General features: G+C 38.2%; 57 protein-coding genes. 6 read left to right on the forward strand and 51 right to left on the reverse strand.

Annotation, left to right across the window (positions count from 1 at the left end; all coding sequences use genetic code 11):
• Positions 1–164 precede the first annotated feature (164 nt).
• From hemG to KKW16_RS08470, 6 genes are all read right to left on the reverse strand, one after another.
• A complete protein-coding gene (hemG, locus tag KKW16_RS08445) occupies positions 165–680 on the reverse strand; it encodes a menaquinone-dependent protoporphyrinogen IX dehydrogenase (protein WP_048952558.1) in 516 nt (171 codons plus the stop codon).
• The gene (locus KKW16_RS08450; RefSeq protein ID WP_048952557.1) at positions 680–2,143 is read right to left on the reverse strand and encodes a TrkH family potassium uptake protein; all 1,464 of its coding nucleotides are present in this window, start codon (positions 2,141–2,143) and stop codon (positions 680–682) included. The genes hemG and KKW16_RS08450 overlap by 1 nt, the downstream gene beginning before the upstream one ends.
• Before the next feature lie 10 nt (positions 2,144–2,153).
• Complete coding sequence (locus tag KKW16_RS08455) at positions 2,154–2,765, reverse strand: YigZ family protein (protein WP_048952556.1); 612 nt, start codon at positions 2,763–2,765, stop codon at positions 2,154–2,156.
• 112 nt (positions 2,766–2,877) lie between these two features.
• Positions 2,878–3,351 carry a PM0630 family protein gene (locus KKW16_RS08460; protein WP_226385931.1) on the reverse strand — a complete coding sequence of 158 codons (474 nt, stop codon included), beginning with the start codon at positions 3,349–3,351 and terminating at the stop codon, positions 2,878–2,880.
• Positions 3,352–3,421: 70 nt separating this feature from the next.
• The gene (locus KKW16_RS08465; protein WP_048952554.1) at positions 3,422–4,831 is read right to left on the reverse strand and encodes a multicopper oxidase domain-containing protein; all 1,410 of its coding nucleotides are present in this window, start codon (positions 4,829–4,831) and stop codon (positions 3,422–3,424) included.
• A 1-nt stretch (position 4,832) separates the two neighbouring features.
• Positions 4,833–5,555, reverse strand: coding sequence for a 1-acylglycerol-3-phosphate O-acyltransferase (locus KKW16_RS08470; RefSeq protein WP_048952553.1), 723 nt, complete (start codon positions 5,553–5,555; stop codon positions 4,833–4,835).
• 127 nt (positions 5,556–5,682) lie between these two features.
• Here KKW16_RS08470 and lpxH point away from each other — a divergent pair, with 127 nt between their 5' ends.
• The gene (lpxH, locus tag KKW16_RS08475; protein WP_048952552.1) at positions 5,683–6,393 is read left to right on the forward strand and encodes a UDP-2,3-diacylglucosamine diphosphatase; all 711 of its coding nucleotides are present in this window, start codon (positions 5,683–5,685) and stop codon (positions 6,391–6,393) included.
• A gap of 139 nt (positions 6,394–6,532) precedes the next feature.
• Here lpxH and rplQ read toward each other — a convergent pair whose 3' ends face one another.
• The 31 genes from rplQ to ftsY form a co-directional block, all read right to left on the reverse strand.
• Positions 6,533–6,919, reverse strand: a complete 387-nt coding sequence (gene rplQ, locus KKW16_RS08480) for a 50S ribosomal protein L17 (RefSeq protein WP_048952551.1) — start codon at positions 6,917–6,919, stop codon at positions 6,533–6,535.
• A 40-nt stretch (positions 6,920–6,959) separates the two neighbouring features.
• The gene (locus tag KKW16_RS08485; protein ID WP_005625865.1) at positions 6,960–7,949 is read right to left on the reverse strand and encodes a DNA-directed RNA polymerase subunit alpha; all 990 of its coding nucleotides are present in this window, start codon (positions 7,947–7,949) and stop codon (positions 6,960–6,962) included.
• A gap of 31 nt (positions 7,950–7,980) precedes the next feature.
• Complete coding sequence (gene rpsD / locus KKW16_RS08490; protein WP_048952550.1) at positions 7,981–8,601, reverse strand: 30S ribosomal protein S4; 621 nt, start codon at positions 8,599–8,601, stop codon at positions 7,981–7,983.
• 29 nt (positions 8,602–8,630) lie between these two features.
• Positions 8,631–9,020, reverse strand: a complete 390-nt coding sequence (gene rpsK / locus KKW16_RS08495; RefSeq protein ID WP_005543603.1) for a 30S ribosomal protein S11 — start codon at positions 9,018–9,020, stop codon at positions 8,631–8,633.
• A gap of 16 nt (positions 9,021–9,036) precedes the next feature.
• The gene (gene rpsM / locus KKW16_RS08500) at positions 9,037–9,393 is read right to left on the reverse strand and encodes a 30S ribosomal protein S13 (protein WP_005625867.1); all 357 of its coding nucleotides are present in this window, start codon (positions 9,391–9,393) and stop codon (positions 9,037–9,039) included.
• A gap of 141 nt (positions 9,394–9,534) precedes the next feature.
• On the reverse strand, positions 9,535–9,648 hold the full coding sequence (gene rpmJ / locus KKW16_RS08505) for a 50S ribosomal protein L36 (protein ID WP_005625868.1): 114 nt from the start codon (positions 9,646–9,648) through the stop codon (positions 9,535–9,537).
• A 28-nt stretch (positions 9,649–9,676) separates the two neighbouring features.
• Positions 9,677–11,002 carry a preprotein translocase subunit SecY gene (gene secY / locus KKW16_RS08510; RefSeq protein ID WP_005625869.1) on the reverse strand — a complete coding sequence of 442 codons (1,326 nt, stop codon included), beginning with the start codon at positions 11,000–11,002 and terminating at the stop codon, positions 9,677–9,679.
• A gap of 7 nt (positions 11,003–11,009) precedes the next feature.
• Entirely contained in the window at positions 11,010–11,444 is a 435-nt protein-coding gene (gene rplO / locus KKW16_RS08515; RefSeq protein ID WP_048952549.1) for a 50S ribosomal protein L15, read from the reverse strand.
• 3 nt (positions 11,445–11,447) lie between these two features.
• Positions 11,448–11,627 carry a 50S ribosomal protein L30 gene (rpmD, locus tag KKW16_RS08520; protein WP_005543631.1) on the reverse strand — a complete coding sequence of 60 codons (180 nt, stop codon included), beginning with the start codon at positions 11,625–11,627 and terminating at the stop codon, positions 11,448–11,450.
• Positions 11,628–11,633: 6 nt separating this feature from the next.
• Positions 11,634–12,134 (reverse strand): 30S ribosomal protein S5, encoded by a 501-nt coding sequence (gene rpsE, locus KKW16_RS08525; protein WP_005625871.1) that lies wholly within the window; start codon positions 12,132–12,134, stop codon positions 11,634–11,636.
• A gap of 14 nt (positions 12,135–12,148) precedes the next feature.
• Positions 12,149–12,502, reverse strand: coding sequence for a 50S ribosomal protein L18 (rplR, locus tag KKW16_RS08530; RefSeq protein ID WP_005625873.1), 354 nt, complete (start codon positions 12,500–12,502; stop codon positions 12,149–12,151).
• Between the two features lie 13 nt (positions 12,503–12,515).
• Positions 12,516–13,049 carry a 50S ribosomal protein L6 gene (gene rplF / locus KKW16_RS08535; RefSeq protein ID WP_215768188.1) on the reverse strand — a complete coding sequence of 178 codons (534 nt, stop codon included), beginning with the start codon at positions 13,047–13,049 and terminating at the stop codon, positions 12,516–12,518.
• Positions 13,050–13,064: 15 nt separating this feature from the next.
• Entirely contained in the window at positions 13,065–13,457 is a 393-nt protein-coding gene (rpsH, locus tag KKW16_RS08540; RefSeq protein WP_005625877.1) for a 30S ribosomal protein S8, read from the reverse strand.
• 36 nt (positions 13,458–13,493) lie between these two features.
• Positions 13,494–13,799: a 30S ribosomal protein S14 gene (gene rpsN / locus KKW16_RS08545; protein WP_005625879.1), complete on the reverse strand. Its 306-nt coding sequence runs from the start codon at positions 13,797–13,799 to the stop codon at positions 13,494–13,496.
• An 11-nt stretch (positions 13,800–13,810) separates the two neighbouring features.
• Positions 13,811–14,350, reverse strand: coding sequence for a 50S ribosomal protein L5 (gene rplE / locus KKW16_RS08550; RefSeq protein WP_005625881.1), 540 nt, complete (start codon positions 14,348–14,350; stop codon positions 13,811–13,813).
• A gap of 17 nt (positions 14,351–14,367) precedes the next feature.
• Positions 14,368–14,679 carry a 50S ribosomal protein L24 gene (gene rplX / locus KKW16_RS08555; RefSeq protein WP_048952548.1) on the reverse strand — a complete coding sequence of 104 codons (312 nt, stop codon included), beginning with the start codon at positions 14,677–14,679 and terminating at the stop codon, positions 14,368–14,370.
• Between the two features lie 10 nt (positions 14,680–14,689).
• Positions 14,690–15,061, reverse strand: a complete 372-nt coding sequence (rplN, locus tag KKW16_RS08560; RefSeq protein ID WP_005548786.1) for a 50S ribosomal protein L14 — start codon at positions 15,059–15,061, stop codon at positions 14,690–14,692.
• A gap of 232 nt (positions 15,062–15,293) precedes the next feature.
• Positions 15,294–15,551: a 30S ribosomal protein S17 gene (gene rpsQ / locus KKW16_RS08565; protein WP_005625886.1), complete on the reverse strand. Its 258-nt coding sequence runs from the start codon at positions 15,549–15,551 to the stop codon at positions 15,294–15,296.
• The gene (rpmC, locus tag KKW16_RS08570) at positions 15,551–15,742 is read right to left on the reverse strand and encodes a 50S ribosomal protein L29 (protein WP_005625888.1); all 192 of its coding nucleotides are present in this window, start codon (positions 15,740–15,742) and stop codon (positions 15,551–15,553) included. Before rpmC ends, rpsQ begins: the two co-directional genes overlap by 1 nt.
• Positions 15,742–16,152 carry a 50S ribosomal protein L16 gene (rplP, locus tag KKW16_RS08575; protein ID WP_005625890.1) on the reverse strand — a complete coding sequence of 137 codons (411 nt, stop codon included), beginning with the start codon at positions 16,150–16,152 and terminating at the stop codon, positions 15,742–15,744. The genes rpmC and rplP overlap by 1 nt, the downstream gene beginning before the upstream one ends.
• Positions 16,153–16,165: 13 nt before the next feature.
• Entirely contained in the window at positions 16,166–16,873 is a 708-nt protein-coding gene (gene rpsC, locus KKW16_RS08580) for a 30S ribosomal protein S3 (protein WP_005625894.1), read from the reverse strand.
• 17 nt (positions 16,874–16,890) lie between these two features.
• Complete coding sequence (gene rplV / locus KKW16_RS08585) at positions 16,891–17,223, reverse strand: 50S ribosomal protein L22 (RefSeq protein ID WP_005625897.1); 333 nt, start codon at positions 17,221–17,223, stop codon at positions 16,891–16,893.
• Between the two features lie 11 nt (positions 17,224–17,234).
• Positions 17,235–17,510, reverse strand: coding sequence for a 30S ribosomal protein S19 (gene rpsS, locus KKW16_RS08590; protein WP_005539416.1), 276 nt, complete (start codon positions 17,508–17,510; stop codon positions 17,235–17,237).
• 25 nt (positions 17,511–17,535) lie between these two features.
• A complete protein-coding gene (rplB, locus tag KKW16_RS08595; protein ID WP_005625898.1) occupies positions 17,536–18,357 on the reverse strand; it encodes a 50S ribosomal protein L2 in 822 nt (273 codons plus the stop codon).
• Positions 18,358–18,374: 17 nt separating this feature from the next.
• Complete coding sequence (rplW, locus tag KKW16_RS08600; protein ID WP_005625900.1) at positions 18,375–18,674, reverse strand: 50S ribosomal protein L23; 300 nt, start codon at positions 18,672–18,674, stop codon at positions 18,375–18,377.
• On the reverse strand, positions 18,671–19,273 hold the full coding sequence (gene rplD / locus KKW16_RS08605; RefSeq protein ID WP_005625901.1) for a 50S ribosomal protein L4: 603 nt from the start codon (positions 19,271–19,273) through the stop codon (positions 18,671–18,673). The genes rplW and rplD overlap by 4 nt, the downstream gene beginning before the upstream one ends.
• A gap of 15 nt (positions 19,274–19,288) precedes the next feature.
• The gene (gene rplC, locus KKW16_RS08610) at positions 19,289–19,915 is read right to left on the reverse strand and encodes a 50S ribosomal protein L3 (protein ID WP_215768189.1); all 627 of its coding nucleotides are present in this window, start codon (positions 19,913–19,915) and stop codon (positions 19,289–19,291) included.
• Between the two features lie 16 nt (positions 19,916–19,931).
• Positions 19,932–20,243, reverse strand: a complete 312-nt coding sequence (rpsJ, locus tag KKW16_RS08615) for a 30S ribosomal protein S10 (RefSeq protein WP_001181005.1) — start codon at positions 20,241–20,243, stop codon at positions 19,932–19,934.
• A gap of 316 nt (positions 20,244–20,559) precedes the next feature.
• The gene (gene ftsX, locus KKW16_RS08620; RefSeq protein WP_048952547.1) at positions 20,560–21,492 is read right to left on the reverse strand and encodes a permease-like cell division protein FtsX; all 933 of its coding nucleotides are present in this window, start codon (positions 21,490–21,492) and stop codon (positions 20,560–20,562) included.
• Between the two features lie 9 nt (positions 21,493–21,501).
• On the reverse strand, positions 21,502–22,158 hold the full coding sequence (gene ftsE / locus KKW16_RS08625) for a cell division ATP-binding protein FtsE (protein ID WP_005635730.1): 657 nt from the start codon (positions 22,156–22,158) through the stop codon (positions 21,502–21,504).
• A gap of 18 nt (positions 22,159–22,176) precedes the next feature.
• Positions 22,177–23,523: a signal recognition particle-docking protein FtsY gene (gene ftsY / locus KKW16_RS08630; protein ID WP_165818760.1), complete on the reverse strand. Its 1,347-nt coding sequence runs from the start codon at positions 23,521–23,523 to the stop codon at positions 22,177–22,179.
• 96 nt (positions 23,524–23,619) lie between these two features.
• On the opposite strand from ftsY, the gene rsmD reads away from it, so the two are divergent.
• Together rsmD and trmL are read left to right on the forward strand one after the other, a co-directional pair.
• Entirely contained in the window at positions 23,620–24,201 is a 582-nt protein-coding gene (gene rsmD, locus KKW16_RS08635) for a 16S rRNA (guanine(966)-N(2))-methyltransferase RsmD (protein WP_048952545.1), read from the forward strand.
• Between the two features lie 10 nt (positions 24,202–24,211).
• Entirely contained in the window at positions 24,212–24,694 is a 483-nt protein-coding gene (gene trmL, locus KKW16_RS08640; RefSeq protein WP_048952544.1) for a tRNA (uridine(34)/cytosine(34)/5-carboxymethylaminomethyluridine(34)-2'-O)-methyltransferase TrmL, read from the forward strand.
• A 52-nt stretch (positions 24,695–24,746) separates the two neighbouring features.
• Here the strand turns inward: trmL and ygfZ are convergent, their stop codons facing one another.
• Together ygfZ and KKW16_RS08650 are read right to left on the reverse strand one after the other, a co-directional pair.
• Positions 24,747–25,586, reverse strand: coding sequence for a CAF17-like 4Fe-4S cluster assembly/insertion protein YgfZ (gene ygfZ, locus KKW16_RS08645; protein WP_111407992.1), 840 nt, complete (start codon positions 25,584–25,586; stop codon positions 24,747–24,749).
• Positions 25,587–25,595: 9 nt separating this feature from the next.
• Positions 25,596–26,459, reverse strand: coding sequence for a YicC/YloC family endoribonuclease (locus tag KKW16_RS08650; protein ID WP_046939605.1), 864 nt, complete (start codon positions 26,457–26,459; stop codon positions 25,596–25,598).
• A gap of 184 nt (positions 26,460–26,643) precedes the next feature.
• Between KKW16_RS08650 and KKW16_RS08655 the strand changes: the two genes are divergently transcribed.
• Positions 26,644–27,846: an aromatic amino acid transporter gene (locus KKW16_RS08655; RefSeq protein ID WP_215768190.1), complete on the forward strand. Its 1,203-nt coding sequence runs from the start codon at positions 26,644–26,646 to the stop codon at positions 27,844–27,846.
• Positions 27,847–28,074: 228 nt separating this feature from the next.
• Here the strand turns inward: KKW16_RS08655 and KKW16_RS08660 are convergent, their stop codons facing one another.
• Positions 28,075–28,485, reverse strand: coding sequence for a helix-turn-helix domain-containing protein (locus tag KKW16_RS08660; RefSeq protein ID WP_048952540.1), 411 nt, complete (start codon positions 28,483–28,485; stop codon positions 28,075–28,077).
• Between the two features lie 131 nt (positions 28,486–28,616).
• Between KKW16_RS08660 and KKW16_RS08665 the strand changes: the two genes are divergently transcribed.
• A complete protein-coding gene (locus tag KKW16_RS08665; protein WP_215768191.1) occupies positions 28,617–30,146 on the forward strand; it encodes a factor H binding protein domain-containing protein in 1,530 nt (509 codons plus the stop codon).
• A gap of 116 nt (positions 30,147–30,262) precedes the next feature.
• Here the strand turns inward: KKW16_RS08665 and KKW16_RS08670 are convergent, their stop codons facing one another.
• Together KKW16_RS08670 and KKW16_RS08675 are read right to left on the reverse strand one after the other, a co-directional pair.
• Positions 30,263–30,553 carry a type II toxin-antitoxin system RelE/ParE family toxin gene (locus KKW16_RS08670; RefSeq protein ID WP_048953175.1) on the reverse strand — a complete coding sequence of 97 codons (291 nt, stop codon included), beginning with the start codon at positions 30,551–30,553 and terminating at the stop codon, positions 30,263–30,265.
• On the reverse strand, positions 30,553–30,840 hold the full coding sequence (locus tag KKW16_RS08675; RefSeq protein ID WP_048953174.1) for a type II toxin-antitoxin system RelB/DinJ family antitoxin: 288 nt from the start codon (positions 30,838–30,840) through the stop codon (positions 30,553–30,555). The genes KKW16_RS08670 and KKW16_RS08675 overlap by 1 nt, the downstream gene beginning before the upstream one ends.
• A 92-nt stretch (positions 30,841–30,932) precedes the next feature.
• Between KKW16_RS08675 and KKW16_RS08680 the strand changes: the two genes are divergently transcribed.
• Complete coding sequence (locus tag KKW16_RS08680; protein WP_048953173.1) at positions 30,933–32,357, forward strand: surface lipoprotein assembly modifier; 1,425 nt, start codon at positions 30,933–30,935, stop codon at positions 32,355–32,357.
• Positions 32,358–32,484: 127 nt separating this feature from the next.
• Here the strand turns inward: KKW16_RS08680 and KKW16_RS08685 are convergent, their stop codons facing one another.
• The 9 genes from KKW16_RS08685 to KKW16_RS08725 form a co-directional block, all read right to left on the reverse strand.
• The gene (locus KKW16_RS08685; protein ID WP_048953172.1) at positions 32,485–33,036 is read right to left on the reverse strand and encodes a TIGR00645 family protein; all 552 of its coding nucleotides are present in this window, start codon (positions 33,034–33,036) and stop codon (positions 32,485–32,487) included.
• 109 nt (positions 33,037–33,145) lie between these two features.
• The gene (locus KKW16_RS08690; RefSeq protein WP_215768192.1) at positions 33,146–34,150 is read right to left on the reverse strand and encodes a substrate-binding domain-containing protein; all 1,005 of its coding nucleotides are present in this window, start codon (positions 34,148–34,150) and stop codon (positions 33,146–33,148) included.
• Positions 34,151–34,176: 26 nt separating this feature from the next.
• Entirely contained in the window at positions 34,177–35,097 is a 921-nt protein-coding gene (gene rbsK, locus KKW16_RS08695) for a ribokinase (RefSeq protein ID WP_111407997.1), read from the reverse strand.
• Positions 35,098–35,232: 135 nt separating this feature from the next.
• Entirely contained in the window at positions 35,233–36,111 is an 879-nt protein-coding gene (gene rbsB / locus KKW16_RS08700; protein WP_111407998.1) for a ribose ABC transporter substrate-binding protein RbsB, read from the reverse strand.
• Between the two features lie 19 nt (positions 36,112–36,130).
• The gene (gene rbsC / locus KKW16_RS08705) at positions 36,131–37,099 is read right to left on the reverse strand and encodes a ribose ABC transporter permease (RefSeq protein ID WP_204713592.1); all 969 of its coding nucleotides are present in this window, start codon (positions 37,097–37,099) and stop codon (positions 36,131–36,133) included.
• A 15-nt stretch (positions 37,100–37,114) separates the two neighbouring features.
• On the reverse strand, positions 37,115–38,596 hold the full coding sequence (rbsA, locus tag KKW16_RS08710) for a ribose ABC transporter ATP-binding protein RbsA (RefSeq protein ID WP_204713593.1): 1,482 nt from the start codon (positions 38,594–38,596) through the stop codon (positions 37,115–37,117).
• A gap of 13 nt (positions 38,597–38,609) precedes the next feature.
• A complete protein-coding gene (gene rbsD, locus KKW16_RS08715) occupies positions 38,610–39,029 on the reverse strand; it encodes a D-ribose pyranase (protein ID WP_009499624.1) in 420 nt (139 codons plus the stop codon).
• 183 nt (positions 39,030–39,212) lie between these two features.
• Complete coding sequence (locus tag KKW16_RS08720; RefSeq protein WP_111408001.1) at positions 39,213–40,787, reverse strand: DNA recombination protein RmuC; 1,575 nt, start codon at positions 40,785–40,787, stop codon at positions 39,213–39,215.
• 128 nt (positions 40,788–40,915) lie between these two features.
• A partial coding sequence (locus KKW16_RS08725; RefSeq protein ID WP_215768193.1) for a YadA family autotransporter adhesin occupies positions 40,916–42,924 on the reverse strand: 2,009 nt, incomplete at its 5' end.

Genomic DNA, 42,924 nt, shown 5'->3' on the forward strand with positions numbered 1-42,924 from the left:
ACAACGACGCACTTGGAAACTTAAAGACTTCACGACAGTGCGTCGTTGTGTGCGGTGCATTATAGAGATTTTCAAAACCCTTGCAAGTACTTTTTTGTAAAAATATTTAAAAAAATGATCTTTTGATTAAACCTCAATCAATTTATATAAATTTTTCTCCAAAGCTAAACGCCCATTTCATTAATTTGATTAGCGAATTTCTTCACTTTATCCCAATTTGTATATTCGATCTCTTTCTTAGGATCTGTCTCGCCACCAGTAATTTTCATAATAATCTGAATCATAACACGATCAATCCATCTGTATCGTGGATAAAAGAGTGCACCTGCAAATACTGCGGCTAATTTAGGTTTCCATTCTGTACGTTGTAAAAATTTACGTACATAAGTATTACTTTCTGGATTATCTTTGCCTTCTTTACGAGCAGTTAAATTAACCCCAAAAAAAACCGCACTTTTTTGTTCAAGTTGATAACGATTGCTTTCAACAAAGCGATAAAGCGCTTTATTAAAGTGCCCATATCGTATAGATGCACCAACTATTACACGATCAAAAGACTCAATCGTATAATTTTCCATTAATGCATCTACATAAACCTCTCCATCAATATATCTAGATAAAAAATCAGCAATTTTTTTCGTCTGTCCATCATGGCTTGAATATAATATTAACGTTTTCATTAGTTTTTCCAAAAAGTAGGTGTAAATAAAGCGAGAAGAGTAAAAATTTCAAGTCGCCCACATACCATTGCGATAATTAAAATCCACTTAGCACTATCGGGTATACTCACCATATTACTATTTACTTCCCCTAGTGCAGGTCCTAAATTATTTAGGGTTGCCAATACGGCATTAAAGGCATTAAAAGGGTCAACACCACAAGCAACGACACCAAGTAAACAGATAATAAACACTAGAAGATAAGCTGAAAAGAATGCCCAAATACTACCAATCACTCTTTCATCTAACACATTTCTTCCCCACTTGATGGGATAAACTAAATTAGGGTGAACAACACGTTTAAGTTCTCGTTTCCCTTGTAAATACAGTACAAGTATACGCGCAACACGTAAACCACCACCGACAGAACCAGCACAACCGCCCATAAATGAAGCCAATATTAAAAGAACAGGTACAAAAGAAGGCCAAACAGTGAAATCAGAAGTTGTATAGCCCGTTGTCGTTGAAATAGATACCGTCTGGAACAATACTTGCTCAAAATCTTTCCATGATGAAGTAAAATAATTATGACTCCACATCACTAATGTACAGATTATTACTAGTATAGTCTGGATACTTATAAAAAAACGAAATTCAGGGTCACGTAGATAAATCTTAAAAAAATTCTCATGGCCAATGGTCGAAAACGCACGAAAGTGTAATCCAAAATTACAGGCGGAAATCAGTAAAAATAATACGGTGATCAAATTAACTAATGGACTATTGAAATAGCCGATACTCGCATCATGAGTTGAAAAGCCACCGATTGAAACAGTAGAAAAGCTATGAGTTATAGCATCAAAAACTCCCATCCCAGCCAACCAATATGCTAATGCACAAAAAACAGTTAAAGAAATATAAATCACCCAAAGAACTTTTGCTGTTTCAGTAATCCTTGGTCTAATTTTTTGTTCTTTCATTGGCCCCGACATTTCAGCTCTATAAAGTTGCATCCCCCCCACACCTAATAATGGAATGATAGCTATTGCGAGTACAATAATTCCCATTCCACCAAGCCATTGCAAAAATTGACGATAAAATAACATCGCTTTTGGAAGGTTATCCAATCCTCTCATCACTGTTGCACCAGTTGTCGTTAATCCAGAAAAGGCTTCAAATGCTGCTGAAGCAACTGTTAAATTTAGTACATCAAATAATAAAAATGGTAACGTCGCTAAACCACCTAGAACAAACCAAAATGCGACAACAATTAAAAAACCATCACGAGAACGCAATTCTTGTTTGTAGTGATGGCAAGGCCACCAGAGCAGTACGCCAACAGTCAAGCTAAAAGTAAATGCCTGTATGAAAGCTTTTCCGCCTCCATCACCATAAATCAATGCAATGAATGCCGGAATAAGCATCGTTCCGGAAAAACAGATAATCAGGATACCAATAATTCGTATTATAGATAAAATATGCACAGTTATTCGCCTATTCAATTGATTTAATCACTAGTTTTCCCATTGATTTATCTCTCAATTCTCTAACAAAAGATTCAACCGTTTGTTTACTAATACCCAATGTTAAAAATACTTGGGACTGAAAATTTTGAGCTAATATTTCTACTTCATACTTATCACAAAGTAACTGTACTAGACTCAATTGACTATAATGACAATCTAAACCAAAAAGGGAACGTTCTACTCTTATTTCTGTTTCTAATAATTTCAATGCTTGCTGTACTCCATTACTATAGGCTCTAACTAATCCTCCTGTACCTAACAAAATTCCACCATAATAACGTACCACTATAGCGCTAATTTCACCAATATTACTACCTTGAAGAACACTAAGCATTGGTTTACCCGCCGAACCTGATGGTTCGCCGTCATCAGAAAAAGCACATTGTAAAGAATCTACTGGATTTCCCATTACCGCAGCCCAACAATGATGGCGCGCTGCTCTATGCTCTCGTTTAATCTCTTCCAAAAAAGCTTTAGCTTCAGCGATCCCTGTAGTCCTCTGTAAATAAGTGATAAAACGGCTTTTCTTAATTTCTTCTTCAAAAATAACCGAACTTTTAGGAACAAGATACGCAAACATATTATTTTTGTTCATTTTTGATTACATCGGTCGTCACTAAAACAAGTAATTTATCAAATACGATATATTCACAATAATAAAAAAACCCAGTAAAACCTGGGTTATCATCTAATTATTTCACAACCGTAAATGTTAAAGGACCATATTCCATCTCTCCTAACTTAATAAAGATAGTATATTTACCTCGAGGATCTTTTTGATCAAAACTCCAACAATTTATTACTAATTTCCCATCGTTTAAGGAATCGCGCTGACTCGTTATTGTATGTGTTTTTTTATCTTCAGATGAAGTTACCATTCCTATATCTGATGAAATATAAAAATTTGCTTTAGCTGGAGATGTAAAAATCTCTGTGGCTTGAACTTTCTTTCCAAATGAGCCATTTATTCGCCAGCATAATTGTTGTTTTTTAGAAGAACGTGAAATTTCTAATTTATCCAATAAAACTGGCAGTTTACTTGATACATCATAAACACCTAAATAAAGACGAGATTGTTGTTCTTGAGCATTTGGTGTTTCAGAAAGAGCCACCTGAGCACTTAGACTTGCTGATAATGCAGCAATAATTAAAGCTTTTTTCATCATTATACCCCTCTTAATAGAGGTACTGATTATACAAAAAATCGCACAAAAATCTACCGCACTTTCATTTCACTTACTGAACAACCATAACACCAATACATCCCATATCAGCTAACATTAAATTCGATACACCAAATAAAAATGGGTAATTATTTGAAGAAACCTGATCAAACCGAACTAATATATGTGTTTTTCCTTTTACCCAAACAGTATCTTTCCAGGCTAACTCATCCGCTTGATAAATATGATCATCCTGACTTTCTACGACAAATTTTGCCCCCTGAATAGTAAACCCCACAGGTAAATTAGCATTTAAAATCCAACGCTCTACCGTACCTTTTCGAACCACTACATCAATTCTTCTAGGATCAAAACGTCTTTGATTAATTAGCCCATTCGTCACATCAATATTGAACTCACGAATTTGCGCTATAGGTTGAACTAACATTTCTGGTGCATCTGTATCAAAAGTAAGATTTAATGTCTTGCTAAAAACTGTAGCTTCACCTTGTGCTCGTAACTCAATAACTGTATTATCCAGTAAATCATCACCACTGCTAAAAATATTTTTTATCTTATCTAACACGTCTCGTTTTTTACCATCAATCAATGAAACAGAATCAACCTCACTCATATTAATAAGTACTTCAACTCGTTCTCCTGGAGCAAGAATCACAGACTGAATACTTTTTGCCTTAGGTAAAAACCCCAGATCCTTAGCAATCAATAGCATACTCTGCTCATTATCTAGACGTAAATCATAAGCTCGCGCTAAAGATGCATTTAATAATCGTAAACGAACCCAACCACGAACAACATTTAAATAGGGTGCTTCTATACCGTTAACTAATAAACGATTTCCAACAAAATTTGGTTGATTTTGCTTAAAAAGTTGAAGGCCATTACTATTAAATGACATATCCTGTAAAATCAAAGGGATATCATCTACACCATATTTATGAGGAATATTCGCCTGAATACTTTGCTCATCTTCAACTAACCACATTCCTACAAGCCCTCGGTATGTTTGATAAGCCGAATTCGCTAATATAGAAGAACGGTACCAACACGTTGCCGCAGCTTGCTCAATCGGTACTATCGGAGCCCAAGTCTCGTCTTTTTTTAATACCCGAGCAGCACCTCCAAAAAGCTCCCCTGAAGCCTGCAACCCTTGAATGGACAAAGCTATCGATTGCGGCAAATTATTATGGTAATTTAGTTTGGCAAAATTAGTTGATTTGATTTTTATCGTTGGCCCCAAATAATTGCCATTGAATCCCCATGCTGTTACATTATGCTTTCCATCTAATTCATAATTAACTTCCTGCATAGTAAGCACTATTGGACGTCCTCGACGAACTTCTATCAAAGGTGGAACAATTAATTTATCACGTACAGCAGCCCATAATGGCATTGGTAAACTAAAAAGTGCAGCTGAAATAGTAGTATTTTTTAATAATTGACGACGAGAGAAAGTTTGCATTTTAATTCCTTTTCGCAATTTCCATATCTAGTTCAGCAATGCGTTTCTCCATCAAATCATGACAATAAGTAGCAAGATCACGCACATTATCTTTGTTGTAACCTGAAACATCAATAGGATCTAACATTTCACAAATCACTATTCCATTATTCCAACGATTTAAATTAATTTTATTGTGTGTTGTTGAACAAACAACTGGAATAATTGGTACCCCCGCAGAAATTGCTGCATGAAACGCCCCTGTCTTAAAAGGCAATAACCCACGGCCTCGACTACGAGTACCCTCTGGAAACATCCAAATAGACAAATTGTCTTCATTAATCCGGTGAGCAAGTTGCGCCATAGTACTATGAGCTTTAGTCCGATTCTCACGATCTAAAAATATATTACCTGTAATCCAATATAGGATCCCAAAAAAAGGAATCCAAATTAAACTTTTCTTACCAACACTCACAGTTCTCGGACGAACCATATAAGATATCGTCACCATATCATAATTATTTTGATGATTGCCAATATAAATAGCTGGACTTAATTTATTGATAGAATTTGGAAAACGATATTCTACTTTCAAACCAAACAACGGATGTAAGCGCCCAAACCAACGAGCCATAATCCCTACATTACTCGGATTTTTAAACCTAATAAATGAATAAACTGTACCCAATACACAAATCAGAATACAACAAACTGTAACAATAAAAATTCTAAGCAGTTTTAACATATCTTGATCCTATTTAATTTTTTAATTCACATCTATAGTTAATAAACTAAAATATAGTTATATTTTTCAAATTATAACAAATTAAGTTATAGTTTACGTCTATCTAGAAGAGATTAATGGAATATTTATGAAACATTCTTATTTTATTTCTGATTTGCATTTAAGTGAAACAAAACCTGAATTAACCGCACTTTTTATAAGCTTTATACAAAACATCGAACCAGAAACTGAACAAGTTTATATATTAGGTGATTTATTCGATTTCTGGGTTGGTGATGATGAACAGTCCCCACTAATTATAAAAATAAAGAACCTACTAAAATCCTTGCATGATAAAGGAGTGCAATGTTATTTCCAACATGGAAATCGCGATTTTCTTATTGGAGAGCGTTTTTCAAAAGAAACGGGAGTTGAATTATTACCAGAATACAAGCTCATCAATCTTTACGGAAAAAATATCTTACTATGTCATGGTGATAGCCTTTGTATTGATGACACTGCCTATCAGAAATTTCGTAACAAAGTTAATAATAAGTGGCTACAACGAACATTTCTATGTTTACCATTAAAACTTCGAATAAAAATTGCTGAAAAAATCCGCTCTAAAAGTAATCAAGATAAACAAAAAAAATCAGTAAAAATCATGGATGTAAATAAAACATTCACTATACAAAAAATGCAGGAGTTTAATGTGGATTTGCTAATTCACGGACATACCCATAGAGAAAATATTCATAAAGAAGAGGGAATGACTAGAATTGTGCTGGGAGACTGGCGCAAGGAATATGCATCTATCTTAGAGTTAAGAGAAGATTCTCTCATTCATTTTAAGAAATAATAATCATGGACTATTAAATAATTTTCTAAAAATCCATAAAAACATATTAGAAACTAACGCTCTTCTACTTTATATCATTAATTCTCTAAATATATAAAAAAACCCACTATAAAGTGGGTTTTTCTTAAAATATCAACTACTATTCCGCAGATGCTGCATCAACAACTTCTGGGCGGTCAACTAGCTCAATATATGCCATTGGAGCATTATCACCTGCACGGAAACCACATTTCAAGATGCGAGTGTAGCCACCTGCACGTTGAGCAAAACGTGGACCTAATTCATTGAATAATTTTGCAACAGTTTCAACGTTGCGAGTACGAGCGAATGCTAAACGACGGTTTGCAACGCTATCTACTTTTGCTAATGTAATTAACGGTTCAACTACACGGCGTAATTCTTTAGCTTTAGGCAAAGTAGTCTTAATGATTTCATGACTAACTAAAGCACTTGCTAAGTTACGAAACATCGCTTGGCGATGGCTGCTATTACGGTTTAGTTGACGACCACTCTTACGATGGCGCATGATCTTATCCTTCTCAGAAAAATCTTAACCTATGACCAAACTAGTCTTCAGCAATACTTGCTGGTGGCCAATTTTCAAGGCGCATACCAAGTGACAAGCCACGTGAAGCGAGCACATCCTTAATTTCAGTAAGAGATTTCTTACCAAGATTAGGTGTTTTTAATAATTCAACTTCTGTACGTTGTACTAAATCACCGATATAATGAATTGTTTCTGCTTTCAAACAGTTAGCAGAACGAACTGTCAACTCTAAATCATCTACAGGACGTAATAAAATCGGATCAAATTCCGGTTTTTCTTCCTTAATTTCAGGTTGACGAACATCACGCAAATCAACGAATGCATCGAGTTGCTCTGCTAAGATTGTTGCAGCACGACGAATTGCTTCTTCAGGCTCAAGCGTACCATTAGTTTCTAACTCAATAACAAGTTTATCTAGATCAGTACGTTGTTCAACACGAGCTGCTTCAACATTATATGCAATGCGATCAACTGGGCTATAACAAGCGTCAACAAGTAAGCGGCCAATTGGACGCTCCTCTGCTTGACTATGAGTGCGAGCTGAAGCTGGAACATATCCTCTACCACGCTGAACTCGAATACGCATACTGATTGATGCATTTTCGTCAGTTAAGTGACAGATTACATGATTCGGATTCACAATTTCAACATCACCATCATGGGTGATATCCGCTGCAACAACAGGGCCAATTCCAGATTTATTTAGTGTCAGAATAACATCATCTTTATTCTGTACTTTAACCGCTAGACCTTTAAGGTTTAAAAGAACTTCAAGAATATCCTCTTGAACACCTTCCTTACTACTATATTCGTGCAATACGCCATCAATTTCCACTTCAGTTACAGCACAACCTGGCATTGAAGACAGAAGGATACGACGTAATGCATTACCTAGAGTATGGCCAAAACCACGCTCTAACGGCTCTAAGATCACTTTAGCATGAGTTGAACTAATTTGTTCAATATCTACTAAACGTGGTTTTAAAAATTCTGTAACAGAACCCTGCATTTTATCCTCTCTTTGCTTTTAAGCTTAACTATTATTTAGAGTAAAGCTCAACGATCAGATGTTCGTTAATATCTGCTGATAAATCAGAACGCTCAGGAACACGTTTGAACACACCTTCCATTTTTGCAGAATCAACTTCTAACCATGTTGGTTTTTCTCTTTGTTCTGCTAATTCTAATGATGCTTTAATACGTGCTTGTTTTTTAGATTTCTCACGAACAGCAACAACATCATTTACAGAAACTTGGAGAGATGGAATGTTAACAACACGACCATTTACAACAATCGCTTTATGGCTCACTAATTGGCGAGCTTCTGCACGAGTTGCAGCAAATCCCATGCGATAAACAACGTTATCCAATCTACCTTCTAATAACACTAATAAATTTTCACCAGTGTTACCTTTTAAACGGTTTGCTTCTTTATAGTAGTTACGGAATTGACGTTCTAAAATACCATAGATACGACGAACTTTTTGTTTTTCACGTAATTGACTACCATAGTCAGACAAACGCGGTTTACGAGCACCATGTTGACCAGGTGCTGTATCAATTTTACATTTTGAATCAATCGCACGCACGCCTGATTTAAGAAATAAATCAGTACCTTCACGACGGCTGAGCTTGAGTTTTGGACCCAAATATCTTGCCATTTTCTTTCTCCAACTATCCTATATACGTCTTAAACGCGACGTTTTTTCGGTGGACGACAACCGTTATGAGGAATCGGAGTCACATCAGTAATATTCGTGATACGGAAACCCGCTGCGTTTAACGCGCGAATTGTAGATTCACGACCTGGACCCGGACCTTTAACCATAACTTCCAAGTTCTTTAAGCCGAATTCTTTAACAATTTCAGCACAACGTTCAGCAGCAACTTGCGCAGCGAACGGGGTAGATTTACGAGAACCACGGAAACCTGAACCACCTGCAGTCGCCCATGCTAGAGCGTTACCTTGACGGTCAGTAATAGTAACGATTGTATTATTGAAAGATGCGTGAATATGTGCTACGCCATCTACGACTTGTTTTTTTACACGTTTACGTGCACGAACTGGTGTTTTAGCCATTCTTTATTTACCCCGACTATTTTTTGATCGGCTTACGTGGACCCTTACGGGTACGCGCATTAGTTTTAGTACGTTGACCACGTACCGGTAAACTACGACGGTGACGTAAACCACGATAACAACCTAAATCTAAAAGACGTTTGATGTTTAGTGTTACTTCACGACGTAAATCACCTTCAACGGTAAATTTACCAACTTCGTCACGCAGTTTGTCAATCTGCTCTTCAGACAATTCTCTGATCTTAACATCTTCAGCAATACCCGCTGCAGCACAAATAGCTTTTGAACGAGTCTTACCAATACCGTAAATTGCAGTTAAAGCGATTACAGCGTGTTTGTGATCAGGAATGTTAATGCCTGCAATACGGGCCACTATGCACTCCTATTATTTTAACTAATTTGGTATTCTGATCTTGAAAAGCCCGTTTTCAGGATACTCAAACAGAATACCAAGGACATAAATGAGTTGAGCAGTATAACTGCTCAACTGGTTCTTTGCAAGAAAAAATATGAATTAACCTTGACGTTGTTTATGCTTAGGATCGCTGCACAATACACGTACAACACCTTCACGTTTAACAATTTTACAGTTACGACACATTTTCTTTACGGAAGCACGAACTTTCATTGCTTATCCTTTTCTACTAAATGAACAATTATTGTCCAAAACCTTTAAGGTTTGCTTTTTTCAACGCAGACTCATATTGAGACGACATTAAGTGACTCTGAACCTGCACGATGAAATCCATAATTACAACGACTACAATTAAAAGAGATGTTCCACCGAAGTAAAATTTAACATCCCAAGCCGATGTCATAATATAAGGAACTAAACACACAAACGTTACATAAAGACCGCCAATCAGTGTAAGACGAGTCATAACTTTATCAATATAACGAGAGGTTTGTTCCCCTGGTCTAATTCCTGGAATAAATGCACCAGATTTTTTTAGATTATCTGCTGTATCTCGCGGATTATACTGCATTGCAGTGTAAAAGAAGCTAAAGAAAATAATTGCTACAGCATAAACAAGTAAATAAAGAGGCTGACCAGGATTCAACAACATAGATAAGTTATTTAACCACTCAAACTTATCATTTTGTCCAAACCATTGAGTTAAGGTAGCTGGAAATAAAATAATACTTGAGGCAAAAATTGCCGGCATTACGTTTGCCATATTTACTTTCAATGGTAAATGTGTCGAATGACCACCTAAAATTTGACGACCTTGTTGACGCTTTGCATATTCAACGCGAATTCTGCGCTGTCCTCTTTCAACAAAAACAACGAAATAAGTTACTGCAAATACAATAGCTGCGATCAGAAGAAGCACTAATGGATGCATCTGTCCTTGACGAGCCTGCTCAATAGTTTGAAGTATAGCTGATGGTAAACCAGCTACGATACCGCCAAAAACAAGAATTGAAATACCGTTACCAATACCTCTTTCAGTAATTTGTTCACCTAACCACATGAGGAACATAGTTCCAGTTACTAAGCTAACAACTGAAGTGAAGTAAAAGCCAAATCCAACATTTGGCACTAAGCCAGGTAACATATTTGGTAAACCTGTTGAAATAGCTACTGCCTGAATGGTCGCAAAAACAACTGTCGCATACCGAGTATACTTAGAAATTTTACGTTGACCAGCAGCACCTTCTTTCTTTAATTCTGCTAAAGCAGGAGAAACCGTTGCAAGCAACTGAATTACAATAGATGCCGAGATATACGGCATAATACCTAATGCTAAGATAGATGCACGGCTTAATGCACCACCAGAGAACATGTTAAACATGTCAATGATGGTGCCTTTTTGTTGTTCAACTAATTGAGCTAGCACAGCCGCATCAATACCAGGAACCGGAATGAAAGAACCAATTCGGTAAACGATAAGCGCACCTAAAACGAAAAGTAATCGGCTTTTTAATTCACCTTTACCGCTATTAGTACTTCTTGCTTGATAACCTGGTTGTTTAGCCATTTGCTAATTATTCCTCAACTGAACCGCCAGCAGCTTCAATTGCTGCTTTTGCACCCTTAGTTACACGCAAACCACGAACTGTTACTGCAGATTTCACTTCACCCGCTAAAACTACTTTAGCGAATTGGATATCTTTAGTTAAGATATTTGCTGCTTTTAATGTTTCTAAGGTTACTACATTACCTTCAACTTTGGTTAACTCATTCAAACGAACTTCTGCAGTTACTGCAGCCTTCATTGAAGTAAAACCAAATTTTGGTAAACGACGGTATAACGGCATTTGACCACCTTCGAAACCGCGACGAACACCGCCACCAGTACGAGATTTTTGACCTTTATGACCACGGCCACCAGTCTTGCCTAAACCTGAACCAATACCACGACCGAGGCGTTTAACGCTATGCTTTGCACCTTCAGCCGGAGATAGAGTATTTAAACGCATCTCTTACTCCTCCACTTTAACCATGTATGAAACTTGGTTAATCATACCACGTACTGCAGGCGTATCAATTAACTCAACAGTGTGGTGCATATGGCGAAGACCAAGACCACGCAAGGTAGCTTTATGCTTCGGTAAACGAGCAATTGAGCTACGAACTTGTGTTACTTTAATAGTTTTAGCCATTATTCATTACCCCAAGATTTCATCAACAGTTTTACCGCGTTTTGCAGCAACCATTTCTGGTGATTTCATGTTTGCTAATGCATCAATAGTTGCACGAACAACGTTAATTGGGTTGGTAGAACCATACGCTTTAGAAAGAACGTTACGTACACCTGCAACTTCCAATACTGCACGCATTGCACCACCAGCGATGATACCTGTACCTTCGCTTGCTGGTTGCATAAATACACGTGAACCAGTATGAACACCTTTAACTGGATGCTGTAATGTACCTTCATTCAAAGCAACGTTAATCATATTACGACGTGCTTTTTCCATTGCTTTTTGGATCGCTGCTGGAACTTCGCGTGCTTTACCATAACCAAAACCTACTCGGCCATTACCATCGCCCACCACAGTTAATGCAGTGAAACTCATAATACGACCACCTTTTACAGTTTTTGATACACGGTTTACTGCGATTAGCTTCTCTTGCAGTTCACCAACTTGTTTTTCGATGTTTGACATCTCAATTTACCTCATTAGAACTGTAGACCAGCTTCACGTGCAGCGTCCGCTAAAGTTTGGACACGACCATGATATTTAAAACCGGAACGATCAAAAGCAACAGCTTGAACGCCTTTTGCTAATGCGCGTTCTGCAACAGCTTTACCTACTGCAGCAGCAGCATCTTTATTACCGGTGTATTTTACTTGCTCACGAATTGCTTTCTCAACAGTTGAAGCAGCGGCAAGCACTTCTGAACCGTTTGGTGCAATAACTTGTGCATAAATATGACGTGGAGTGCGGTGAATAACTAAACGAGTTACACCTTGCTCTCTCATCATATGACGAGCACGAGCTGCACGACGGATACGAGCTGATTTCTTATCCATAGTGTTACCTTAATTATTTCTTCTTAGCCTCTTTGATACGTACCACTTCATCAGCGTAACGTACCCCTTTACCTTTATAAGGTTCAGGACGGCGATAAGCACGAATATCTGCTGCAACTTGACCGATCAACTGTTTGTCTGCACCTTTCAACACGATTTCGGTTTGAGATGGACATTCTGCAGTAATACCTGCCGGCAAAGTGTGCTCTACTGGGTGAGAATAGCCTAAACTTAATGCAATTGCATTGCCTTTAAGTTGAGCTCTGTAACCTACACCCACCAATACTAATTTTTTAGTGAAACCTTCAGTAACACCGATAACCATAGCATTAACTAATGCACGAGCAGTACCCGATTGAGCATTTGCTTCAACAAAACCTTCACGTGGAGTGAACGTAAATAGTCCGTTATCTTGTTTTACTTCAACTGATTCATGAATTGTGCGAGATAACTCGCCATTTTTACCTTTTACTGTTAATAGCTGACCGTCGAGTTTAACTTCAACGCCGGCAGGAATATTAACAGGTGCCTTTGCAACACGAGACATTTTCCTACCTCTCTATTAAGCTACATAACAGATGATCTCACCGCCTAAACCTGCTTGACGAGCAGCGCGGTCAGTCATAACACCTTTAGATGTAGAAATAACTGCAACACCTAAACCGCCCATAACTTTTGGTAATTCATCTTTACGTTTGTAAATACGAAGACCAGGACGACTTACACGTTGGATGCTTTCTACAACTGGTTTGCCTTGGAAATATTTTAAAGTAATTTCCAATTCAGGTTTAGCACCTTCTAAAACTTTTACGCTTTCGATATAACCTTCAGCAGCTAATACGTTGGCAATTGCCACTTTTAGCTTGGAAGAAGGCATATTGATTGCAACTTTGTTCGCAGCTTGACCGTTACGAATACGGGTCAGCATATCTGCGATTGGATCTTGCATACTCATTGTACTTTTTCTCCGATTCCAAAATAAAGTGGTATATTACCAGCTCGCTTTTTTAAGGCCTGGGATTTCACCGCGCATTGCAGCTTCACGAACCTTAATTCGGCTTAAACCAAACTTACGTAAAACGCCATGAGGACGTCCAGTTTGGCGGCAACGGTTACGTTGACGAGATGGGCTAGAATCACGTGGTAAAGTTTGTAACTTTAACACTGCATCCCAACGATCTTCATCAGAGGCATTGACATCAGAAATGATTTTCTTTAATTCAACACGTTTTGCGTAGAATTTTTCAGCCAATTTAACGCGTTTTACATCGCGTGCTTTCATTGATTGTTTAGCCATTATAACCTGCCTTATTTACGGAATGGGAAATTAAAGGCAGCAAGTAGTGCTTGACCTTCTTCATCATTCTTAGCAGTAGTTGTGATAGTGATATCTAAACCACGTACACGATCTACTTTATCGTAATCGATTTCAGGGAAGATGATTTGTTCACGCACACCCATGCTATAGTTACCACGACCATCGAATGATTTCGCGCTTAAACCGCGGAAGTCACGAATACGTGGAACAGCAATTGTAATTAAACGTTCAAAGAACTCCCACATACGCTCACCGCGTAGTGTTACTTTACAACCGATTGGATATCCCTGACGGATTTTAAAGCCAGCAACAGATTTACGAGCTTTAGTTACTAAAGGTTTTTGACCGCTGATTGCTGCTAAGTCCGCTACTGCGTTGTCTAGCAATTTTTTGTCGGTCAATGCTTCACCCACACCCATATTCAGGGTAATCTTTTCGATTCGTGGGACTTGCATGACAGATTTGTAGCCGAATTTATTTTTTAATTCGCTTACTACTTGATCTCTGTAGTAATCATGCAGTTTCGCCATCGCATTACTCCAGTTTGTTAGATAATTTCATTGTTAGATTTGAAGAAACGTACTTTTTTGCCGTCTTCGAATCTAAAACCTACACGGTCAGCTTTATTTGTTTTAGGATTGAAAATCGCAACATTTGAAACGTCAATTGCAGCTTCTTTTTTCACTAAACCACCAGCTTTTCCTAATGCAGGAACTGGTTTTTCATGTTTAGTAATAATGTTGATACCTTCAACAAACACTTTACCGTTTGGTAACACTTTAGTTACCTTGCCACGTTTGCCCTTATCTTTACCAGTAAGAACAATTACTTCATCATTTTGACGGATTTTAGCAGCCATTACATTCCCCTTACAGTACTTCTGGAGCTAAAGAAATGATCTTCATGAATTTCTCAGAACGAAGTTCACGAGTCACTGGTCCAAAAATACGAGTACCGATTGGTTGCTCAGTGTTATTATTTAAAATTACACAAGCGTTACCATCGAAACGAATAACTGAGCCATCTGGGCGACGAACACCCTTCTTGGTGCGCACAACAACTGCTTTTAATACATCACCTTTTTTTACTTTACCGCGTGGAATTGCTTCTTTTACAGTAATTTTGATGATGTCACCAATCGCAGCATAACGACGGTGCGATCCACCTAGAACCTTGATACACATTACGCTGCGAGCGCCTGAATTATCAGCAACATCCAGCATAGTCTGTTCTTGGATCATATTAGTGCTCCGTTAAGATTAAAAAAACACCCTTTCGGGACGAACCTATCCGCACTACTCGGATAGAACGGCGGATAGGTAGCGGATTTTATCAAAAGAAAAAGAGAAAGGCAATGATAATTTACCTTTATCCTCTAAACCCATTTACTAAAAGTGCGGTTGAAATTTACAATACTTAAATGTAAAAAAGCCAATGGAATTAACCATTGGCCTTTTATTGTTACATTGTGAATTAAGCGATTACCGCTTTCTCAACAACACGAACTAAAGTCCAAGATTTGGTTTTTGATAGAGGGCGACATTCGCGAATCTCTACAGTATCACCAACTTTGGCTTCATTGTTCTCATCGTGTACGTGTAATTTAGTTGTACGACGGATAAATTTACCATATAAAGGGTGTTTTACCTTACGTTCAATAGCAACAACGAAAGATTTTTCCATTTTGTCGCTAACAACTTTACCTTGTACGCTACGAATTTTATCAGTCATTACTCACCCGCCTTTTCGGTTAATACAGTTTTTACACGTGCAATATCACGACGCACTTGTTTAGCCTGATGGGTTTGTTGAAGCTGACCGGTGGCTGTCTGCATACGCAACTTGAATTGTTCACCTAAAAGGTTTACTAATTCAGCATTCAGCTCTTCAACACTTTTTGTACGTAAATCTTGAGCTTTCATTACATCACCGTCTTAGTTACGAAAGTGGTCTTAACTGGCAATTTAGCAGCTGCTAATGCAAATGCGTTTCTTGCTACTTCTTCAGACACACCATCCATTTCATAAAGCACTTTACCCGGTTGGATTAAGGCTACCCAGTACTCAACGTTACCTTTACCTTTACCCATACGGACTTCTAATGGTTTTTCAGTAATTGGTTTATCTGGGAATACACGAATCCAGATTTTACCTTGACGTTTTACTGCACGTGACATTGCACGACGTGCCGCTTCGATTTGACGAGCGGTTAAACGACAACGACCAACTGCTTTTAAACCGTAAGTACCGAAGCTAACTTCAGTACCGCCCGCGATACCACGGTTGCGGCCTTTGTGAACTTTACGGAATTTTGTACGTTTTGGTTGCAACATTTAGCGTTTCTCCTTACTTACGACCTTTACCGCGAGGAGCCTTTTTAGGCTTGTCGGCAGGTTGTTGTTCTGATTGCGCAACGGCAGCCATTCCACCAAGAATTTCACCTTTGAAGATCCATACTTTAACGCCGATTACGCCGTAAGTTGTATGAGCTTCTGCAGTGTTATAATCGATGTCCGCACGAAGAGTATGTAGAGGTACACGACCTTCACGATACCATTCTGAACGTGCGATTTCTGCACCACCTAAACGACCACTAACCTCAACTTTGATACCTTTAGCACCTAAACGCATTGCGCTTTGTACCGCACGTTTCATTGCACGACGGAACATTACGCGACGTTCTAATTGAGAAGCGATGCTATCTGCAACTAATTTCGCATCTAATTCAGGTTTTTTCACTTCAGCAATGTTGATTTGAGCAGGAACACCAGCGATTTTAGACACTGCGTTACGTAATTTTTCAACATCTTCGCCTTTTTTACCGATTACGATACCAGGACGAGCTGTGTGAATAGTTACACGAATACTTTTAGCTGGACGCTCAATAGTAATACGTGAAACTGAAGCATTTGCTAATTCTTTATTTAAGAATTTGCGTACTTTGAAATCGCCTTCAAGATTGTCAGCGAAGTCTTGTGTATTCGCGAACCAAGTAGAGCTCCAAGGTTTAACAATACCTAGGCGAATACCATGTGGATGTACTTTTTGACCCATTGCTATTCCTCTACTTATTAACGATCTGACACAACCACAGTAATGTGGCTAGTACGTTTTAAAATACGATCTGCACGACCTTTAGCACGTGGCATAACACGTTTCATGCTAGGACCTTCATCAACGAAGATTTTAGCAACTTTAAGATCATCGATATCTGCACCGTCATTGTGCTCTGCGTTTGCAATAGCTGACTCTAAAACTTTCTTCACTAAAGCTGCTGCTTTTTTGTTAGTGAAAGTTAAGATTTCTAATGCTTGCGCAACTTTTTTACCACGAATTAAATCGGCAACTAAGCGAGCTTTTTGGGCAGAAGTGCGAGCGTAACGATGTTTTGCGATAGTTTCCATCTATTTACCTCTTATTTCTTAGCTTTCTTATCTGCCGCGTGACCGCGGTATGTACGAGTCGGTGCAAATTCACCAAGCTTATGACCGATCATTTCATCAGATACATAAACAGGAACGTGCTGACGACCATTATGGACTGCGATGGTCAATCCGATCATTGATGGAATGATCATTGAACGACGGGACCAAGTTTTGATTGGTTTTTTATCCCCGCTTTCCACCGCCTTCTCTACCTTCTTCAACAAGTGTAGGTCAAGGAAAGGACCCTTCTTGAGAGAACGTGGCATGGCTAATCCTCTTTAATTTAATCTATTATTTGCCACGACGACGTACGATATATTTATCAGTACGTTTGTTGTGACGAGTTTTCTTACCTTTGGTTTGAACGCCCCAAGGAGTTACTGGGTGTTTACCAAAGTTACGACCTTCACCACCACCATGTGGGTGATCTACTGGGTTCATTGCAGTACCACGAACTGTAGGGCGAATACCTCTCCAGCGGTTAGCACCAGCTTTACCCAATACGCGAAGCATATGTTCTGAGTTACCAACTTCACCGATTGTTGCAACACATTCAGCTAATACTTTACGCATTTCGCCAGAACGTAAACGTAAAGTTACATAGTTGCCTTCACGTGCGATGATTTGTACATAAGCACCAGCAGAACGAGCGATTTGACCGCCTTTACCTGGTTTTAATTCAACGTTATGTACTGTTGAACCAACTGGGATATTACGCATTGGTAATGAGTTACCCACTTTAATTGGTGAGTTTACGCCAGCTTGGATTTGATCGCCTACTGACAGACCTTTAGGTGCTAAGATATAACGGCGTTCACCATCTTTATAAAGCACTAAAGCAATGTTAGCAGAACGGTTTGGATCATATTCTAAACGCTCAACAACCGCTGGGATGTCTAACTTGTTACGTTTGAAATCGATTAAACGGTAGTGTTGTTTGTGACCGCCACCAATGTGACGAGTAGTAATACGACCATAGTTGTTACGACCACCAGTTTTAGACTTAGTATCTAGAAGAGGTGCGTAAGGTTTACCCTTGTGTAATTCAGGGTTCACGATTTTAACAACGTGACGACGACCAGCGGAGGTCGGCTTACATTTAACGATAGCCATTCTCTAATTTCCTCCGATTACTCTGCACTGTCCACGAAGTCCAAGTTTTGGCCTTCGGCTAAAGTTACATAAGCTTTTTTCCAGTCGCTGCGACGACCCATTTTGCTACCACGGCGTTTAGTTTTACCTTTAACAACCACGGTACGAACAGAGTCAACTTTTACTTCAAATAATTGAGCAACAGCAGCAGCAATTTCAGCTTTGTTCGCATCTAAAGCAACTTTAAGTACAACAGTGTTAGATTTTTCAGCATTGTTAGTTGCTTTTTCAGAGATGTGCGGTGCACGTAGCACGCTTAGCAAACGTTCTTGACTCATGCTAGGATCTCCTCAATTTGTTTCACAGCGTCAACAGTAACAATCACTTTATCGAAAGCGATTAAGCTAACTGGATCGATACCTTGAACATCACGTACATCAACTTTGTATAAGTTACGTGCTGCTAAGAATAGATTTTCATCTAAACTTGCTGTGATAATTAATGCATCTTCAACTGCTAAATCTTTTAATTTTTGTACTAAAACTTTAGTTTTTGGTGCATCTAATTCGAATTTTTCAACAACAACCAAACGGTCTTGACGAACTAATTCAGAAAGAATGCTTTTGATAGCACCACGGTACATTTTCTTGTTCACTTTTTGGCTGTGATCTTGTGGTTTAGCCGCGAAGGTTATACCACCAGAACGCCAGATTGGTGATTTGATATCACCAGCACGAGCACGACCTGTACCTTTTTGACGCCAAGGTTTTTTACCTGAACCAGACACTTCAGCACGAGTTTTTTGCGCACGAGTACCTTGACGCGCACCTGCTGCATAAGCAACAACAACTTGGTGGATCAACGCTTCGTTAAACTCACGTCCGAAGGTAGTTTCAGAAACAGTTAGTGCGTTTGCACCTACAACTTGTAATTCCATCTCTATCTCCTAGACTTATGCTTTAACTGCTGGCTTAACGATAACATCGCCATTGATAGCACCAGGTACAGAACCTTTTACTAATAGCAATTTACGCTCAGCATCTACACGAACAACTTCAAGTGATTGAACAGTTACACGTTCAGCACCTAAATGTCCTGCCATTTTTTTACCTTTAAACACACGACCTGGAGTTTGGTTTTGACCAATAGAACCAAGTACACGATGTGATAAAGAGTTACCATGAGTCGCATCTTGAGTACGGAAGTTCCAACGTTTAACACCACCTTGGAAACCTTTACCTTTAGAAGTACCGGTAACATCTACTTTTTTAACATCTGCAAAGATGTCAACATTGATTTCTTGACCTAAAGTGAATTCTTCACCTTCAGTACGAAATTCCCATAAACCGCGACCAGCTTCAACACCTGCTTTCACGAAATGGCCTGCTTCAGGTTTAGTTACACGATTCGCTTTTTTAGAACCAGTAGTAACTTGAACTGCAGTATAGCCATCGTTTTCAAGAGTTTTAACTTGAGCTACGCGGTTGGCTTCGATTTCGATAACGGTAACTGGTACAGAAACACCGTCTTCATTGAAGATACGGGTCATACCAACTTTACGACCGACTAAACCAATCATTGTAATAACCTCTTAATTAACCTAGGCTGATCTGCACGTCCACGCCGGCAGCCAAATCTAAACGCATTAATGCATCAACAGTTTTTTCTGTTGGCTCTACGATATCTACTAAACGTTTGTGAGTACGAATTTCGTATTGGTCACGTGCGTCTTTGTTTACGTGTGGAGAAATCAACACGGTGAAACGCTCTTTACGAGTTGGTAAAGGAATTGGACCACGAACTTGTGCACCAGTACGTTTAGCTGTTTCTACGATCTCCGCAGTAGATTGATCGATCAAACGGTGATCGAAAGCTTTTAAGCGGATACGGATTCTTTGGTTCTGCATTAGACCAGAGCTCCAATAAAATTTAGCTAATAAAAAACTAACACCAATCACAATTCTAACTTCAAAATAGAAAAGGAGGTGCAAGTTACCTGTTATATAGTCTCCAAATCGGAAACATTGTTTAGCGTGACATATCGTCATGCACGTTTAATAAATGATTACATTAAACGGCTTTCACATTGAAAGCCTGCAAATACTACACAAAAGTTAAACAAATTGCAAGGGATTTATTCAAAGCAAATAAAAAGTGCGGTCATTTATCACCATATTTTCTCATCGAACACTTAGAAAAATCACCGCACTTCACATATTAAAATTAATGATGGTTATCTAATAGCGTAATATGTCGTTTTGCTACAATCCACGCACCAACATATCCCATAATTAAACAGCACACTAATAAGAATACAAATTCGCCAACGCCTAATCCATTCAAACTGAATTGAACGGCAAAAATATCCGTTACATATTTCACTGCAGAAGTAAAATAGCTGATAATAAAGCTACTAAAAATTGCTGCAACTAACCCGCCTAACACCGCATAAATCATCCCTGTATAAAGATAAGGACGAAGAATAAATTGATCTGTTGCACCAAGCAATTTCATCACATCAATACTTGATCGGCTACTGTACACATCAGAGCGAATGCTGTTACCAATAACCAAAAATACCGCTATCGTCATTAATACAGTACAGAAAATTGCCACATGGGCAATTAACCAAGAAAGTGCGGTTAATTTTTCCATCCAGTCGTTATCCAAGCGAACTTCTTGTACCCCTTTAATTTTAGTTAAATTGGTACGTAACTCATCACGTTTTTCTGAAACATTAAAGTCGCTCGTTGGTTTTACCATAACGACCGCAGGTAATGGATTATCATCTAGAATTTCTAATTCTTCACCAAAGCCAGACCAGCTTTTAAATTCCTTTAAACTTTCTTGGCGAGAGACATAATTCAGTGATTCCACTCCATCTTGTTGACGGATTTTCTCTACCACTAAATTCGCATCTTCTTCACTTAAATTCTTATGAAGATAAATCGTCAATTCACTTTCAGGATAAAATTGAGTGGTTGCTAAATGTAAATTTTTCCACATTAAATAGCTCACGGTTGGGATTGTCAGAGATACAGCAATCACCAAAATCGTGAGCAGCGTGCCAAATTTACGTTGCCATAAATCCGTCCATACTGCACGCAAAGTATAGGCTATTTGAACAAAAAAGGATGCATCCGTTGGTCGGCTCATGATTATTCCTTAATAACGTAAATAACCTTGTTCAAGTACAAGACAAGGTTTTGGTTTTTGTTGAATTAAATTAATGTCGTGAGTAGCAATTAACACGGTCATTCCGAGGCGATTAAATTCTTCAAACAAATTAAAAATGCCTAAAGAAAGTTCATCGTCTAAATTACCCGTTGGTTCATCCGCTAGTAAGAGTTGAGGTTTATGCACAATCGCACGTGCAATATCAACGCGTTGCTGCTCCCCTCCAGAAATTTGTGGTGGCAAATAGTGCGCTTTATTACGCAACCCTACACGATCTAAAGATGCCATCGCACGTGTATGCGCATCTTTTGGATGCATACCTGCAATAATCAATGGCAATGCCACATTTTCCACCACCGTACGATCTGTTAATAAACGATAATCTTGGTGAACCATACCAATTTGGCGACGCAAAAATGGAATTTCATATTTTGACAAGCGAGTAATATCGTGTCCGTTAAACCAAATTTGACCCGCGTTGGCTTTTTCCATCCCCATAATAAGCTTGAGTAATGTACTTTTCCCTGCGCCTGAATGCCCAACTAAGTAAGTCATACTTCCCACTGGAAGATGAAAATTCAAGCCTTGTAACGCGGGCTGCGTTGCACCATGATAGGCTTTAGAAACATTTGAGAACTTAATCACAATTTTTCCTTATTCTTTTTATTCTTCTTCATGAACGAATAATGCCTCAATAAATTCTTTGGCATTAAACTCACGTAAATCTTCAATTTTCTCACCTACACCGATATAGCGAATAGGCAACTTAAACTGATCGGCTATGGCAAAAATCACGCCGCCTTTTGCCGTGCCATCTAATTTAGTTAGAGAGATCCCTGTTAAACCGACAGCCTCATTAAATAACTTCGCTTGGCTAACAGCATTTTGTCCTGTCCCAGCATCCAGCGTAAGCATAATTTCATGTGGAGCAGTTTCATCATATTTTTTCATAACACGAACAATTTTTTTCAGTTCGTCCATTAAGTTATTTTTATTTTGTAGACGACCCGCTGTATCCGCAATAAGAATATCAATATTACGTGCAGCCGCTGATTGCATCGCATCAAAAATCACCGATGCAGAATCAGAGCCAGTGCTTTGCGCAACAACTGGAATGTGATTGCGTTCTCCCCAAACTTGAAGCTGCTCAACAGCCGCCGCACGGAAAGTATCGCCCGCCGCAAGCATCACCGATTTTCCTTCAGCCTGAAATTTACGTGCAAGCTTACCAATTGTCGTCGTTTTACCTACGCCATTTACGCCCACCATTAAAATAACATAAGGTTTCTTCGTAGTATCAATCACAAGAGGCTGTGCCACTGGCTCAAGAATATCCGCCATTTCTGCTTTTAATTGTTGATATAAAAGCTCAGCATCTTGTAATTCTTTGTGACTTGCATGTTCAGTCAAATTTTTGATGATTTTACTTGTTGTCGGCACGCCAATATCCGCAATCAAAAGTTGTTCTTCTAATTCTTCAAACAACTCGTCATCAATTTTCTTTCCTAAGAAAAAACTACGAAAACCTGCGCCAATATTTTGTTTGGTTTTCAGTAATCCCTTAACTAAACGACTAAAAAAGCCCCCTTCACTTGGCTTTTCGCGAGTTTCAATTTCAACAACAGGCTGAAGCTCATCTTTAATATCTTCAACAATTTCAGATTCAACCACGGCTTCTGTAACCGGAAGATCATCTTCTAAATTTTTTAATTCGATGATTTCTTCGACTGGCTCAAATTCGGTTGAAATTTCCTGTATTTTTTCTTCTTCAACTATTTCATTCGTCTCAATACTTTCAGCTAAAAACGGCTTAGAATCCACCGCACTTTCTACTGCCTCTAATTCAGACGGTTCTTCAACTAAATCATGAGTTTCAAGTTTTTCAATAGATGGCTCGATATCTTTAATCTTTTCTTCTTCAATTGTCGGCTCAATTTTAGGTTCATCTTGCTTTTTATTACGCCCAAATAACGACGCCCAAAATCCGCCTTTTTTATTTTCTTCAGCCATAAAATGCTCTCTTAACTGTAATCCGATAAAAATGTCGTTTATTCTAGCAAAAAATCGTCTAAACTAAGCACAATTTTCAATAAAAATCGAATCTTTATGAAAAAAATACAAACGCCAAATGCAAAGGGCGAGGTTCGCATTATTGCTGGGCTATGGCGAGGGCGAAAACTTCCAGTATTAAATTCAGAAGGCTTACGCCCGACTGGCGATAGAGTGAAAGAAACGCTTTTTAATTGGTTAATGCCTTATATCCATCAGTCTGAATGTTTAGATGGCTTTGCGGGAAGTGGTTCATTAGGTTTTGAAGCACTTTCTCGCCAAGCGAAAAAGGTGACTTTTTTAGAATTAGATAAAACCGTCGCCAATCAATTAAAAAAGAATTTGCAAACGCTCAAATGCTCATCAGAACAGGCTACAGTGATTAATCAAAGTAGTTTGGATTTTCTAAAACAGCCACAAAATCAACCGCACTTTGATATCGTGTTTTTAGATCCACCCTTTCATTTTAATTTGGCAGAACAAGCAATTAATTTGCTTTGTGAAAATAATTGGCTAAAACCCAATGCGTTAATTTACGTAGAAACAGAGAAAGATAAACCACTCATCACACCTCAAAACTGGACGTTATTGAAAGAAAAAACGACAGGAATGGTGAGTTATCGTTTATATCAAAATTAGAGAAAAAATTATGTTAGATATTGTTTTATACGAACCAGAAATTCCCCAAAATACGGGCAATATTATCCGCCTTTGCGCCAATACAGGATTTCGCTTGCACTTAATTGAACCGCTAGGTTTCACTTGGGATGATAAACGCTTACGCCGCTCAGGTTTGGATTATCACGAATTTGCGGAAATCAAACGCCACAAGACTTTTGAAGCCTTTTTAGAAAGCGAAAAACCCAAACGTCTCTTTGCACTTACAACAAAAGGCAGTCCAGCACATAGCCAAGTGAAGTTTGAACTTGGTGATTATTTAATGTTTGGCCCAGAAACTCGTGGTATTCCAATGTCAATTTTAAATGAAATGCCGATGGAACAAAAAATCCGTATTCCAATGACAGCCAATAGTCGCAGTATGAACTTGTCTAATTCAGTCGCAGTAACGGTTTATGAAGCTTGGCGACAATTAGGCTATGAAGGCGCAATCAATTTACCTGAAGCCAAATAAAAAAATAGGTGACCGATAAAATCAACTCGATCACCTGTTTTTTTAAACTGCCTTATTCACCCAGTGAGTAAGGCAATACGACATACTCTAGCGCTACCCCATTTAGTAAGCGAAATTTTTGTTGAGCTGTCGTGTCGTTATTCATCACAACTTGCAACCATAAAACACCATCTAAATTAACCGCACTTGTAATCGTGCCGGTTTTTCGCCAATTAGATTCAATCTGCATTTCGATTTCACTGCCAATTTCCACTTCCTGCTGGGTTTGAGCTTTAAAGACAAACATTGAGCGTTTATTCGCACCACGATATTTCGCACGAGCTACGGTTTCTTGCCCAATATAGCAACCTTTAGTAAAAGAAATGGCTTGCTCAATTACCTGTAAATTTAGCGCTTGTGGGATAAATTCATTTTGCGTTTGTGAGCTTAAATTTGGCAATCCCGATTGAATATCGGCTACATCCCAAATTTTTTCATCGCCACTAAAATTCACTGGCAATTCGGTTTCATTCAATAAAATTGAACGTTGTCCATCAATTTCCAAGGAAAATTGCGGTGTAATTTTTCCACATTTTTCACCTATCACGCCAATGATTTGCCAATCACGTAAATCAAAACTCACTTTGGAAAATACCGCATATTTTTTCAAGGCATCTAGCCCACTTGGCAAAAGATCTTTCTTAACGAGTAAAAAGAATTGTTCACTACTTATTTTAAACAAACGGTAAATTGCATTCATTTTACCTTTTGGATCACAGTGAGCAGTAAGTGTTGTTGCTCCACTTGCTAATCGCATAACATCCGTCGTTAACTGCCCTTGCAAATATTTTTCTGCATCCACACCATGTGCCTCAATCAGTTGATATTGAGTAAGAGAAATAAATTGAGACATTCTACTTTCCTATTCTAAATTCTGAATTTGCTCACGCATTTGTTCGATAAGCACTTTTAGCTCAACCGCAGAAGCCGTGATATCGGCATTAATGGATTTGGACGCAAGGGTATTGGATTCACGATTCAATTCTTGCATCATAAAATCTAATTTACGACCAACTGCACCGCCTTTTTTCAAAATATTCGTGGTTTCTTTCACGTGCATTTGCAGGCGGTCAAGCTCTTCCGCTACATCAACACGTTGAGCCAATAAAATCATTTCTTGTTCCACACGTTGCGGATCAAGATTAATTTGAGCATCTTCAAAACGCTGCAATAAACGTTCACGCTGCCATTGTAAAACTGCCGGCATTTGTGACCGCACTTTATCCGCTTCCACGGCAATAGCATCCAAGCGTTGTTGAATAATATCGTTCAGTTTTTCCCCTTCACGACCACGCATTGCAATAAAATCTGTCAGCAAATCATCAAAGGCTGTCAACAAATCTTGACTAATCGCATCTAAGTCTTGCTCTTGCGCTTCCACCACACCGGGATAACGCAAGACATCCGTCAAATTAATTTCACCTTCTCCAGCCTGAGCTTTAATCCATTGTAAAGATTGAATAACTTGATTCGCAAGCTCTTTATTTAAATTCAATTCTGCATTTGTTTGTTTTTTTGTTTCAATGCGCAAAGAACATTCAATTTTACCGCGAGTAAGACTTTGACGAAGTTTCTCACGCAACGTGTTTTCTAATCCGCGAAATTGCTCGGGCAAACGGAAAAAGTTTTCTAAATAACGTTGGTTAACGGAACGAATTTCCCATACCGCATCGCCCCAATCTTTTTTCACTTCAAGGCGTGCAAAGGCGGTCATACTGTAAATCATAAGCTCTCCTATTTTGTCTTAGCTTTGTCTTAGTTGATTCGCTAAGTATTTTAACGAGATGAACACAGAAAGGGAAAAGAAAAGTGCGGTGAATAATAAAGATATTTTGTATTCTGTTGTTTACACTCTGTAAATTTTAAAATACAATAATTGTAAATTTTACATTACACCATAAGGGGCAAACATGAACAAAACTGTAGGCAGCACACTTCTCGTTGCCGGCACGATGATTGGCGCGGGAATGTTGGCTATGCCACTCACTTCCGCCGGTATCGGATTCGGCTTTACTTTAGTCTTATTATTAGGGCTTTGGGCATTATTAACTTTTAGCGCACTTTTATTCGTTGAGCTCTATCAAACTGCGGAAAGTGATGCGGGTATCGGCACACTCGCTGAACAATATTTTGGTAAAGCAGGACGCATTATTGCCACAGCCGTGCTAATTATTTTCTTATACGCATTAATTGCCGCTTATATCAGCGGTGGCGGTTCACTACTAAAAGATTTATTACCAGAAAGTTTTGGCGATAAAGTTAGCATCTTATTATTTACCGTGATTTTCGGTTCATTTATTGTCATCGGCACACATAGCGTAGATAAAATTAATCGCGTGTTATTTTTTGTGATGCTTGCGGCCTTTGCTGTGGTGTTAAGCTTAATGTTGCCAGCAATCAAATTTGATAACTTAATGGCGACACCAATTGATAACGCTTTAATTATCTCTGCAAGTCCTGTCTTTTTCACGGCATTTGGTTTCCACGGTTCTATTCCAAGTTTAAATAAATACTTAGACGGTAACGTAAAAGCATTACGCATTTCTATTTTGGTCGGTTCAGCCATTACCCTTTGCGCTTATATTTTGTGGCAAATGTCGACGCACGGCTTACTCACACAAAATGAGTTCTTACAAATCTTAAAAGAAGATGCCACCTTAAATGGTTTAGTAAAAGCAACGCTTGCTATCACTGGCAGTAACATGATCGCAGGTGCGGTAAAATTATTCTCAACTTTGGCGCTGGTTACTTCTTTCTTAGGCGTAGGGCTTGGCTTGTTGGAATGTATCGAAGATTTATTAAAACGATCCTTTAATATTTCTGCAGGGCGCATCTCACTTGGCTTAATGACGTTCATTCCACCACTCGTCTTTGCGCTTTTCTATCCTGAAGGTTTCATTTTAGCGCTAGGCTACGCGGGCCAAATGTTTGCATTCTATGCCGTAGTATTGCCAGTGAGTCTGGTTTGGAAAGCTCGTCGAGCTCACACCAATTTGCCATACAAAGTATGGGGAGGAAATCTAACTTTAATTATCGTATTGGTATTAGGCGTAATCATTACATCCATTCCATTTGCGATTCGTGCGGGTTACTTGCCATTTGTTGTGGGTTAATAATATAAATATCAAAAAACATCATTCAATTAATCTGTACCCCAAAAGTTAGGCTAAATAACTAATTGAGGTACAGATTTTTTATAATCTTGGACTGAAAAGAAGAATATTTTTATGGCAAGGAATTTGAATAAATAAACGAAATCATCAAACTTTATATTAGCTATTAAAACGAAGAACAAATAAAATTACACCATAAGCTGCTACTTATCTTTATAAAAAACTAAATCATTGATTTTCTTTTAATTTTCTTAATAACGCAATTTCTCTTTCTAACCCATTTATAATTTTATCTTTTTGAACCAATAATTCATCTTTATGGCTTAATATTAATTGTAATTGTTGAATAGTTTTTTCTAAATTTTCATTTCCAATTGCAAACAAAAAATTATTTGAGTTGCTTGATTCAGTTACTGTATTATTAAAATACACTTTTTCAGCTCCCCCCATAGAGAGCAACTCACAAATATCCATATTAAATACTTCAGAGATCTGTTCTAAACGAGATAGATTTGAACGCACTTCACCTCGTTCAATTTTCCCATATCCCGTTACTGACATCCCTAATTTATCCGCCATATTTTCTTGCGATAACTGGTGTTGTTCGCGTAACTGACGGATTTTCTCATTAATTTTCATACATTGCCCTCTCAAGGTAAACTGTTATCTTAATTAGGTAACTAACTGTAACTGTTGGTTTATTGTACATAATTTTTGCCAAATTATAATGGTTTTGGATTTTTTCTCCTACTTTTATTTATTGAGGCTCTATGAAATTAAAAAATGTAACTATTGCAACAGCACTTTTAGCTGTATTAACAGGCTGTGGAAGTAGTGGTGGCAATTCAAGCACACTAAACACCAATCAACCAACCGCTCAAAATGAACAAAGTCGTCAGCAAGTAAATGATGCTAAGAAAGCTGAAGAAACTCGCAAAGCTGAAGAAGCTCGTAAAGCTGAAGAAGCTCGCAAAGCTGAAGAAGCTCGTAAAGCTGAAGAAGCTCGTAAAGCTGAAGAAGCTCGTAAAGCTGAAGAAGCTCGTAAAGCTGAAGAAGCTCGTAAAGCTGAAGAAGCTCGTAAAGCTGAAGAAGCTCGTAAAGCCGAAGAAACTCGTAAAGCTGAAGAAGCTCGTAAAGCTGAAGAAGCTCGTAAAGCCGAAGAAGCTCGTAAAGCCGAAGAAGCTCGTAAAGCTGAAGAAGCTCGTAAAGCTGAAGAAGCTCGTAAAGCCGAAGAAGCTCGTAAAGCTGAAGAAGCTCGTAAAGCCGAAGAAGCTCGTAAAGCCGAAGAAACTCGTAAAGCTGAAGAAGCTCGTAAAGCTGAAGAAGCTCGTAAAGCCGAAGAAGCTCGTAAAGCTGAAGAAGCTCGTAAAGCCGAAGAAGCTCGTAAAGCCGAAGAAGCTCGTAAAGCTGAAGAAGCTCGTAAAGCCGAAGAAGCTCGTAAAGCTGAAGAAGCTCGTAAAGCCGAAGAAGCAAGAATTGCTAAATTAACAGAAGAATTGACCGCTTTAGCTAAACAGGCCGGTTTAGATGATGATAAAGCTCAAAAATTTGCAGGATCGAATTTAAATACTGATAAATCAGAGTGGCAATCGGCTTTAAATAATGCTGTTGAACAAGATAAAGCAGAAAAATTACAGCGAGAAATTGATCAACTAAAAGGTATTTCTTCTCATTCATATCCTGAAGGAAGTATTACACATAGAGATGGCAGTGGTTCTAAAAGCATTAGCAATAGACTAACAAACGAGAATATTTCTCGTAATATGGTTTATAACCAAAAATATTCTGTCGTTATTGGCGATTATAATGGACAAGTATCTTACAATAATAACACTGGCTATATCTTCTCAGATAACCGAGTTACTGATATTAATGTAAAAGGATTAAAAACAGAAATTTCCGCAATTCCAACTGAAGGTACTGCAACATATACTGGTAAAGCCTTTAATGGCACTTTAGCACAAGAGTATAAAAAAGTAGGCACTGAAGAATGGTTTGGTAGCACTCGTGATAAATACGACTTTGTAGATTCACCAAAAGAAGGGAACTTATCTTACGAGGTAAACTTCGCAGATAGAACAGGTTCAGGCAGTATTACAGGCTTAGGAAATGATATTGCACTAGCACAAGGCTCTATTTCTGGAGCAGGTATTTCATCTACTGCAACACAAAGCTATAAATCAGGCTCTTACTCATTAGATTTCTTCGGCAAAAATGCAGAAGAAATTGGTGGTAAGGTTTCCTTTGATGGAAAAGATGTGTTTGGCTTTGGCGGCACCCGCGGTGAAATTCAAAAATAACCTTTCTGTAGGGGCGAATTACATTCGCCCTGATATTCCAGCGATGTTTTAGAGCAAATGCGATTTACCCCTACAAGAAAATGCCGTTTAAAGTGGATTTAAACGGCATTTAACTATTAGGAAATTTCCGAATGTGAACCGATACGAATGAGCTTTAGTTCTTCGTCATCAATAATTTGGTAAATCAGCACAAGATCGTTAAAAATATGGCAGTCACGATAACCTTGCATTTCACCTTGTAGTGAGTGATCTAAGTATTTTTTTGGAAGCGGTCGATTTCTTTGTAAAAGATACAAAACCTCGGTCATTTCTACTGAGAATTGTTGCTTAGCTGTGAGCTTTTTAATATCTCGTTGAAATGTTTTAGTTGCAGTTACTTTTAATGTTTTAACTGATCCCATATCCATTATTTCACTGATTTTAATAGATTTTCCATAATATTGGCTTCGAAATTTGCTTCACTAATGATATCAACATCACCATTTTCAGCTTCTTGCATAGCACGTAATGTTTCAGCATTTGGTTTCAAATAAGAAAGATTTACTGGAATCGTTTTTGTATTCGCAATTTCTGTTAAGAATAAATTAAACACCTGTGAAGGGGTAAAACCGTAATGTTCAATTACATTAAATGCCTCTTGTTTTAAATTTTCTGATAAACGAAAGCTAAAAGATGCATTTTGTGTTATTGCCATAATTATCTCCTTGGTCTAACAATGCGGTACAAATTATTATAGATAGAATGTCTTGCATTGTAAAACAATGTTTACTTACGAATAAATTTACTATGAAAAAACTCGCAAATTTCATTATTATTCTACCGCTTGCAACACAAGCGGAAACCTTTCACGCTCCTCAACCTGTATTCTTTGAGAACAACGTTTTGCCAAAACAGGCAGAGCCGCAAATAAAAACACAGTCTAAAGCAGAGAGTGTACCCACATCTTCATTTGCTCTTTCTAATGCAGACAGCACCAAAACCAAGCTCGAGAAGTTGATTAACTATGGTGTAGTAAAGCAACAATGGCATTTATTGAAGCAGATTCTGCCGTTGTATCAACAGCAGGCGAATTATGATGAAACGCTTTATCGTTACGCAATGGGAGCGATGTTGTGGGCAGAAAAAGAATACGCACAGGCAATTTCACTTTATCAGCAGATTTTAGACGAGAAGCCAGAGTTGGCTTATCCGCGTTTTGATTTGGGTGTGATGTTGTTTGAAAACAAGCAATATCGCCAAGCGAAAGCAGAGTTGGAACATGCTAAACCCGAACTTTCACCACAAATGCAGCAGCTTACCGAACGTTATATGCAGGCAATGGCGGAGCGGCAAAGCTGGCAGCCTGATATGGAGCTACAATATACCCAAACCGATAACGTAAATAACGCATCTTCTCAGCAAGATATTATATTGAGAGGATTGAGATTTAAAAAAGATGAGGAATCTTTACCACAAAAGGCACACGGCTTCCGCTACGGTGTGGGCGTAAACCGAGAATTGAACATATCCGGTAATCATTTTGTTACAGCAAATGGTCGCTTTAGTGGCGTGCATTATTGGGATAACCAAGATTACAGCGAAAAATCACTTTATGCTTCGCTTGGCTATCGTTACCGTTCGGCATTGCAAGCGGTCGGGTTTTCCCCATTTTTTGAACAGAACTGGCTCGGTTCACCACGTTATAGCAAAAATTACGGGGCAGTTGCAGATTTTCGTCGAGAATTGACCGCTTACTGGGCAATTTCAGGATCGTTTTCGCATACACAAAAACGCTATGCCGATGCTTCTGTCGCTCGTCGTCATAATGGTTATCTGAACGGTGTTTCACTTACGTTAAGTTATCAAGCCAAGCCGAATTGGTTGCTTTTTAGTGGTGTGGAAGGCAGTGTTGATCGTAGCAAAGATAAAGCGGAATCTTCGCTTCGCCGTGGGGTAAATATCGGTTCGGTGTGGAAACTTAAAGAGTTTGTCAGCCATATTAGCTTACGTTATGTGAAGCGAGATTTTCGTGCGGAGAATTTTTATTTTCCAACCAAAAAACGCCAAGATAAAGAATATAGCTTGAATGTGTCGATTGGGAATAACCGTTTGCAATGGTTAGGTTTTGTGCCGAAGTTGAATTATCGTTATCGTAAAATTGATAGCAATATTCCAGAATTTTATTCAAGAAAAAGTGGGGAATGGTTTATTTCTGTGGAAAAAGATTTTTAAGTTCAGAATACCAATAACCGTTTACAGATTGATCTGCACCTAAATGTTGGACTAAATAACCATTCAGGTGCAGATTTTTATAATTAAACAGATGAATTTTGAATAATGTTATCACATGATAAATTTTTTAATGCGTTTTATGGCTTGTGCTATACAAAATTTTATCCGTATAAGCCAAAGCAATTGCCGACACCAAAAAGCCCAAATGTAACAATAATTGCCACATCATCGTTTTTTCTGGTGTATTACTTGCGTTCACAAAGGTTTGCAACATATGGATAGATGAAATACCGATAATAGACATAGAAAGTTTAACCTTCAATACCGTCGCATTTACATGGCTCATCCATTCAGGCTGATCGGGGTGATTACGCGTACGCAGTTTGGATACAAAAATTTCATAGCCACCGATAGTCACCATCACAAGCAAGTTTGCTATCATCACGACATCAATCAAATTCAACACACCCAACATAATCGTGTTGGAATCCATCTCATTGACATTAATCACCAATGCCCACAAGCCTTTAATGAACTTATAAGAGTAGATCGCAAGGGTGACAATCAAACCCAAATAAATCGGTACTTGCAACCAGCGACTACCAAAAATTATTTTCGCGATAATATTCGATTGTTCGTTATATTTCGCATAAAGATCAACAGGTTTATTTTCTTCCATCTGATTTTATTCCTAAATTAAATAGTTGGTTAAATAAATAAAAAAACTGCAGGAAGATAGCAGTTTTTTTGAAAATAGCAATAAAGAAATCGAGTTATTGTTATTTTATTTATACATTTGAAGGGGAGGAAACTGATTCTCTCAAAATACAGGCCGGCTCTAACACTAAAGTGCGGTAATTTTCATTGGGTTCTTGTATACGTTGCAATAAAGTCTCAACAGCAAGCTTACCTAATTCAGCTTTAGGTTGACTGATTGTAGATAAAGAAGGAAAAAGATAACGAGCTAATTCAATATCATCGTATCCCATGATAGAAATATCTTGCGGAATACGTAAACCTTGATTCTGAATTGCCTGATAGGCACCAATGGCAATAGTATCGCTACAACAAAAAATAGCGGTCGGTCTATCAGATAACGAAAGCAGTTTTTGCGCCCCAACGATCCCTCCTTTAAAATCAAAATGACTTTCTACAATCCAATCAGGATTTAAAACTATATTAGCTTCAGACAAAGCTTTCTTATATCCCTGCAAACGATTTTTAGCTACTGACTTTCTGAGATTACCCGTAATAATGCCAATTTTCTGGTGTCCAGCATCAACCATAGATTTCGTTGCAAGATAACCGCCATATTCTGAGTTCTCTAGAATTTTGTCTGCATTTAACTCGGTAAACCACCAATCCATCACAACTAAAGGCAAAGATACTTCAAGCTCCATATCCGCCTGAAAACGACTATCTCCGCACATCAGTAATACACCATCTACTTGTTTATGTATTAAGGTTTGTAGATTTTGCTGTAAACGCTTGGAATCACCACCCGTTGTAGCAATAATGAGATTATATTGATTTTTCTGACAATATTGCTCCACTCCAGTCATAACTTCAGAGAAAAAAGGATTATTAGTCGCAGTAACAAGCAACCCTATCGTTTTTGTCGTTTTTACCTTTAAGCTACGAGCTATATAAGAAGGCGTATAATTAAGTTCAACAACTATACGCATTACCTTATCTCGAATTTCATCACTGACAAAACGAGATCCATTAATCACATGAGAAACAGTAGACGTAGATACTTGCGCCAATCGAGCAATATCTTTCATTGTTGCCATAAAACACCTAAAAAATTGACCGCACTTTAAACATGAGCCAGAAATTCTAATGTTTCTTGACGAGTAGGAATAGATGGTTGAGCGCCTTTACGTGTTACACTAATCGCTGCTGCCGCCTGACCAAATCTAACGGCCTTTTCAAAGGATTGACCTTCTAGCAAGGCTGTAACAAATCCACCATTAAATGTATCACCCGCAGCCGTTGTATCTACTGCTTTTACACGGAAACCGTTAATTATACGAGTTTCACCATTTTGGCTAACAAATACACCTTTCTCACCTAATGTAATCATGACACAATCAATTCCTTTTTTATGGAAAACTTGAGCAGCTTCCACCGCACTTTGTTCATCACTCACTCGTACACCAGTAAGGATTTCAGCTTCTGTTTCATTTGGTGTAATGATATCAATCATACTTAATAAGGTGTCCGATAAATCTCTCGCAGGCGCAGGATTTAGTACGACTTTCACACCATTTTCTTGAGCAATTTTTGCAGCGAGCTCCACACCTGAAATAGGTGTTTCTAACTGCATTAACAAATAATTAGATTGAGCAATTTTTGCTTCACTATGCTGTACCAATTTTTCATCTAAATATGCGTTTGCTCCACGAGCTAATACAATGCTATTTTCACCTGATTGAGCTACTTGAATAAATGCCATTCCCGTCATTTCTTGAGAAATAGAATGAATATTTATCGTATCAATTCCCTCTTGTGAAAATGCATTTTTCATTGTTTCGCCTATAACATCGGAGCCAACACAGCCAATAAACTCTACATTTGCCCCTAACCGAGCAGCAGCCACCGCCTGATTTGCACCTTTTCCACCATAGATAAGCTGGTAATTATCACCAGTTAATGTTTCACCAGGCTTAGAAAAATAAGGAACAGAAATCACATGATCAGCATTAATACTGCCAAGAACGATGAGTTTTTTGTTCATGTTAAACTCCTTGAACAATTAAAATTTGTCTTTATAAATTTAAAGAGACATGGATCTGAAGAAACTGGAACTCCCCCTGCCATTAATGTAGTCTGTCGCATATAAGCAAGGGGGAGATACAAAGTGATACAATAACTATTCACTAATTACTTTTAAATCTACTGGGATTTTTGATTCCACTTTTTCACCTTTTAAGATTTTATCAGCTGTAACAACACCCAATGAACCAATAAGATCAGGTTGTTGTGCAATAGTTGCAGCCATTTTTCCACCTTTCACCGCTTTAACACCATCATCTGTACCATCAAATCCCACAACAAGGGCTTTTTTGTTAGATGCTTTAATTGCCCGTAATGCACCTAATGCCATCTCATCATTTTGAGCAAAAATAGCCTGTACATCTCCTTTTGAGGCAAGCAAATTTTCCGTTACATTCAAACCTTTTGTACGATCAAAGTCCGCAGGCTGACTAGCTAATACATTAAACTTATGTGCAGTGATGGCTTGTTTAAAACCTTCACCTCGTTCACGCGCTGCAGATGTACCTGCAATACCTTCAAGTTGGATAACCTTAGCTCCATCACCTAATTTTTGTGCAATGAAATCCCCTGCCATTTTTCCGCCTGCTATATTGTCAGATGCGATATGACTTACTACTTTTCCTTTAGCTGCACCACGATCTAATGTAATAACTGGAATATGATTACGGTTTGCAATCGCCACTGCATTACCAACAGCTTCAGAATCAGTTGGATTGATCAATAGTACTTTTGCACCACGCACTGTTAAATCTTCAACATTAGCAAGTTCTTTAGCTGGGTCATTTTGTGAATCAAGCACGACTAATTTATAGCCTAATTCATCAGCTTTTTTCTGGGCGCCATCTTTTAATGTGACAAAAAATGGATTATCTAATGTAGACACGGCTAAAGCGATCGTGTCTTGTGCAGATGCTGAACCAGTAACAGCCAAACCTAATAATACAGCAGAAGTAAGAGCGGTTAGTTTTTTCATAATTTCTCCTTGAAGTGAATTACAGTTTTTTCGAACCAAGATAGTTATCGGCTAAAACGGCAACCAAAATAACCAACGCTTTTGCTATCATCTGATAGTAAGATGAAATATCTAATAAATTTAATGCATTATTTAAAAAACCAATGATTAATGCGCCAATGAGGGTTCCCATTACACGACCTTTACCACCCATCAAACTTGTTCCCCCAACAACAACAGCAGCAATAGCATCCAATTCATAAGATACACCAGCTGTCGGTTGTGCAGAGGATAAACGTGAAGTAACAATTAAACCTGCTAATGCAGAAAGGAAACCACTCACCGCAAAAACAAATACTTTGATTTTATTGACGTTAATACCAGAAAGTTGGGTCGCCGCCTCATTTCCACCTAAAGCATAAATATAGCGACCGATTGGTGTGTGTTTCAAAATATACCAAGCTACTGCAAACACAGCGCTCATAATCCAAATTGGTACCGGAATACCTAAGGAATATCCAGTACCAATACCAGCAAATATATCCGCATTATCGGAGAAACCTGTCGTAATAGGACGACCATCTGTATAAACCATTGTTATACCACGCAGTAAGGTCATGGTAACCAAGGTAGCAATAAAAGCCTGAACTTTTCCTTTTGCAACAATTACACCACTTACACCACCAAGAAGTGTTCCAATCAATAAAACAACAGGAACGACTAAAAAAATAGGCAATTCAATACTTACCATTGAGGCTGCAATAGCACCAGTCAATGCCAATACAGATCCAACAGAAAGATCTATTCCCGCAATTAAGATAACAAAGGTCATCCCAACTGCAATAATCGCATTAACTGAAGTTTGACGTAAAATATTCAAAATATTATCTACGCTAAAAAAATCAGGATTAATCACTGATACAATTGCGATAAGAATAATCAACGCAATAAAAGAACGCTGTTCAATCAAAAATCTTCCTATTTGAAAATTAGATGTTTCATTTTTCATCATACTTACCTACTCTTATTTACCAATAGCTGCTGCTAATAACTTTTCTTGTGTTGCCTCTTCACGAGAAAATTCTGCACTAATTTTACCTTCACGCATTACCAACACTCGATCACTCATACCAAGCACCTCTGGCATATCCGATGAAATCATCAAAATACTCAAACCATCCTTCTTAAACTCGTTAATAAGCTGGTAAATTTCTTTCTTAGCACCAACATCTACACCACGAGTAGGTTCATCTAAAATCAACACATTTGGGCGAGTCATTAATCCACGAGCAATTGCCACTTTTTGTTGATTTCCACCAGACAGTAAACCTACCTGTTGATCACGACTAGGGGTCTTAATATTAAACATCAAAATAAAATCATCGACTGCCATTTTTTCTGCTTGATGACGAATATTTCCTCTGTTAGAAAAATGATCGAGAGATGTTAGCGACATATTTTCTTTTACCGACATTCCTAAAATTAAACCATCACCTTTACGATCTTCAGATATATACACGATGCCATTATCTAAACCATCTTGCGGGGTGTGATTCTCAATATCCTGATTTTTTAACCGCACTTTACCGCTTGTTTTTGGTAATGCGCCGTAAAGTAACTTTCCAAGCTCCGTTCTTCCTGCGCCCATTAAACCGGAAACGCCCACAATCTCGCCAGCATGAAGTGTAAATGAAACATCATCAATGCCACTACCACTCAGATGCTCTACGCTCAACACACATTCACCTTTTTTCCGTGCCAAGTGTGGATATTGTTCATCTAAGCGACGCCCTACCATCATTTCAATTAAATCGTCTTCAACAATATCAGCTGCTACACGCTCACCAATGAATTGCCCATCTCTCAGAACCGTTACATCATCGCAAATCTGAAAAATTTCTTTTAAACGATGGGAAATATAAACAATGCCACGATTTTCAGCTTTAAGTTCACGAATAACATTAAATAAAGACTCTGTTTCAGTATCGGTTAATGCATCCGTTGGTTCATCCATAATGATTACTTGAGATTCAAAACTGAGTGCTTTTGCAATCTCAACCATCTGCTGTTCACCAATAGAAAGTTCTGAGCATAATTTTTTACTACTATGGGTTACACCTAAACGAGCTAACAGTTTATCTGCCTCGGTATACATTTTTTGCCAATTAATTGCCCCCCATGAGGTTTTAAATTCACGACCAAGGAAAATGTTTTCAGCAATAGTGAGATTACCGACCAAATTCAGCTCTTGGTGAATAATACTAATACCCGCCTCTTGTGATTCTTTTGGGCCTTTAAAGGTCACTTCCTTACTGAGATACTCAATGGTGCCAGCATCTTTAGAATAAATACCAGTAAGCACCTTCATCAAAGTCGATTTACCTGCACCATTTTCCCCCATCAATGCCATAACTCGACCAGAATAAACTGATAAACAGGCATTACTTAAAGCCTTCACGCCAGGGAAAGATTTATCAATGCCAGAAATTTTAAGTAAGGTTTCCATAATTTCACCTAAATCAAAATGGCACACCAGAATATAAAATTATATTGGCATAAGGAGAACACTCACCACTTCGAACAATCGCTTTGCTTTGGTGTGTATATTTTTTAAAAGTTTCATGTGATACAAACTCTATCTGAACCTTATTACCTTGATTAGTCTCAATTTGACTAAGTTTAGATAAAAGTGCGGTAAAAATTTCAGGATTTTTTTCTTTAATTTCTTCAGCAATCACTACTCGCTCGACATACATCTCAGTGATCACAGTATCTAAAGTTTGTAAAAAACTTGGCACTCCCGCAGTTAATGCCAGATCTATACGTTCCACACTTAATGGAATAGGAAGCCCCGCATCACAAATCGTCAAACTTTCTGTGTGACCAAGAGAAGCGATACAACGAGAAAGTTGAGCATTTAATAACATTGTTTTTTTCATATATTTCCTCTTTCCACCTTTATCGAAACGTTTCGATAAGATAAATATAAAGAACAAAAACAGAAAAACAACTGAGAAATTTCAAATTTGAGATATTAATCACAAAATTTTTTGTTTAGATAAAATAAAAAATTCTCCGACCAAATTCACATTCAATCGGAGAATAAATTATTTGAAATTATCTTAGTTCAACGTATCCAACCTAGCCAAATCGATCTGATTATTCAATAACTCCACATCGGGCATCGTTTTATTCGCTTTTGCGGAAAGGGTTTTAAATCGTTCTACTTTGCCCACCAAGCCTTGTTGACCAACAAGTGCGGTTACTGTGCTGTTGTATTGATTGCTAACAGTGGAAAGCGTATTGCCGAGCTTACTTAAACGTTCTGCGACCAAGCAAATTTGGTTATAAATTTCACCCGCTTTTTCAGCGATTTCTTTTGCCTCGGCATTACCACGTTCGATGCGCCACAAATTTGCTACGGTGCGTAAAATCGGCATTAAGGTGGTGTGAGAGACCATAATGACATTACGTTCATAACCGTAATTAAATAAAGCAGGATCAGATTTTAAAGCCTCAATATATGCGGGTTCCACCGCAATAAACATAAGAACAAAATTCGGGCTACGCATGCCAATCAAATTACTGTAATCTTTTTTATGCAGATCATTAATATGGCTTTTCAATGCGGATATATGTTCTTTTAATAAACGCTCACGTTCAAAATCATCCTCAGAATTCACCGCACTTTCGTAAGCCACCAATGACATTTTGCTGTCGATAATTAAGTGTTTTTCATCAGGTAAATTCAACACAAAATCAGGGTAATTGCGCCCGCCTTGTTCATCTTTAAAATGTGCTTGCGCGCGGTAATGCACATTTTCTTCAAGCCCAGCCAGTTGCAACGCTCGTTCTAATTGCACTTCGCCCCAATTACCTAAAGTTTTCTTTTCGCCTTTCAGCGCAGAAGTCAAATTACTCGCCTCTTGCGACATATTCAGGCCAATTTCCAGCACTTTTTTAATTTCAGCTTCCAAGCCTGCATTACCTTTCACGGATTCGGAGTGAATTTCATTGACACGTTTTTGAAAACCTTCAATTTGCTCACGGAAAGGCTTGAGCAACGTTTCCAATGCTGTTTGATTTGATTGACTAAATGAGCGACTTTTTTCATCCAAAATCCGATTGGCTAGATTTTGAAATTCCACGCTCAACTGCTGCTTAGATTGTTCAAAGTTCTGTTGTTGCGCGGAAAAATGTTTTTCTTTTTCTGCTAAAGTTGTTTTTAATCCTGTTAACTCTTGAGAAAGTGCGGTCAATTTTTCGGTTAAATGTTGTTGTTCCTGTTCTTTACGAGATAACTGGCTTTGGCTATGTTGCAATTGGGCATTCAAACTTTCTGCTTGCGCAGAAGCAATCCCGAAGCGTTCTTTTAATGCGGTAATTTGCTCCGCGATGGCGGAATGGCGAGCCTGCTCCTCATCTAATTCTTGGGTAAGATAGTAAATTTTTTCATCTCGTTCATTCAAGCGAATTTGTAACCCTTGGCTTTCTGTTTGAGCTTTAATAATTTGCTGTTCTAATTGATTTTTAAGGCTATTTATCCCATCAAATTTTGATGCCAGTTGATTATAGTCTTCTGTGGTTTTATGAAGTGTTTTATGAAGTAAAGCATATTTCTGCTGAAACAGAATCAGCAGTAAAATCAAGACAATAGAAACAACCCCCATCACCCATAATAACGACATATCCCACATAACTCCCCCTTTAATTTAAGGTCTGAATTGTAACATAGAAATCCGTCTATCTCCTTCTATGGAAGGCGATAATCTCAATTAAATAAAAACCCGACTTTCGCCGGGTTTTTATTTTACTTACAAGTTAATTACCATTGGTAGCCAACACTTGCACTTGCGCCAGAGTGGCCTTGTGAATTGCTGTTTACTGTGAATTTAACCCCAACTTTACCATTATCTGATAAGCGAGAGTAACCTACTGCCAACGCATTTTGTCCACGATATGTACCTGCACCGACAGACACCATAGATTTACCTGCTGTCGTAACATGATATAACCCACCGGATGCTAAAGCACCTGCAATACCTGCACGTAAGCCTTTATCAACATTATTGATTTGATTGCTGATATTACCTGCAACATATTTCAATTGGTTTACATTCACAGCATCAGTGCCATCTTTACCTGGTGCAACATTGGTAATACGTTTACCACCAGCGTTGATACCGTTTTCGTTGATATTAACGTCACCTACTTTCACTTCTTTTGCAGTGACAGAGTTTACTTTAATATCATCTTTCATCGATACTTTAACACCGTTTTCATCTGCAGTCGTGGTAATGTTTTTACCATCACCATTAACAGCCACCTTGCTACCTAGTTTTTTCACACCAGTAGTGCCGTGATCTGCATTAAAGGTTAAACCTTTCGTGGTGACTTCTGTATGCGCATCTACACCTTTCTTGATATCTTCTTTCGTTTCCTTTGAAAGATCAACGGTATAGTCAGTAACAGTTGTTGAACCATCTTTATGCGTATTAGCAGCTTTTGTCACTTCAACGTGATTAGAACCAGCTTTAACTGCTGCAGAAGTATCATTAATACCTTTTGCACTCACTTTATAGATAGTTTGACCATTAGCACCTGTACGTGAAACCACATCAATATTATCCCCTGCGGTAACTTCAGTTTTCGCAGCATTTAATTGTTTGACGTTTACTGCATCAGTACCATTTTTACCTTCTGCAACATTGGTAATACGTGTTTCCTTATCGTTACCATCAGATACTTTCAAACCTTCATTTGTTTGAGTTAATTTAACTTTTACCTTACCGTCTTTATCAATGATGTTGATGCCCTCAACTTCAGGTGTTTTCTTAATGGCGACAGTAACAGTATTCTTATTTACTGTTGTCATTACATTTTTACCATCGTCAAATTGTGTAGCATCAGTATTATCTTTACCACCTTTAATATTAACAGTTGTGTTTAAGTTCGCTTTATGAGGTGTACCACTATTACCTGCGAAAGTTAATCCGCCCTCATTGATTTTAGCTTCTACTTTATTCAATTGGTTCACATTTACTGCATCAGTACCATTTTTACCTTCTGCAACATTGGTTATTGTGTTGCCGCCGTTGTTTAAGCCTTTATCAGTTAAAGTAACCGATGTTTTGCCATTTTCTGGATTCACAGGGGTAATGGCTATACCATTATGGGTAATTTCCGTTTTGGTTTTATCCTTGCCATCGTTAAACTCGGCAGAAGTTAAACCTTTCAGTTCTTTTGCCAGTTTTACGGTTAATTCTGTACCACCTGTCGTTGCATTAGGTGTTGAAACTACACCAATATTGTTGTCAGACAACTTGGTTTTATCCGTAACGCCACCTTTTATATCCACTTGTTTATTAAGTTTGACATTGGCAACCTCGCCAATATCGCCCCCATATTTCATACCATCATCAAGCGTTGCCAATTTGTGAGTTTTATCAGTGCTTCCCGGTTTAGTTGGGTCAGCTTTCTCAACGTAAACTAGACGTGTTTCACCATCTTTGCCATCCACGCCCACTTTGCCATCTTGACCTTTAATGGTTAAACCGTTTTTACCATCTTTACCATTTAAGCCGATAGAACCGTCTTTACCGTTGATTGCAACCGCAGAACCATCTTTACCGTTTACGCCGATAGAGCCATCAATGCCGTCTTTACCATTCTCACCTTTAGCACCAATCACTACATCATCTTTCAACGCAAAACTATAAGTGTGATTTTTTGATGTTGCATCAACTGTTTGTTTCACTGTTAAGTTTTTGCCTGCATCAAAGTTGACAGTTTTGCCGTTTTCAACCTCTGTTTCAGCAGCGGTTGAACTCGCCT

It is taken from the genome of Haemophilus sp. SZY H8 (assembly GCF_018829755.1).
In the GTDB taxonomy this organism is placed as follows: domain Bacteria; phylum Pseudomonadota; class Gammaproteobacteria; order Enterobacterales; family Pasteurellaceae; genus Haemophilus; species Haemophilus haemolyticus_K.

Excerpts from the sequence above, each read along its gene's own strand:
- hemG (WP_048952558.1), bottom strand. The coding sequence starts at position 680 with ATGAAAACGTTAATATTATATTCAAGCCATGATGGACAGACGAAAAAA.
- KKW16_RS08455 (WP_048952556.1), bottom strand. The coding sequence starts at position 2,765 with ATGTTTGCGTATCTTGTTCCTAAAAGTTCGGTTATTTTTGAAGAAGAA.
- KKW16_RS08460 (WP_226385931.1), bottom strand. The coding sequence starts at position 3,351 with ATGATGAAAAAAGCTTTAATTATTGCTGCATTATCAGCAAGTCTAAGT.
- KKW16_RS08465 (WP_048952554.1), bottom strand. The coding sequence starts at position 4,831 with ATGCAAACTTTCTCTCGTCGTCAATTATTAAAAAATACTACTATTTCA.
- KKW16_RS08470 (WP_048952553.1), bottom strand. The coding sequence starts at position 5,555 with ATGTTAAAACTGCTTAGAATTTTTATTGTTACAGTTTGTTGTATTCTG.
- lpxH (WP_048952552.1), top strand. The coding sequence starts at position 5,683 with ATGAAACATTCTTATTTTATTTCTGATTTGCATTTAAGTGAAACAAAA.
- rplQ (WP_048952551.1), bottom strand. The coding sequence starts at position 6,919 with ATGCGCCATCGTAAGAGTGGTCGTCAACTAAACCGTAATAGCAGCCAT.
- KKW16_RS08485 (WP_005625865.1), bottom strand. The coding sequence starts at position 7,949 with ATGCAGGGTTCTGTTACAGAATTTTTAAAACCACGTTTAGTAGATATT.
- rpsD (WP_048952550.1), bottom strand. The coding sequence starts at position 8,601 with ATGGCAAGATATTTGGGTCCAAAACTCAAGCTCAGCCGTCGTGAAGGT.
- rpsK (WP_005543603.1), bottom strand. The coding sequence starts at position 9,020 with ATGGCTAAAACACCAGTTCGTGCACGTAAACGTGTAAAAAAACAAGTC.
- rpmJ (WP_005625868.1), bottom strand. The coding sequence starts at position 9,648 with ATGAAAGTTCGTGCTTCCGTAAAGAAAATGTGTCGTAACTGTAAAATT.
- secY (WP_005625869.1), bottom strand. The coding sequence starts at position 11,002 with ATGGCTAAACAACCAGGTTATCAAGCAAGAAGTACTAATAGCGGTAAA.
- rplO (WP_048952549.1), bottom strand. The coding sequence starts at position 11,444 with ATGCGTTTAAATACTCTATCTCCGGCTGAAGGTGCAAAGCATAGCGTT.
- rpmD (WP_005543631.1), bottom strand. The coding sequence starts at position 11,627 with ATGGCTAAAACTATTAAAGTAACACAAGTTCGTAGCTCAATTGCTCGT.
- rpsE (WP_005625871.1), bottom strand. The coding sequence starts at position 12,134 with ATGTCAAACATCGAAAAACAAGTTGGTGAACTGCAAGAGAAGCTAATC.
- rplR (WP_005625873.1), bottom strand. The coding sequence starts at position 12,502 with ATGGATAAGAAATCAGCTCGTATCCGTCGTGCAGCTCGTGCTCGTCAT.
- rplF (WP_215768188.1), bottom strand. The coding sequence starts at position 13,049 with ATGTCTCGTGTTGCAAAGGCACCTGTTAATATTCCTGCCGGCGTTGAA.
- rpsH (WP_005625877.1), bottom strand. The coding sequence starts at position 13,457 with ATGAGTATGCAAGATCCAATCGCAGATATGCTGACCCGTATTCGTAAC.
- rpsN (WP_005625879.1), bottom strand. The coding sequence starts at position 13,799 with ATGGCTAAACAATCAATGAAAGCACGCGATGTAAAACGCGTTAAATTG.
- rplE (WP_005625881.1), bottom strand. The coding sequence starts at position 14,350 with ATGGCGAAACTGCATGATTACTACAGAGATCAAGTAGTAAGCGAATTA.
- rplX (WP_048952548.1), bottom strand. The coding sequence starts at position 14,679 with ATGGCTGCTAAAATCCGTCAAAATGATGAAGTAATTGTTCTTACTGGT.
- rplN (WP_005548786.1), bottom strand. The coding sequence starts at position 15,061 with ATGATCCAAGAACAGACTATGCTGGATGTTGCTGATAATTCAGGCGCT.
- rpsQ (WP_005625886.1), bottom strand. The coding sequence starts at position 15,551 with ATGACTGATAAAATTCGTAGCGTACAAGGTAAAGTTGTTAGCGACAAA.
- rpmC (WP_005625888.1), bottom strand. The coding sequence starts at position 15,742 with ATGAAAGCTCAAGATTTACGTACAAAAAGTGTTGAAGAGCTGAATGCT.
- rplP (WP_005625890.1), bottom strand. The coding sequence starts at position 16,152 with ATGTTGCAACCAAAACGTACAAAATTCCGTAAAGTTCACAAAGGCCGC.
- rpsC (WP_005625894.1), bottom strand. The coding sequence starts at position 16,873 with ATGGGTCAAAAAGTACATCCACATGGTATTCGCCTAGGTATTGTTAAA.
- rplV (WP_005625897.1), bottom strand. The coding sequence starts at position 17,223 with ATGGAAACTATCGCAAAACATCGTTACGCTCGCACTTCTGCCCAAAAA.
- rpsS (WP_005539416.1), bottom strand. The coding sequence starts at position 17,510 with ATGCCACGTTCTCTCAAGAAGGGTCCTTTCCTTGACCTACACTTGTTG.
- rplB (WP_005625898.1), bottom strand. The coding sequence starts at position 18,357 with ATGGCTATCGTTAAATGTAAGCCGACCTCCGCTGGTCGTCGTCACGTT.
- rplW (WP_005625900.1), bottom strand. The coding sequence starts at position 18,674 with ATGAGTCAAGAACGTTTGCTAAGCGTGCTACGTGCACCGCACATCTCT.
- rplD (WP_005625901.1), bottom strand. The coding sequence starts at position 19,273 with ATGGAATTACAAGTTGTAGGTGCAAACGCACTAACTGTTTCTGAAACT.
- rplC (WP_215768189.1), bottom strand. The coding sequence starts at position 19,915 with ATGATTGGTTTAGTCGGTCGTAAAGTTGGTATGACCCGTATCTTCAAT.
- rpsJ (WP_001181005.1), bottom strand. The coding sequence starts at position 20,243 with ATGCAGAACCAAAGAATCCGTATCCGCTTAAAAGCTTTCGATCACCGT.
- ftsX (WP_048952547.1), bottom strand. The coding sequence starts at position 21,492 with ATGAGCCGACCAACGGATGCATCCTTTTTTGTTCAAATAGCCTATACT.
- ftsY (WP_165818760.1), bottom strand. The coding sequence starts at position 23,523 with ATGGCTGAAGAAAATAAAAAAGGCGGATTTTGGGCGTCGTTATTTGGG.
- rsmD (WP_048952545.1), top strand. The coding sequence starts at position 23,620 with ATGAAAAAAATACAAACGCCAAATGCAAAGGGCGAGGTTCGCATTATT.
- trmL (WP_048952544.1), top strand. The coding sequence starts at position 24,212 with ATGTTAGATATTGTTTTATACGAACCAGAAATTCCCCAAAATACGGGC.
- ygfZ (WP_111407992.1), bottom strand. The coding sequence starts at position 25,586 with ATGTCTCAATTTATTTCTCTTACTCAATATCAACTGATTGAGGCACAT.
- KKW16_RS08650 (WP_046939605.1), bottom strand. The coding sequence starts at position 26,459 with ATGATTTACAGTATGACCGCCTTTGCACGCCTTGAAGTGAAAAAAGAT.
- KKW16_RS08655 (WP_215768190.1), top strand. The coding sequence starts at position 26,644 with ATGAACAAAACTGTAGGCAGCACACTTCTCGTTGCCGGCACGATGATT.
- KKW16_RS08660 (WP_048952540.1), bottom strand. The coding sequence starts at position 28,485 with ATGAAAATTAATGAGAAAATCCGTCAGTTACGCGAACAACACCAGTTA.
- KKW16_RS08665 (WP_215768191.1), top strand. The coding sequence starts at position 28,617 with ATGAAATTAAAAAATGTAACTATTGCAACAGCACTTTTAGCTGTATTA.
- KKW16_RS08670 (WP_048953175.1), bottom strand. The coding sequence starts at position 30,553 with ATGGATATGGGATCAGTTAAAACATTAAAAGTAACTGCAACTAAAACA.
- KKW16_RS08675 (WP_048953174.1), bottom strand. The coding sequence starts at position 30,840 with ATGGCAATAACACAAAATGCATCTTTTAGCTTTCGTTTATCAGAAAAT.
- KKW16_RS08680 (WP_048953173.1), top strand. The coding sequence starts at position 30,933 with ATGAAAAAACTCGCAAATTTCATTATTATTCTACCGCTTGCAACACAA.
- KKW16_RS08685 (WP_048953172.1), bottom strand. The coding sequence starts at position 33,036 with ATGGAAGAAAATAAACCTGTTGATCTTTATGCGAAATATAACGAACAA.
- KKW16_RS08690 (WP_215768192.1), bottom strand. The coding sequence starts at position 34,150 with ATGGCAACAATGAAAGATATTGCTCGATTGGCGCAAGTATCTACGTCT.
- rbsK (WP_111407997.1), bottom strand. The coding sequence starts at position 35,097 with ATGAACAAAAAACTCATCGTTCTTGGCAGTATTAATGCTGATCATGTG.
- rbsB (WP_111407998.1), bottom strand. The coding sequence starts at position 36,111 with ATGAAAAAACTAACCGCTCTTACTTCTGCTGTATTATTAGGTTTGGCT.
- rbsC (WP_204713592.1), bottom strand. The coding sequence starts at position 37,099 with ATGAAAAATGAAACATCTAATTTTCAAATAGGAAGATTTTTGATTGAA.
- rbsA (WP_204713593.1), bottom strand. The coding sequence starts at position 38,596 with ATGGAAACCTTACTTAAAATTTCTGGCATTGATAAATCTTTCCCTGGC.
- rbsD (WP_009499624.1), bottom strand. The coding sequence starts at position 39,029 with ATGAAAAAAACAATGTTATTAAATGCTCAACTTTCTCGTTGTATCGCT.
- KKW16_RS08720 (WP_111408001.1), bottom strand. The coding sequence starts at position 40,787 with ATGTGGGATATGTCGTTATTATGGGTGATGGGGGTTGTTTCTATTGTC.